Annotated in this window: 51 protein-coding genes, 2 tRNA genes and 1 pseudogene (1 of these 54 running past the window's edge); 35 read left to right on the top strand and 19 right to left on the bottom strand. The window is 67.3% G+C overall.

The genetic code is table 11. The annotated features are described in order from the left end of the window. On the bottom strand, positions 1-1,832 hold the 5' portion of the coding sequence (locus B141_RS39515) for a transglycosylase domain-containing protein (RefSeq protein ID WP_020574642.1). 490 nt of this gene lie to the left of the window's left edge; 1,832 of the gene's 2,322 nt are visible here — the first part of the coding sequence; its start codon is at positions 1,830-1,832; the stop codon falls past the left edge of the window. A 66-nt stretch (positions 1,833-1,898) separates the two neighbouring features. After that, positions 1,899-2,315, bottom strand: coding sequence for a DUF5318 family protein (locus tag B141_RS0108025; protein ID WP_020574641.1), 417 nt, complete (start codon positions 2,313-2,315; stop codon positions 1,899-1,901). A gap of 334 nt (positions 2,316-2,649) precedes the next feature. Between B141_RS0108025 and B141_RS0108020 the strand changes: the two genes are divergently transcribed. From B141_RS0108020 to B141_RS0108010, 3 genes are all read left to right on the top strand, one after another. Continuing rightward, a complete protein-coding gene (locus B141_RS0108020) occupies positions 2,650-3,315 on the top strand; it encodes a PadR family transcriptional regulator (RefSeq protein WP_020574640.1) in 666 nt (221 codons plus the stop codon). A gap of 75 nt (positions 3,316-3,390) precedes the next feature. After that, positions 3,391-4,476 (top strand): inositol-3-phosphate synthase, encoded by a 1,086-nt coding sequence (locus B141_RS0108015; RefSeq protein ID WP_020574639.1) that lies wholly within the window; start codon positions 3,391-3,393, stop codon positions 4,474-4,476. A gap of 131 nt (positions 4,477-4,607) precedes the next feature. Continuing rightward, on the top strand, positions 4,608-5,930 hold the full coding sequence (locus B141_RS0108010; RefSeq protein WP_020574638.1) for an MFS transporter: 1,323 nt from the start codon (positions 4,608-4,610) through the stop codon (positions 5,928-5,930). 160 nt (positions 5,931-6,090) lie between these two features. On the opposite strand, the gene B141_RS0108005 is transcribed toward B141_RS0108010, so the two are convergent. Then, positions 6,091-7,671 carry a CCA tRNA nucleotidyltransferase gene (locus B141_RS0108005; protein WP_084678169.1) on the bottom strand — a complete coding sequence of 527 codons (1,581 nt, stop codon included), beginning with the start codon at positions 7,669-7,671 and terminating at the stop codon, positions 6,091-6,093. A 12-nt stretch (positions 7,672-7,683) separates the two neighbouring features. Between B141_RS0108005 and B141_RS0108000 the strand changes: the two genes are divergently transcribed. The 9 genes from B141_RS0108000 to B141_RS0107960 all read left to right on the top strand — a co-directional run bounded on the left by B141_RS0108000 (position 7,684) and on the right by B141_RS0107960 (position 19,366). Next, positions 7,684-10,125, top strand: a complete 2,442-nt coding sequence (locus B141_RS0108000) for a DUF6049 family protein (protein WP_157180873.1) — start codon at positions 7,684-7,686, stop codon at positions 10,123-10,125. Beyond that, complete coding sequence (gene murJ, locus B141_RS39510) at positions 10,122-11,810, top strand: murein biosynthesis integral membrane protein MurJ (protein WP_020574635.1); 1,689 nt, start codon at positions 10,122-10,124, stop codon at positions 11,808-11,810. The genes B141_RS0108000 and murJ overlap by 4 nt, the downstream gene beginning before the upstream one ends. A gap of 120 nt (positions 11,811-11,930) precedes the next feature. Continuing rightward, positions 11,931-13,652 (top strand): protein kinase family protein, encoded by a 1,722-nt coding sequence (locus tag B141_RS0107990; RefSeq protein ID WP_020574634.1) that lies wholly within the window; start codon positions 11,931-11,933, stop codon positions 13,650-13,652. Continuing rightward, entirely contained in the window at positions 13,649-14,401 is a 753-nt protein-coding gene (gene sigM, locus B141_RS0107985) for an RNA polymerase sigma factor SigM (RefSeq protein WP_020574633.1), read from the top strand. Before B141_RS0107990 ends, sigM begins: the two co-directional genes overlap by 4 nt. Further along, on the top strand, positions 14,398-15,219 hold the full coding sequence (locus B141_RS45380) for an anti-sigma factor family protein (RefSeq protein ID WP_020574632.1): 822 nt from the start codon (positions 14,398-14,400) through the stop codon (positions 15,217-15,219). The genes sigM and B141_RS45380 overlap by 4 nt, the downstream gene beginning before the upstream one ends. A 68-nt stretch (positions 15,220-15,287) precedes the next feature. Then, complete coding sequence (gene trxB / locus B141_RS0107975; protein ID WP_420313582.1) at positions 15,288-16,310, top strand: thioredoxin-disulfide reductase; 1,023 nt, start codon at positions 15,288-15,290, stop codon at positions 16,308-16,310. Between the two features lie 27 nt (positions 16,311-16,337). After that, positions 16,338-16,667, top strand: coding sequence for a thioredoxin (trxA, locus tag B141_RS0107970; RefSeq protein ID WP_020574630.1), 330 nt, complete (start codon positions 16,338-16,340; stop codon positions 16,665-16,667). A 273-nt stretch (positions 16,668-16,940) separates the two neighbouring features. Further along, positions 16,941-18,083 (top strand): N-acetylmuramoyl-L-alanine amidase, encoded by a 1,143-nt coding sequence (locus B141_RS0107965; protein ID WP_020574629.1) that lies wholly within the window; start codon positions 16,941-16,943, stop codon positions 18,081-18,083. 215 nt (positions 18,084-18,298) lie between these two features. Then, entirely contained in the window at positions 18,299-19,366 is a 1,068-nt protein-coding gene (locus B141_RS0107960) for a glycerophosphodiester phosphodiesterase family protein (RefSeq protein WP_020574628.1), read from the top strand. An 82-nt stretch (positions 19,367-19,448) separates the two neighbouring features. Here the strand turns inward: B141_RS0107960 and B141_RS0107955 are convergent, their stop codons facing one another. Then, positions 19,449-20,072 (bottom strand): GNAT family protein, encoded by a 624-nt coding sequence (locus tag B141_RS0107955; RefSeq protein WP_020574627.1) that lies wholly within the window; start codon positions 20,070-20,072, stop codon positions 19,449-19,451. A 378-nt stretch (positions 20,073-20,450) separates the two neighbouring features. On the opposite strand from B141_RS0107955, the gene B141_RS0107950 reads away from it, so the two are divergent. Next, on the top strand, positions 20,451-21,770 hold the full coding sequence (locus tag B141_RS0107950) for an aminotransferase-like domain-containing protein (protein ID WP_020574626.1): 1,320 nt from the start codon (positions 20,451-20,453) through the stop codon (positions 21,768-21,770). A gap of 37 nt (positions 21,771-21,807) precedes the next feature. After that, complete coding sequence (locus B141_RS0107945) at positions 21,808-22,788, top strand: D-alanine--D-alanine ligase family protein (RefSeq protein WP_020574625.1); 981 nt, start codon at positions 21,808-21,810, stop codon at positions 22,786-22,788. A gap of 109 nt (positions 22,789-22,897) precedes the next feature. Here the strand turns inward: B141_RS0107945 and B141_RS0107940 are convergent, their stop codons facing one another. From B141_RS0107940 to rsmG, 3 genes are all read right to left on the bottom strand, one after another. Beyond that, positions 22,898-23,869, bottom strand: a complete 972-nt coding sequence (locus B141_RS0107940) for a ParB/RepB/Spo0J family partition protein (RefSeq protein WP_026257012.1) — start codon at positions 23,867-23,869, stop codon at positions 22,898-22,900. 130 nt (positions 23,870-23,999) lie between these two features. After that, on the bottom strand, positions 24,000-24,968 hold the full coding sequence (locus B141_RS0107935; RefSeq protein ID WP_020574623.1) for a ParA family protein: 969 nt from the start codon (positions 24,966-24,968) through the stop codon (positions 24,000-24,002). A gap of 229 nt (positions 24,969-25,197) precedes the next feature. Beyond that, entirely contained in the window at positions 25,198-25,713 is a 516-nt protein-coding gene (gene rsmG / locus B141_RS0107925; RefSeq protein WP_237742649.1) for a 16S rRNA (guanine(527)-N(7))-methyltransferase RsmG, read from the bottom strand. A 6-nt stretch (positions 25,714-25,719) separates the two neighbouring features. Here rsmG and B141_RS52195 point away from each other — a divergent pair, with 6 nt between their 5' ends. Beyond that, entirely contained in the window at positions 25,720-25,842 is a 123-nt protein-coding gene (locus B141_RS52195; RefSeq protein ID WP_272944068.1) for a hypothetical protein, read from the top strand. A 16-nt stretch (positions 25,843-25,858) separates the two neighbouring features. Here the strand turns inward: B141_RS52195 and B141_RS0107920 are convergent, their stop codons facing one another. From B141_RS0107920 to rpmH, 5 genes are all read right to left on the bottom strand, one after another. Next, on the bottom strand, positions 25,859-26,431 hold the full coding sequence (locus B141_RS0107920; RefSeq protein WP_020574620.1) for a Jag family protein: 573 nt from the start codon (positions 26,429-26,431) through the stop codon (positions 25,859-25,861). A gap of 74 nt (positions 26,432-26,505) precedes the next feature. Continuing rightward, positions 26,506-27,474 (bottom strand): membrane protein insertase YidC, encoded by a 969-nt coding sequence (gene yidC, locus B141_RS0107915; RefSeq protein WP_020574619.1) that lies wholly within the window; start codon positions 27,472-27,474, stop codon positions 26,506-26,508. Between the two features lie 3 nt (positions 27,475-27,477). Continuing rightward, positions 27,478-27,738, bottom strand: coding sequence for a membrane protein insertion efficiency factor YidD (gene yidD / locus B141_RS47175; RefSeq protein WP_084678167.1), 261 nt, complete (start codon positions 27,736-27,738; stop codon positions 27,478-27,480). Further along, positions 27,735-28,100 (bottom strand): ribonuclease P protein component, encoded by a 366-nt coding sequence (rnpA, locus tag B141_RS47170; RefSeq protein WP_337587600.1) that lies wholly within the window; start codon positions 28,098-28,100, stop codon positions 27,735-27,737. The genes yidD and rnpA overlap by 4 nt, the downstream gene beginning before the upstream one ends. A gap of 39 nt (positions 28,101-28,139) precedes the next feature. Further along, a complete protein-coding gene (rpmH, locus tag B141_RS47165) occupies positions 28,140-28,274 on the bottom strand; it encodes a 50S ribosomal protein L34 (protein WP_084678165.1) in 135 nt (44 codons plus the stop codon). Positions 28,275-28,731: 457 nt separating this feature from the next. On the opposite strand from rpmH, the gene dnaA reads away from it, so the two are divergent. From dnaA to B141_RS0107855, 11 genes are all read left to right on the top strand, one after another. Next, entirely contained in the window at positions 28,732-30,300 is a 1,569-nt protein-coding gene (gene dnaA / locus B141_RS0107905; RefSeq protein ID WP_420313581.1) for a chromosomal replication initiator protein DnaA, read from the top strand. A gap of 465 nt (positions 30,301-30,765) precedes the next feature. Further along, on the top strand, positions 30,766-31,914 hold the full coding sequence (dnaN, locus tag B141_RS0107900) for a DNA polymerase III subunit beta (RefSeq protein ID WP_020574616.1): 1,149 nt from the start codon (positions 30,766-30,768) through the stop codon (positions 31,912-31,914). A gap of 86 nt (positions 31,915-32,000) precedes the next feature. Beyond that, positions 32,001-32,909, top strand: coding sequence for a phosphogluconate dehydrogenase (NAD(+)-dependent, decarboxylating) (gene gnd, locus B141_RS39500; protein WP_051114009.1), 909 nt, complete (start codon positions 32,001-32,003; stop codon positions 32,907-32,909). A 21-nt stretch (positions 32,910-32,930) separates the two neighbouring features. Continuing rightward, positions 32,931-34,043, top strand: a complete 1,113-nt coding sequence (recF, locus tag B141_RS0107890; RefSeq protein ID WP_020574614.1) for a DNA replication/repair protein RecF — start codon at positions 32,931-32,933, stop codon at positions 34,041-34,043. A gap of 58 nt (positions 34,044-34,101) precedes the next feature. Continuing rightward, positions 34,102-34,653 (top strand): DciA family protein, encoded by a 552-nt coding sequence (locus tag B141_RS0107885; RefSeq protein ID WP_020574613.1) that lies wholly within the window; start codon positions 34,102-34,104, stop codon positions 34,651-34,653. A gap of 299 nt (positions 34,654-34,952) precedes the next feature. Then, complete coding sequence (gene gyrB, locus B141_RS0107880) at positions 34,953-36,911, top strand: DNA topoisomerase (ATP-hydrolyzing) subunit B (RefSeq protein WP_337587599.1); 1,959 nt, start codon at positions 34,953-34,955, stop codon at positions 36,909-36,911. Positions 36,912-37,026: 115 nt separating this feature from the next. After that, entirely contained in the window at positions 37,027-39,549 is a 2,523-nt protein-coding gene (gene gyrA / locus B141_RS0107875; RefSeq protein ID WP_157180878.1) for a DNA gyrase subunit A, read from the top strand. Then, positions 39,546-40,238 (top strand): DUF3566 domain-containing protein, encoded by a 693-nt coding sequence (locus B141_RS51330; RefSeq protein ID WP_237742645.1) that lies wholly within the window; start codon positions 39,546-39,548, stop codon positions 40,236-40,238. Before gyrA ends, B141_RS51330 begins: the two co-directional genes overlap by 4 nt. A 117-nt stretch (positions 40,239-40,355) precedes the next feature. After that, positions 40,356-40,430: transfer RNA gene (locus B141_RS0107865), tRNA-Ile, on the top strand. A 124-nt stretch (positions 40,431-40,554) separates the two neighbouring features. Then, on the top strand, positions 40,555-40,695 hold the full coding sequence (locus B141_RS50235) for a DLW-39 family protein (RefSeq protein ID WP_020574609.1): 141 nt from the start codon (positions 40,555-40,557) through the stop codon (positions 40,693-40,695). A 29-nt stretch (positions 40,696-40,724) separates the two neighbouring features. Next, positions 40,725-40,797, top strand: a tRNA-Ala gene (locus B141_RS0107855). A gap of 77 nt (positions 40,798-40,874) precedes the next feature. Here the strand turns inward: B141_RS0107855 and B141_RS49050 are convergent. Together B141_RS49050 and B141_RS0107845 are read right to left on the bottom strand one after the other, a co-directional pair. Next, a complete protein-coding gene (locus B141_RS49050) occupies positions 40,875-41,015 on the bottom strand; it encodes a hypothetical protein (RefSeq protein ID WP_157180872.1) in 141 nt (46 codons plus the stop codon). 13 nt (positions 41,016-41,028) lie between these two features. Then, positions 41,029-41,868 (bottom strand): DUF4097 family beta strand repeat-containing protein, encoded by an 840-nt coding sequence (locus B141_RS0107845; protein WP_020574607.1) that lies wholly within the window; start codon positions 41,866-41,868, stop codon positions 41,029-41,031. 218 nt (positions 41,869-42,086) lie between these two features. On the opposite strand from B141_RS0107845, the gene B141_RS0107835 reads away from it, so the two are divergent. Continuing rightward, complete coding sequence (locus B141_RS0107835; RefSeq protein WP_026257009.1) at positions 42,087-43,028, top strand: ATP-binding cassette domain-containing protein; 942 nt, start codon at positions 42,087-42,089, stop codon at positions 43,026-43,028. Further along, on the top strand, positions 43,025-43,768 hold the full coding sequence (locus B141_RS0107830) for an ABC transporter permease (protein ID WP_020574604.1): 744 nt from the start codon (positions 43,025-43,027) through the stop codon (positions 43,766-43,768). The genes B141_RS0107835 and B141_RS0107830 overlap by 4 nt, the downstream gene beginning before the upstream one ends. Here B141_RS0107830 and B141_RS0107825 read toward each other — a convergent pair. Then, positions 43,752-46,943: an ATP-binding protein gene (locus tag B141_RS0107825; protein WP_020574603.1), complete on the bottom strand. Its 3,192-nt coding sequence runs from the start codon at positions 46,941-46,943 to the stop codon at positions 43,752-43,754. The genes B141_RS0107830 and B141_RS0107825 overlap by 17 nt on opposite strands. Before the next feature lie 213 nt (positions 46,944-47,156). On the opposite strand from B141_RS0107825, the gene B141_RS0107820 reads away from it, so the two are divergent. From B141_RS0107820 to B141_RS0107810, 3 genes are all read left to right on the top strand, one after another. After that, positions 47,157-48,383: a cytochrome P450 gene (locus tag B141_RS0107820; RefSeq protein WP_020574602.1), complete on the top strand. Its 1,227-nt coding sequence runs from the start codon at positions 47,157-47,159 to the stop codon at positions 48,381-48,383. Between the two features lie 100 nt (positions 48,384-48,483). After that, entirely contained in the window at positions 48,484-49,041 is a 558-nt protein-coding gene (locus tag B141_RS0107815; RefSeq protein WP_051114004.1) for a DinB family protein, read from the top strand. A gap of 192 nt (positions 49,042-49,233) precedes the next feature. After that, positions 49,234-49,995: an SDR family oxidoreductase gene (locus B141_RS0107810; protein WP_020574600.1), complete on the top strand. Its 762-nt coding sequence runs from the start codon at positions 49,234-49,236 to the stop codon at positions 49,993-49,995. A 66-nt stretch (positions 49,996-50,061) separates the two neighbouring features. On the opposite strand, the gene B141_RS0107805 is transcribed toward B141_RS0107810, so the two are convergent. Together B141_RS0107805 and B141_RS0107800 are read right to left on the bottom strand one after the other, a co-directional pair. Next, positions 50,062-50,886 (bottom strand): alpha/beta fold hydrolase, encoded by an 825-nt coding sequence (locus tag B141_RS0107805; RefSeq protein ID WP_084678163.1) that lies wholly within the window; start codon positions 50,884-50,886, stop codon positions 50,062-50,064. Between the two features lie 212 nt (positions 50,887-51,098). Beyond that, the gene (locus B141_RS0107800) at positions 51,099-51,899 is read right to left on the bottom strand and encodes a COG4705 family protein (protein ID WP_026257008.1); all 801 of its coding nucleotides are present in this window, start codon (positions 51,897-51,899) and stop codon (positions 51,099-51,101) included. Positions 51,900-52,011: 112 nt separating this feature from the next. Between B141_RS0107800 and B141_RS0107795 the strand changes: the two genes are divergently transcribed. The 3 genes from B141_RS0107795 (at position 52,012) to B141_RS39490 (ending at position 54,925) form a co-directional block, all read left to right on the top strand. Then, a complete protein-coding gene (locus B141_RS0107795) occupies positions 52,012-52,680 on the top strand; it encodes a response regulator transcription factor (protein ID WP_040420682.1) in 669 nt (222 codons plus the stop codon). Next, a complete protein-coding gene (locus B141_RS0107790; protein ID WP_020574596.1) occupies positions 52,677-54,038 on the top strand; it encodes a sensor histidine kinase in 1,362 nt (453 codons plus the stop codon). Before B141_RS0107795 ends, B141_RS0107790 begins: the two co-directional genes overlap by 4 nt. A 101-nt stretch (positions 54,039-54,139) precedes the next feature. Next, a complete protein-coding gene (locus B141_RS39490; protein ID WP_157180871.1) occupies positions 54,140-54,925 on the top strand; it encodes a class I SAM-dependent methyltransferase in 786 nt (261 codons plus the stop codon). A 37-nt stretch (positions 54,926-54,962) separates the two neighbouring features. Here the strand turns inward: B141_RS39490 and B141_RS45375 are convergent, their stop codons facing one another. Next, entirely contained in the window at positions 54,963-55,460 is a 498-nt protein-coding gene (locus B141_RS45375) for an NUDIX hydrolase (RefSeq protein ID WP_020574594.1), read from the bottom strand. Between the two features lie 140 nt (positions 55,461-55,600). Here B141_RS45375 and B141_RS0107775 point away from each other — a divergent pair, with 140 nt between their 5' ends. Beyond that, positions 55,601-57,286, top strand: a complete 1,686-nt coding sequence (locus B141_RS0107775) for an asparagine synthase-related protein (RefSeq protein WP_020574593.1) — start codon at positions 55,601-55,603, stop codon at positions 57,284-57,286. 73 nt (positions 57,287-57,359) lie between these two features. Here the strand turns inward: B141_RS0107775 and B141_RS0107770 are convergent. Beyond that, positions 57,360-57,671: pseudogene (locus B141_RS0107770) on the bottom strand (IS982 family transposase); the annotation flags it as partial.

Genomic DNA, 57,671 nt, shown 5'->3' with positions numbered 1-57,671 from the left:
TCCTCGTGCGTACCCGTCTTGCCCGCGGCGGGCCGACCGATCTTCTTGGCCTCCTTCTCCCCGCTGCCGCCCTGGATGACGTCCTGGAGGGCGTAGTTGACGTCCCGCATGACGTCGCTGTCGAACTCCCGCTTCATCGCCGGCTTGGCCTCGTAGGTGACCTCCCCACTTCGGGTCATCACCTTGTCGACGACGTGCCAGGAGGAACGCTGGCCGCCGATCGCGAACGTCGCGTAGGAGTTCGCCATGTCCATCGGGGAGACGGACGCGAAACCGAGGGAGACCTTCGCGTGCTTTTCGAGGCCGGGTGAGTTCGCTGGGACGCCGGCACGCACGGCGGCGTCGACGACGTCATCGGGCTTGATGGCGCTGACGGTGAGGTCGACGTACGCGGTGTTGATCGAGTCGCGCGTGGCGCGCATCAGGTCGACATAGCGCCCGTAGTCGCGGTTGAACTCGTTCTTGACCTTGTCCCCGTTGGGAAGTTCGTACGGGGTGTTACCCCAGAACCGGCTCTTGAGGGAGATGCCGTCCTCCAGCGCCGCGGTGAGCGCGAACGGCTTGAACGTCGAACCCGGCTGGAGCTTGGCCTGCGTCGCGTCGTTGAACTGGCGCTCGAGGTAGTCGGGTCCGCCGTACATCGCCACGACTTCGCCGGTGCCGGGCCGGATCGCGGCGCCACCAGCGTGGACGCCCTTGGCGTTCTTGGTCGGGAAGTTCTCCTTGAACGCCTTCTCCATGGCCCGCTGGGCCTTCGGGTCGTACGTCGTGGTGACCTGCAGGCCACCGGCTTCGATCTGCTGCTCGGTGTATCCGAGGCGCAGGAGCTCCTTGCGCACCTGCACGAGGAGGAAACCACCGGGCCCGCGGTAGACCTGCTTGCTGTTGACAGGCTTGAGCTTGGGCAGCGGCACCTGCTCGGCCGCGGCCCGGTCAAAACTCCCGAGGTCCGCCATGCCGCGCAGCACGTAGCGGTAGCGGCCTTCGAGCCGTTTCTCGTTCTGCGGGTCAGAGGCTGGGTCGTAGTTGGACGGGGCACGGAGGACCGCTGCCAGCACCGCCGCCTGCTCGGGCGTGAGGTCTTGGACATGCGTGCCGAAGTAGGACTGGGCCGCCACCTCGATGCCGTGCGCGCCGCGCCCGAAGTAGCTGGTGTTGAGGTAGTGCTGGAGGATCTCCTGCTTGGAGAGCTGGCGCTGGACCTTCAGCGAGATGAAGAGCTCCTTGAGCTTGCGGCTCCAGGTCTGGTCCTGCGTGAGGTAGTAGTTCTTGACGTACTGCTGGGTGATCGTGGACCCACCCTGCGTCGACTGACCGCGCGCTTGGTTCCAGACCGCGCGGAGGATGCCGGACGGCGAGACACCCTTGTCAGTCCAGAACGTGCGGTTCTCCGCCGCGAGCACCGCGTCCTGCACCGGCTTCGGCACCTGGTCGAGCGGCACCGAGATGCGGTTCTGGGCGTGGAAGGACCCCAGGACGCTCTTGCCGTCGCTGTAATACAACGTCGTGGTGTTGGCGTCCACCAGCGTGTTGGGGTCGGGGATCGGGGTTTTGGCGTAGCCGATGACGAACGCCGCGACCCCGCCGAGCAGCACCACCACCAGGGTGATCAGCAGGCCGAAGAGGAATCGTCGACCACGACGGCGTCGGCGGACCCGCGTCGCTCGCCGACCCGGGGGACCGTGGCGCGACGCGGGGGTGTCATCGAGGACATCGACGGAACCCCTGGCGTACTGCCGGGTCGGTCGGGCGTACGAGCCGTCAGTGGGTCGGCGCTTGCTTTGCGCGGCGGCGTACACAGAACCGTCGTCGCGCAGGTGGGTCCGTGTCACAGTGTCGTCCCAGGGGGTCGGCCGGCAGCGACCGGCGCTGCCGACGGGTACGGCAAAGTGTCCGGTCTATGAGTATTCGTCCTCCACCGTTCGCTGTCGACGTGGGGGTCGTCGCGGCGTGCCATCACCGAGGACGTACGACGTGGTGAGGTGGTTCCACCCGCAGCTTTGACAGACCTCGACGACGTAGACACGGAACTCTCCGTGCTCGCGCGCCATCGCCTCCAGCTCTGGGGTCTGACGAATCCGGCCGGAGTACTGTCCGAGCTCGTCACCGAAGACATAGGTGACGTGCGTCAGCCTCTCCTTGCGACAGACCGGGCAGTCCCGGTCGGTCTGTTCCCCGTGAAACTTCGCCGCCCGCAAGAGATACGGGTCAGCATCACAGACGTCCTCCATCACGGTCGCATGGCCGCCGTACAGCGCGCGCAGCGTCGCCTTGCGCTGCAAGCTGTAGTCGACGACCGACCGTTGGGACCACATGGCAACGAGGGTACGACGTCTAGCCAACAGGCAGAAGGTCACTCCCGTCACTAGGGATCAGAACCCTCAGCCCAAAGCCGTTCTGGGTCGGGGGCGCCCCTGTACGGCTCTATTGGACAAGGGTGCCCCCGACCCAGAACGGAACCCAGCGCGAGGACCTGGCGGCCTGCTCGGGGGTCTTGCGTCCCGCACGCTTCGCGACCTATCGTCCTCACATATCGCTTCGATGTATCGGTTCGATATATCGAAGCGATAGAGACCCGGCCAACCAACCCGCCTCGGGGCCGCCGACAGGGGCCCGAGGTCGGCAGGGCGATTTGTGGGCAGGTGAGGCATGGCACGCAGGAGCGGTGTCCTTGAACTGGCCGTGCTCGGCCTGCTTCACGAGGCACCCATGCACGGCTACGAACTCCGCAAACGGCTCAACTCCGCCTTCGGGTGGGGGCGTGCCCTGTCATACGGCTCGCTGTACCCGTGCCTGAAGACGATGCTGGCCGAGGGCTGGATCTCTGACGACGCGCCGGCCGCGGGCACGCCGCCGCTCCGGCGAGCCAAGATCGTCTACCGGCTCTCACCCGAAGGCAGGCGGCGGTTCGCCGAACTCCTCGACGAGGGCGGCCCCTCCGCCTGGGAGGACGACAACTTCGGCGTCCACTTCGCGTTCTTCGCCCGCACAGACGCGGCCGTCCGCCTGCGGATCCTCGAGGGGAGGCGCCGCCGGCTCGAGGAGCGACTCGACCGCGTACGCACCCAACTCCAGCGCACGCAGGAACGACTGGACGCCTACGCCCTCGAACTCCAACGGCACGGCCTCGAATCGGTCGAGCGGGAAGTCGACTGGCTCAGCGGTCTGATCGCATCAGAACGGCACGGCGATGTGAAACCACCCGCCGGTGGGGGCAAACGGACCACCAAGGGTGCACGGCGAACCCTCGCCGGTCCGGGTGAAGAACCACGCGCGACCAGCAGATCGAAGTTCAGGAAGCCGAATCCCACCTGATCACGTCCGAGCGCGAGTCGGATCCAGAAAAGGCTGGACCGGCATCGCGCCGGCTTCACCAAAGGAGATGTCCGAATGGGTTCCCAAACGGTACGGGTCGCCATCGTCGGAGTCGGAAACTGCGCGACCTCATTGATTCAGGGCGTGCACTATTACCGGGACGCCGACCCCACCCAGAAGGTGCCCGGCCTCATGCACGTTCAGTTCGGCCCGTATCACGTACGCGACGTAGAATTCGTCGCCGCCTTCGACGTCGACGCCAAGAAGGTCGGACAGGATCTCGCCGACGCGACCGTCGCCAGCGAGAACAACACCATCAAGATCTGCGACGTCCCGCCCACGAACGTCATCGTTCAGCGTGGGCACACCTTTGACGGACTCGGGAAGTACTACCGCGAGACCATCACCGAATCCGACGCGGAACCAGTCAATGTCGTCCAGATCCTGAAGGACACAAATGCGGACGTGCTCGTCTCCTACCTGCCGGTGGGGTCGGAGGAAGCCGACAAGTTCTACGCGCAATGCGCCCTTGACGCAGGGGTCGCGTTCGTGAACGCCCTTCCGGTGTTCATCGCGACGGATCCGGAATGGGCGAAGAAGTTCGAGGACGCGGGCCTGCCCATCGTGGGAGACGACATCAAGAGTCAGGTCGGCGCCACGATCACCCACCGGGTGTTGTCGAAGCTGTTCGAGGACCGCGGGGTCGTCGTCGAGCGGACGTACCAACTCAACTTCGGCGGCAACATGGATTTCATGAACATGCTCGAGCGTGACCGCCTGGAATCCAAGAAGATCTCCAAGACCCAGTCGGTCACCTCGCAGATTCCGCATGAACTCGAGAAGCGGAACGTCCATGTCGGCCCGAGCGATCACGTGCCGTGGTTGGACGACAGGAAATGGGCGTACGTCCGGCTCGAGGGCCGCGCCTTTGGTGACGTGCCGCTCAGCCTCGAATACAAGCTGGAGGTCTGGGACTCTCCCAACTCGGCCGGCATCATCATCGACGCGATCCGGGCCGCCAAGATCGCGAAGGACCGCGGGATCGGTGGGCCCATTCTGTCCGCCTCGTCGTACTTCATGAAGAGTCCGCCGATTCAGTACTCCGACGACCAGGCGCGCGACCTTGTAGAGAAGTTCATCAGCGGAGAGGTCGAGCGCTGAGCGTGTGACGCCGGTTTGTTGGCTCGGGGCACCTTTGATCAAAAGATCCGCACAAGGGTGCGCCCGAGTCAACTCCGCCGGATAGCCCGCCACTGCCAGTAGCGGACCAGACCAGCGACTAGCCTGCAGAAGTGCAGTTCCTGATCGATGTCCGTACGCTCCTTGTGGGCTACCGCTATTTCCGGCGGTTGTTCTCCGTCCGCCTGGTGTCGCAGTTCTCAGACGGCATCTTTCAGGTCGCGCTCGCGTCGTACGTCCTGTTTTCTCCTGAACGTCAGCCGACCGCCGGCGGGATCGCGGCGGGATTCGCCATCCTGCTACTCCCCTTCTCGCTTCTGGGGCCGTTCTGCGGCGTCCTCCTCGACCGCTGGTCGCGCCGCCAGGTGCTCCTGGGGTCGAACCTCATCCGGGCGGCACTCGTCCTGGCAGTCGTGTTCTTCGTCGCCCGCGGCAATGACGGTCCGGGCTTCTTCGCCCTCATCCTGGCCTGCCTGTCTGTCAACCGATTCTTGCTGGCCGCGCTGTCGGCGGCCCTTCCGCACGTGGTGCCCACCGAACGGCTCGTGATGGCGAACGCCGTGTCGCCGACCTGCGGGACCCTGGCGTACCTCATTGGGCTCGTTGCCGGGTCAAGCGTCGCGGCGCTCAGCCAAGGCGCCGCCACCAATGCCGAGACGTTCGTCCTCCTGGTCGCCGCCCTGGGATACCTGGGTGGGGCGCTTCTCGCCCTCCGGATCCCGCGGACACTCCTCGGACCCGATCTGGCCAGTGCCAAACAGGCGGTGCGGGAAGCCGTCCACCACGTCTTCCGCGGCCTGGTCGACGGCGGCCGGCACGTGCTCTCGCGCCGGCCGGCGACACTCGGGCTCGCCGCGATCGGAGTCCAGAGGTTCTTCTACAGCGTCCAACTTGTCGCGACCATCCTGTTGTACCGCAACTACTTCGAGCCCACCGATCCCTCCGCCGCACTCGCCGGGATCGCGACGACGGTGCTCGCCTCCGGGCTGGGTTTCGGCGCCGCGGCGCTGCTGACGCCGATCGCCGTACGCCGGATGCGTAAGGAGACCTGGATCGTCCTGTTGTTCATGGCGGCGGCGTTCGCGCTGCTGGTGCCGGGCGCGTTCTACACGGAGCCGAGCATGCTCGTCGCGGCCTTCGTGCTCGGGCTCGCGGCGCAGGGCATCAAGATCTGCGTCGACACCCTCGTCCAGGAGAACGTCGACGACGTCTATCGGGGACGGGTCTTCTCCTTCTATGACGTGATCTTCAACGTCGTCTTCGTGGGGGCGGCCGCCTTCGCCGCCGTGACCCTCCCACCGACCGGCCGGTCGTACGCCATCCTCGCGCTTTCCTCGGCCACCTACATTGGTGCGGCGGCGGTGTACGCCCGGCTCACTGGGATCTGGCCCCGCCCACAACCCCGGGCCTATCCCGAGAGCTCCCGGCTGCCGTAACCGTTTCCAACCCATATGTCGGTGACTGCCGGCCACCGAGAAGCCTCGGCCGGCGAGGTTTGCCGTAGCGAAAAGCTTGGGCATTTGCCACGTGATGTCCGGCAGCAGGCGAGCGATCTTCGAGCTCGACCGAGATCAACACGCAGAAAGCTGAGCCCTGTTACTGGTGGGACTCGGGTAGTTCCTTCCACCAGCGCAGGAGTTCGGCGCGTACGGCGTCCTTGTCCAACGGTCCCTGATCGAGGCGCACTTCGAGCAGGTGCTTCCAGGCGCGCCCGACCACCGGTCCGGGACCGATAGCGAGGATCTCCATGATCTCGTTGCCGTCGAGGTCGGGCCGGATCTTGCCCAGCTCCTCCTCCTCGGCCAGCCGGGCGATGCGTTCCTCGAGGTGGTCGTAGGTGCGCTGGAGGGCCTCGGCCTTGCGGCGGTTGCGGGTCGTGCAGTCGGCCCGGGTCAGCACGTGGAGCCGATCGAGCAGCGGGCCGGCGTCGCGGACGTACCGGCGTACGGCCGAATCGGTCCACTCCCCACCGCCGTAACCGTGGAACCGCAGGTGCAACTCGACCAGCCGGGAGACCGCATCTACCTGGTCGCTGCCGAACCGCAGGGCGCGCATCCGCTTCGCGGTGAGCTTGGCACCGACCGCCTCGTGGTGGTGGAAGGTCACCCGGCCGCCGCCCTCGAACCGCCGCGTCCTGGGCTTGCCGATGTCGTGGATGAGCGCGGCGAACCGGGTGATGAAGTCGGGCCCACCGTCACCGATCCGATTTTCGAGCGCGATCGCCTGCTCCAGGACCGTCAGACTGTGTTCGTAGACGTCCTTGTGCCGGTGGTGCTCGTCAACCTCGAGACGCAACGCCGGCAGCTCAGGGAGGATGTGGTCGGCCAGCCCGGTGGAGACGACCAACTCGAGCCCGGCTCGGGGGTGGTCGCCGAGGATCAGCTTGACCAGCTCGTCGCGTACCCGCTCGGCGGACACGATCGTGATGCGGTCGGCCATCGCCCGGATCGCGTCGACGACCTCGGGTGCGACGGCGAAGCCGAGCTGACTCGCGAACCGCGCCGCCCGCATCATCCGCAGCGGGTCATCGGTGAACGACTCCTCCGGCGTGGCCGGTGTGCGCAGGACACCCGCGGCCAGGTCGGTCAGGCCACCGAACGGGTCGACGAACTCCCGACCGGGCAGTGCGACCGCGAGCGCGTTGACGGTGAAGTCGCGCCGGCCGAGGTCACCTTCGAGGGTGTCGCCGTACGTCACCCGCGGTTTGCGGCTGTCGGGGTCGTACGCCTCGGCCCGGAAGGTCGTGATCTCGATCCGCCAGTCGCCCTTGCGCGCCCCGATCGTCCCGAATTCACGTCCGATGTCCCAGGTGGCGTCCGCCCAGCCGACGAGGAGCCGCTCGACCTGCTCGGGTCGTGCACTGGTGGTGAAGTCGAGGTCGGTGCCGAGCCGGCCGAGGAGGGCGTCCCGCACGGAACCACCCACCAACGCGATCTGCTGATCCGCACGCTGGAAGCGCGCGCCCAACTCATCGACCACGGGGGCGATCCGCAGGAGCTCGCGAACGCCACGACGCTGTGCTTCGCTCAGGCGGTCCTTCGACACGGGACGCAAGCGTACGTCGTGCCTCCCCCAGGCGGCGACCAGGCGCCCCGCGGCCGCCCGTGAAGCACTGACATGATCGACCGCAAGCACCCCGCGCTCCGGCTTCGGCACTGGGCACGCAGGTTGGCCCATTAGCATCGAGGCGTGTCAAAGGTCCGACGTCGAGCGAGACTGGTGTGCGCCGTGGTGACGGTGCTCGTCAGTCTCGGTGGCTTCCTCACCGTCGCAGCCGGACCCGCCGCCGCCCAGGAGCCCCGGGTCCGGGTGATGCTCGACTCGATCACGCCGTTCGCGAGCAAGCCGGCAGACCATGTCCGTATCACCGGGCGGGTCGTCAACACGGGTGACGCACCCCTGTCGACGGTGAACGCGATGTTCTGGTTCGACCGTTCGCCGCTCACCACCCGCGCCGAACTCTCCGCCGCCGCTGCCGAGCAACCCGGCGAGCGCCTCGGCATCCGCATCGACGAGCCGTGGAACCTCGTCGACCAGGTCACCGAGACGCTCAAACCCCGAGCCTCGGCGAAGTTCGCGGTGGACGTCCCGCTCAGCGAACTGGAGATCACGCGGGCGGGCGTCTACGTCGTGGGAGTCGACATCCGGGGCACGCTGCCCAACTCCAGCACCCGGGAGACCTGGCGCGCGCGGTCCTTCCTGCCGTACCTCCCGAAGAGCACCAAGATGACGCCGGTCGAGGTGGCGTTCGTGCTTCCGATCACCGAGCGGCCCAGCCTGATCGGCGGCGACGAGTTCGCCGGTGGTGCGGGTACCGCCGCGCAGGCCGGTGTCCCACCGACTCGGGATCCGGGCGAACCAGCCCCCAACCTCGCGGACTTCGCGCCAGGCGGTCGCCTGAGCCGCCTCATCGAACTCGGCGCGGCCTACGACCTCACCTTCGCGATCGATCCGGAACTCCTCGCCGAGGCGCAGCAACTCAGCAACGGCTACACCACCGCCGCCGGGAACAAGGTGGGTGCCAGCGCCACCACCGACGTGCTCCGCTGGCTCAACCGCGCCCGCGGCGTCCTGGCCGCCGGCGACGCCTACGTTCTGCCGTACGCCGATCCCGACCTTCCGGCCCTCGAGCGGTACCGTCTCACCGACCGCTACCCCGAGGCCGTCAAGGCGGCGGGTCAGTGGGCCAAGGACTACCAGGCCGCGGGCACGCTGGTCTGGCCCGGCACCGGGTTCGCTGACGCCGGCACGCTCGAGACGATCGCCTCGACCGGCGCGCGGACCGTGCTCCTCACCCAGAACGCACTACCGAAGCTGCCACGGGACGGCTCGAGCCCGGTCGCCTCGCTCGCCACCCCCGAAGGCGCGCTCACCGCACTCGTCTCAGACCCGACCCTGACGGCGGGCGGCCCGTCCGGGCAGTCCTCCGCGGCGAACGTCCAGCAGCGCTTCCTCAGCGAGACCGCCCTCCTCGCGATGGCGGGCGGGGGTTCACCCAAGACCCTCCGCCGGGTGGTCGCGGCGTTCCCCCGCACCTGGGACCCGGGCGCCGGGGGCGCCACGTTGTTCAGGACGCTGGAATCGACGTCGTGGCTGCGCCGTATCTCCACCGGCGCGCTGCTCTCCCAGGCGCCGACCGCGTACGGCGGTCCGCTCGCACCGTCGAACGCCGACCGGCGCGCCCAGCTCAGCCCCAGCGTCATCAACCGGCTGCGGCAGCTGTCCTCAACCACCGACAGCATGCTTGACCTCCTCGCCAGGCCCGAGGAGTCGCGTCCCTCGCTCGACCGCGGCTTCCTCCGCGGCACCTCGATGGCCTGGCGCGGTCACCCGGAACAGGCGATCGATCTCATCGACGCGATGGACGCCAACCTCCGCTCCAACATCAGCGAGGTTTCGGTCGTGCCGCCGCGCCTCGTCACGCTGTCCAGCCAGAGCGGCCGCTTCCCCGTCACGATCTGGAACCGCGGTAACCAGGCGGTCAGGGTGCAGTTGCAGGTACGCCCGCGGGACCCGAACGTCCTCACCGTCGCGCCGATCGAGACGGTCCGCGTCGACCCGAAGCGGCGGGCGACGGTCAGCGTGACCGCCGAGACGTCCAGCGGTGGCGCCGTCCAGATGGAGGTCCGCCTGACGACACCGTCAGGGACGCCGTTCGGTCCGGTCCAGTCGTTCCCTGTCCGCGTCACCGGGTACGGCCAGGTCGGCTGGGTGGTCATCTACGTGGGTCTTGGCCTCCTGTTCCTCGCGGCGGGGGCGCGGATCGTGCCCCGCGTCAGGTCGGCGCTGGTCGCCCGGCGGTCCGCGCGGCGCGACCAGGCAGACGAGCCGGATGAGCCGGCGCCCGCCGAGGAATCCACTGGCGGCACGGCACCCGACGGTACGACCGAACCCGAATCTGAGCCTGAACCGCAGCCCGAATCTGAGCCTGAACCCCAGCCCGCCACCGAGCCTTCGGTGCGGTTCGACGAGACAGAGGATCCGCAGGTCGTGCACAACAGCCAGGCAGCGCAGATCGAGCACCAGGATCCGGCCGGCGTTCCCGACGGCCGGCCGGCCGGTGCGACAGAAGCCGCTGGGCCGTCCAACGAGAGCGACCCGGACCTCGACATGACGAAGGCCGACCGGTGAGCGGCGAGACGGCCGCGGCGCCGCAGAGTACGTCGAGTCGCGACTCCAGCCTGCTGCGGGCCAGCGTTGTCATGGCCCTCGGCACGATCGTGTCCCGGGTCACCGGCTTCGCCCGCACCCTGGTCCTCGCCTGGGCGCTCGGGATGGCGTTGTTCGCCGACACGTTCAACCTCGCCAACACGATCCCGAACTCGCTCTACATCCTGATCGCCGGCGGCGCCCTGAACGCAGTCTTCGTCCCGCAGCTTGTCCGGGCGATGAAGAACGACCCGGACGGCGGGGAGGCGTTCGGGCAACGGCTGCTCACGCTGACCGCGCTGGTGCTCGCGATCATGAGTGCGGTCGCCGTCGTGTGTGCGCCGCTTCTGATTGGCGCGTACGCGAGCGACACGCTGCTGACGTCTGCGAACGAGCCGTACTTCGCCCTCGCGGTGGCGTTCGCGTGGTACTGCCTGCCGCAGATCTTCTTCTACGGTCTCTACCTCATCGTCGGCCAGATCCTCAACGCCCGCGGGCGTTTCGGTCCGATGATGTGGGCGCCGATCCTCAACAACCTCATCGCGATCGCCGTCTTCGTGGCGTTCATCGTCGTGTCGGACGCGGACTCCCCCGCGAACATCACGGGTGGCGAGATCGCGCTCCTGGGCCTCGGCTCGACCGCGGGGATCGCCGTCCAGGCGCTCTGCCTCCTGCCTGTGCTTCGCCGGGCAGGGTTCCGGCTCCGCCCACGCTGGGACTTCCGCGGGGGCGGCGTCGGCAAGTCGGGCAAGCTGGCGCTGTGGACGATCGGGTACGTCCTGGTCAACCAGGTGTGGTTTCTCGTCGCGAGTCGACTCACCACCGGTGCGGGAGCCGAGGCGCTCGGGACGTTCGGTGATGATCGCGGTTATGGTCTGACGCCGTACCTCAACGCCTACAACATCTTCATCCTCCCGCATGCGGTCATCACCGTCTCCATCGTGGCCGCCCTGCTCCCACGGATGAGTGGGTTCGCCGCGGAGGGCAGGCACGCCGACGTCCGTGCCAGCCTGTCCGAAGGGCTCCGGTTGACCGCGGTCGCGATGATCCCGGCTGCCGCCGCGTTCCTCGCGCTCGGCCCCGACATGACGGTCGCGCTCTTCATGCACGGTCAGGTGGGCTTCCAGAGCGCGCAGTTCATGGGGTACGTGTTGATGGGGTTCGCGCTCGGCCTGATCGGCTTCTCCAGCCACCACATCGTGTTGCGCGGCTTCTACGCCTACGAGGACACCCGGACGCCCGTCTTCATCCAGCTCGTCGTGGTGGTGGCCAGCATCGTCTGCGCCGTCATCGCCGATCAGATCCTGCCGGTGCAGTGGAAGACGGTCGGAATCGCGGCGGCCTACAGCGTCAGCTACTGGATCGGTTTCGTGGTCAGCCTCCACGTTCTGCGCCGCCGGATCGGTGGCGCCGACGGGCGCCGGATCGCGAGCACGTACATTCGTGCGGGTGCGGCCGCCTTGCTCGCGGGCTTGGCGGCGTTCGGTACGGCCCGACTGGTCACGGGGGGCTTGGGTTCCGGTCTGGTGGTGGCGGTGACGGCGGTGGCCGCCGGCGGGGTTGTCCTCGCCGGGGGGTACCTTCTGCTGGCCCGGTGGTTCCGGGTGCGGGAGGTCACCGAACTCCTCGGGCTTCTACGTGCCCGCCTTGGACGGGCGGCCTCGTAAACCGGACGGATGCCGGGATGCTAGTCGCCGCTCCCAGCAACGTCGGCCGCCGGGCATTAGCATGTAGCAGCAAGCCAACCACCACGGGACGGCCACCGTCCCTCGGCGAGCAGGAGGGCCGTGCATCCCACTGATGTCGACCCAGGCGTGACGCTCGCCGGCCGTTACCGGGTCGCGGAGCTCCTCGCGGAGACCCCCGGCGACGGCGGAGTGGCACAGACCTGGCGCGCGGTCGACGAGGTGCTCTCACGTTCTGTGGTCGTGCATGTCCTCGCCGCCGACGACCCCCGGTCCGAAGGTTTGCTGGAGGCATCGCGGCGTGCGGCCACCGCTGCCGATGTGCGCTTCATCCGTGTGCTCGACGCGATGCGTGATGACGGCGTCGCCTATGTCGTACGCGAGTGGGTGCCAGGTCGCAGCCTCGGCACGGTGCTGGCCGACGGACCTCTCCCACCGCAGCAGGCTGGTCTGGTCGTGCGCGAGGTCGCCGAGGCGCTGGCGAGGGCACACGAGCAGGACCTCGCCCACCAACGGCTCGACCCCGACAGCATCGTCGTCACTGATGCCGGGTCGATCAAGATCGTCGGGCTCGCCACCCAGGCGGCCCTCACGACGAGTGGTGGTTCGGGCGAGGGTGATCCCATCCGTGCCGACGCGGTCGGTCTCGGCCGCCTGTTGTACGCCGCCCTCACGGCTCGCTGGCCGACCGGCCCGAGGTCGGGCCTCGACGCGGCACCCCGTGCGGCCGACGGCACTCTTCTGTCACCCCGGCAGTGCCGCGCGGGTGTACCCCGATCGCTCGACGAGATCACCGAGCGCATCCTTTCTGACCGGCCACGCAACGGCGCGTCTCTCACCACGCCACGCGAGATCGCGACTGCCCTGACCGAGGTCGTGGGCGTCACCCCGATCGAGGGTGTGCTGCCACCCTCCAACCGCCCCGCGGACCTCGGTGCGCCCGCCTCGCGCGCCAACGCCGCATACGCCGGTGAAGCCACCCAGGTCGGCGGCCGGCCGGTTGATCCAGGTCTCTCCCACCACAACGGCTCCGGTCCCACCCGTCCACGGATGGAGGCGGCCCGGGCCAGCGGGCCGGGCGCCCCAGGTCAGGCCGCCGCTGCCAACGCACAGACGGCGGCGTTCCGACCCCGTGCCGCCTACGCACCGGCCCGCCCGTCGAATCCCGCGTATGCCCCATCTCAGCGAAGCGCACCCCGGTGGTGGCGGATCGCCGGCGTGTTCATCGGACTCGTTCTGCTGGCTGGTGCCGGCCTGCTCGCCTGGCAGCTGATGAGCCAGGCGTTCAACTCGGGGGGGCCGTCCGAGACAACCTCTCCGAAGAACACCCCCAGCCCATCCGCGTCCAGCGCGGCAGCCCGGGGCACCCCGGTGGCGATCGCGGGCGCGCGCGACTACGACCCTCCGCCGGAGGGCAACGGCGAAGAGCATCCCAACGAGGTCCAGCTCGCCTACGACGGCAAGCCGGGCACCGCCTGGCGCACAATGTCCTACCGCGGCGACCCTCGCCTGGGCCGGCTCAAGGACGGTGTCGGGATCTGGTTCGATCTCGGTAGCGTCCAGGAGGTCTCGAGCGTCGAGCTCACGCTCGTCGGCACGGGCACTGACCTTGAGTTGCGAGCCGCTCCTGAGGAGGCGTCCAGTGCGCCCGCGGCCGCCGACGACTGGCAGAAGGTCGCCGAGTCGGAGGGCGCCGGCACCCAGGTCACCCTCAACCTCGAGAAGCCTTCCCGCACCCGCTACCTGCTGGTGTGGCTGACCAAGCTTCCGCCTGACGGCGGGGAGTTCCGAGGCGGCGTTGCGGAGATCGTCGTACGCCGATGACAGTCAGCACGCCGAGCAGCCTTGGCGAGGGCAGTTCTGCCCCGACCGACAAAGACCTCATAGCTCGTCACGTCGCGGGTGACCCCGACGCGTTCGCGGAGCTCTTTCGCCGCCATCGCGACCGGCTCTGGGCCGTGGCACTGCGCACGCTCTCCGACCCCGAAGAGGCGGCCGACGCCCTCCAGGACGCGTTGGTCTCGGCGTTCCGCAATGCCGCGCAGTTCCGTGGCGAGTCCGCCGTCACCACCTGGCTGCACCGGGTCGTGGTCAACGCCTGCCTCGATCGGGTACGCCGCCGGACCGTCCGCGCGGCCGAGCCTCTGCCCGAGGACGACCGCGCGGCCGAACTCGCCGCCGTGCGGCCACCAGACCCCGCCGAGGCGCAGGAACTCCGCATCGACATCATGACGGCACTCGACACCCTGAACGCCGACCAGCGGGCGGCGATCGTCCTCGTCGACATGGAGGGCTACTCCGTCGAGGAGGCGGCCCAGATTCTCGACTGCGCGCCGGGAACGATCAAGAGCCGATGCGCGCGCGGGCGGGCAAAACTCGCACCGCTGCTCGTCCATCTGCGGTCAGCTGCCACGAAATCGGCAGGAGACGGCGACTCGGGCGGGAACCACTCTGTGTCACCGAGCGTCCAAGGCGTGCCGAGGGCAGACCCCGGCCATGATCCACCACGTTCCCCGGCTTCGACCAGCAGGGGTCGACAGACCCGAGATCGACAGGGAGGTGAGGCACCATGACGACGAGCCCGCACATCCCCAACGATCTTCTGTCTGATTATGTCGAGGGTCTTCTCCCCGACCACTCACGTGCCGCGGTCGAGGCGCATCTGGCTGGCTGCGCCGAATGCTCGCTGGCCTTGGATGCCTTACGCGACCTCCAGGTCCTCCTCCGGCAGGCTGGCGTTGACGCACCGACGATGCCAACCGCGGTCGGCGAGCGTCTCGACGCTGTCATCGCCGCGGAGTCCCGAGCCCGCGCCGACGAGACCGGTGTCGCGTCGCTCAGCGCGGCCCGGCACCGTCGTCGTACGACAGGGCGGTTCACCCGGGCCCTGGTCGCGGCGGCCAGCGTCGCGGTTCTCGCGGTCGGGGGCGGGGTCGCCATCTCGATGCTCCGAGCCGGCGGCACCACACCTGTGGCGGAGCCGACCCACAGCACATCGACGGTCACGCCGCGCTCCAGCGGTCCGACGTCCTTTGAGCTCAAGGCCAGCTCCCAAGCTCCGCAGCTGAGCGCGGCCGGCTTCTCTGACCAGGTGGGCCAGCTCGTCCAGCAAGGCTCGCCCTCCGCCGGTCCCACCGCTTCGGGCAAGAGCTTCCAACCCCCCGGTGGCCAAGGGGTGTCGATGCCGCCTGCGCGCTGCATCGCGGACGTCCTTCGCGAGGCCGGTGTGAGCGCGAGCCTCGACGCGATGCCGGCGAAGTTCGACGGCCGGCAGGTGATGCTGGTGATCGCCGCCGGCAAGGGCCCGAGTGCCGTACGGGCCTACGCCATCGCTGGCTGCCCGGGCCCAAACCCACAGATTCTGCACAGCGGCACCATCACGGTCCGCTGATCGACGACACAGGCGTCGACACCCACGATCGGCCCGCTCGGGTGAGGGTGGAATGCGGGGCACCTAGGATCGGTTACCCCAGTGGCATCATCACCGGCCCCAAAGAGCGAGGAGCGTCCGTGTCCGACGTCCGCAATGTGATTGTCATCGGATCCGGCCCAGCTGGCTACACGGCCGCGTTGTACGCGGCGCGAGCGCGGTTGTATCCCCTTGTCTTCGAGGGTTCGGTCGAAGCCGGCGGGGCACTCATGAACACCACGGAGGTCGAAAACTACCCCGGCTTTCCCGACGCCATCATGGGCCCAGACCTCATGGACGCGTTCCGCAAGCAGGCGGAACGTTTCGACGCCACCCTGGTGCCCGACGACATCGTGAGCGTGGACCTGACCGGTGACATCAAGGTCGTCCGCGACTCCGCTGGCACCGAGCACCGGGCGCGGGCAATCATCCTGGCGATGGGCTCCAGCTACCGCAAGCTCGGCATCCCCGGCGAAGACAAGCTTTCCGGGCACGGTGTCTCGTGGTGCGCCACCTGCGACGGCTTCTTCTTCCGCGACCAGGACATCGCCGTGGTGGGCGGAGGCGACTCGGCCGTGGAGGAAGCGACGTTCCTCACGAAGTTCGCCCGATCGGTCACCCTGATCCACCGGCGCGACAAGCTGCGGGCCAGCAAGATCATGCAGGACCGCGCGTTCGCCAACGACAAGATCCGGTTCGTCTGGGACTCCACCGTCACCGAGGTCCTGGGCACAGACAAGGTCGAAGGCCTGAAGCTCAGGAACGTCGAGACCGGCGAGGAGTCCGTCCTTCCCGTCACCGGGTTCTTCGAGGCGATCGGTCACGATCCGCGCAGCGTGCTCGTCCGCGGTCAGGTCGACGTCGACGAGGCCGGCTATGTCCTGGTCGACCAGCCGTCGACGCGCACGAACCTGCCCGGCGTGTTCGCGGCCGGCGACCTCGTGGACAGCACGTACCGCCAGGCGATCACGGCGGCCGGCACCGGCTGCGCCGCCGCGCTGGACGCGGAGCGGTACCTCGCGGCCCTGGAGGACGTTCCGGCGGTGACCACCGCCCAGATCGTTCAATCCTGACGTCCCACATTGGAGAGGAGAAAGTCCGTGGGCGCAATCCAGCCTGTGACCGACGCCGAGTTCACGGCGAAGGTCCTGCAGAGCGACAAGCCAGTGGTGGTCGACTTCTGGGCGGAGTGGTGCGGCCCGTGCCGCCAGGTCGCTCCGGTGCTCGAGGAGCTTGCCGTCGAGTACGCCGACCAGATCACCTTCGTCAAGCTGAACGTGGACGAAAACCCGCAGACCCCGCTGCAGTACCGCGTCACCGGCATTCCGACGATCAACGTCTATGTGGGCGGCGAGGTCGTGAAGTCGCTGGTCGGCGCCCGGCCGAAGGCGGCGATCAAGGCCGAGATCGCAGCGTTGGTCCCGGCCTGACTCCGGCGCGGTCGGACCCAGCTGATCTGCGACGTCTGATCGAGGGGCCCCGGCGAGGGAGTCACCCGGTCTCGTCCGTGCGAACCACGGTGGGACCTTTGGGTGATCCTCCTTCGTCCGGGGCCCTCGTCGTCGCTGGTCCAGGATTCGTTCAGCATCTGGTGGGATGTTCGCGCCCGCCAGCGGCTGGCCTCCAGCCGGCATGGATAGCATGGCGGCAGGCGCGATCTGGGTCCGCCAGAGAGCTCACGCACACTGACGTCGGAGGCGCTCATGGCCGAGCACCGATACGGACTGGGCGACCACGGTCCCGCGGTTGCCGAGATCCGCACGAAGCTCGTCCAACTCGGTTTGCTGCCCGCGGTCGCGAGTCAGGTCGATCCTCTGGACGCCGTCTTCGACCAGGCGGTCGACCAGGCGGTTCGTCACTTCCAGCAGGAGCGCGGGCTGACCGCGCACGGCGTCGTCGACGCCGAGACCTACCGCGTGCTCGACGAGGCACGCTGGCGCCTTGGCGACCGGCTGCTCTCCTACGTCGCCGGCCACCTCACCATCGGTGATGACGTATCCACGCTGCAGCGGCGCCTCCTCGAACTCGGGTTCGAGGTCGACCGGGTCGATGGTGTCTATGGCCCGGCGACCGAACACGCTGTGAGAGAGTTCCAACGCAGCGTTGGCGCCCCGGCCGACGGCACCTGCGGGCCGGCGACGTTCAAGGCACTGGCCCGCCTCTCGCCGATCGTGACGGGTGGTCGGGCCGATGCGCTGAGGGATTCCGAGCGCATCCGTCGCGCCGGCCCCGGCCTCCCCGGCAAGATCGTCGTGATCGACCCTGGGCACGGCGGGGTGGACCACGGTTGCTCGTCCCACGGCCTCGTCGAGTCTGAGATCGCCTTCGATCTCGCGTCGCGGATCGAGGGCCGGCTGGCGGCGACGGGCGTGCGGGTCTTCCTCACTCGGGGCCGCGAAAACAGCCCCGACGAGGCCAGCCGCGCGGAGTTCGCCAACGAGACCAACGCCGACCTCGTCGTTTCGGTGCACGTCGACGAGCACTTGAACCCACAGGCCAGCGGTGTCGCGACGTACTACTACGGCACGCAGGGTAGCGACGACATGCGCTCAACCCTGGGTGAGCGTTTCGCGGGGCTGGTCCAGCGCGAGATCGTCGCCCGGACCGACCTGCGCGACTGCCATTCGCATGCCAAGACCTGGGACCTGCTGCGCTACACGAAGATGCCGGCGGTCCGGGTCGAGCTCGGCTACGTCACGAACTCCGGAGACGCCGTCCGGCTCGCCGATCCAGGGTTCCGGGACGTCGTCGCCGAAGCCATCGTGGTCGCCGTCCAGCGCGTCTACCTCCCACCCGACCTGGACGCGCCGACCGGCGTTCTCCAGTTGGGAGAGCTCATTCGCTGACCGGCTCCGGTCTGTGAGCCTGTTCGCCGCAGGTCCTGCGGTATCAATTCCTTCTGTTCTCGCGAAGATTTCGCTTCCACCTCACCTTCTGCACCCCACGCTGGCCGTGCCGATGCTCGAAGGTGCTGCGGATAAGAGGTCGCGCGGGTAGGGGTCGCTCGCGACATCCCTATCCGCGCGATCTCTAGGTTCCGCGAACCGAAGGGATTCCATTCATGCGCAGATGGCGCGCTGTGGCCGCGGCCACAGTCCTTGCCGGCACGGTTGTGGGCGCCGTTCCCGCCCATGCGTCGGCGCAGGCAGCCGACCGGCCGAGCCGGTCCTTCGACCTCCAGGCCCATCGAGGCGGTCTCGGGCTGGTGGTCGAGAGCACCATCCCCGGGTTCGAGAACGCGCTGCGACTGGGTGTCAGCACCCTCGAACTCGACGTCCAGATCACTGAGGACGGGCAGGCAGTCGTCACTCATGACCGCCGGATCAGCGACCGCAAGTGCCGCGACACCGCTCCGGCGACCCCTGGCGACCCGGAGTTCCCCTACGTCGGCAAGTACATCAACACCCTGAGCCTGGCCCAGGTCAGGACGTTGGACTGCGGCTCGCTGACGCTGTCCGAGTTCCCGGGACAGAAGGCCCACCCGGGAGAGAAGATGCCGCTGCTCCGGGAGGTGTTCGACCTCGTCCATCGCTACCGCGCGTACGGCGTGAAGCTCAATGTCGAGACGAAGGTCGAGGCCGGCGCGCCCCATGAGACCGCGCCGCGCGAGCAGTTCGTCCAGGTGGTGGTGCGGGAGATCAGGAACGCCCGGATGCTGCGGCAGGTGACGATCCAGAGCTTCGACTGGGGCGCGCTTATGCGGATGCGCCAGGTTGAGCCGCGGCTGCCGATCGTCGCGCTGACGAACCGCGACTTCCTGCAGACCGGGCAGCCGGGGGCTTCGCCGTGGCTCGGAGGCATCGATATCGACGACTTCGGCGGCGATCCACTGCTGGCCATCAAGTCGTTTGGTGCGGATGCGTTCTCGCCGGTGCACGGATTTCCGCAGAACGGCAAGATCACCGATCCCGGTTACCAGCCGTACGTCACCAAGGAGATGGTGCGGGAGGCACACTCCCTCGGCATCAAGGTGATCCCGTGGACCGTCGATGACGAGGCGACCATGAACAAGCTGATCGACGACGGTATCGACGGCCTGATCACCGATTATCCCGATCGACTGCGTTCCGTCCTGGCCGACCGGGGATTCAAGCTTCCGAAGAGGTACGACCGACCGCTCGGGTCCTGACCGCAGGACCCGACAAGGCCTGGGTGGGGCGTCCTTCAAGGGAAGCCTCGCCCAGGCTGCGGTCCTTCGTGGTCCTACGCGGTCAGACCGGCCGGAAGGCGCCTTCTGGCGTCATCGAGCCGAGCAGTTTCTCCAACGCCGCCTCGACATCTTCCTTCCAGGTAAGGGCGTTACGGAGTTCGAGGCGAAGCCGCGGGTATCGGTGGTGCGGGCGTACCGTCTTGAACCCCACCGACAGCAGGAAATCAGCGGGAACGACGCACGCCGGCTGCTGCCATTTCGCGTCCCCGAATGCCTCGAGCGCCCTGATCCCCCGTTTGACGAGGTCTTTGGCCACACCCTGAACGAGCATCCGGCCAAGACCCGCGGCGGCGAAATCGGGCAGGACCTGCGCCGTCATGAGTAATGCCGCGTCAGCGCTCACCGGAGAGGTCGGAAAGGCGACCGAGCGCGGCACGTAAGCCGGCGGGGCGTACAAGATATAGCCAGCCGGCACACGATCGACATAACAGATCTTTCCGCACGAACCCCATTCGAGAAGCGCCGCGGAGATCCAGGCCTCCTTCTCCAAGGCTGGGTCGCCGGCCTCCTCTGCCCGCTGGCGGGCCACCGGGTCAAGCTCCCAGAAGACACAGCGCCGACAGGTATTCGGCAGATCGTCAAGATTGTCCAGCGTGACGTTCGCGAGCCGTCGGGGCGTTGTCATGTCGGGTTGCTTTCCCGTTTTGTCTTGCATCTATCGCCGTGGCGGACGTTTTGTCCGCCCGAAGCGGGTCCGCGTTGAGACGACCTCCGGCTGCGCGGCGGTGTGATCATCCGACGGAGTCGGCGGGGAATAGCCGCCGGCATAAGCCGCCGCCACCCGCTTGGGCCGGCTGGACTGCGGCCGAAGAAGGCCACCGGCGAATCCGGCGAGGACGCCCGCACCGATCCCTAGCAGAATCCAGGAGACGAATCGCATGACAACCCTTCCGGAGAGCGCCCCCGCTCCCCAAGGAAGCGCCTTATAGGGCATCGTAGTAGCGGGTGTGTGGCGTCGTCACAGAGGCCGCACGCTTCGATGAGGAGAGGAGCACGGAGCGCTATGGAGGACGTCCCGGAGTATCGGCCCGTACACCGCGAGACTCGGTTTGACGCCGATCTCGCACGGTACGCAGCACGTGCAAAAGGGATGGTTGCCTCCGAAATCCGAGCATTGTTCTCCGTCGCCAACCGCCCCGAGGTCGTGTCGCTCGCCGGCGGAGCCCCCAACATCTCTGGGCTTCCGCTCGACGTCGTCGGTTCGCTTCTCAACGAACTCGTCGGCGAGCGCGGGACGGTCGCGATGCAGTACGGCTCGGCGCAGGGAGATCCGGCTCTTCGCGAGCAGATCACCGACGTCATGAGCCTGGTCGGCATCGACGCGAGCCCTGACGACGTGGTGGTGACCGTCGGGAGCCAGCAGGCACTGGATCTGGTGACCCGGATCTTCTGCGATCCGGGCGACGTGGTGATCTGCGAGGCGCCGAGCTACGTCGGCGCGCTCGGTGTGTTCGCGTCGTACCAATGCGACGTCGTGCACGTGGCGATGGACGACCATGGGCTCATCCCAGAGCACCTCGACAGTGCGTTGGCCAGCGTCGCCGCGAGCGGGCGCCGGGCGAAGTTCCTCTACACGATCCCGAGCCATCACAACCCGATGGGCGTGTCCCTCAGCCTCGAACGCCGGGCGCAGGTCCTCGAGATCTGCCGGCGCCACGACGTGCTCGTCATCGAGGACGACCCCTACGGTCTGCTTGGGTTCGACGGGGAGCCCTACCGCGCCCTGCGCGCGGATGATCCGGCCCGCGTGGTCTATCTCGGGTCGTTCTCCAAGACCTTCGCGCCCGGTTTCCGGGTGGGGTGGGCGCTGGCACCGCACGCGATCCGCGACAAGCTCGTGCTCGCCCAGGAGTCCGCGACGCTCTGCCCGCCGACGTTCAGCCAGCACGCGGTGGGCACCTACCTCGCCAACCACGACTGGCGCGGCCAGATCAAAGCCTTCCGGGAGATGTATCGCGAGCGCCGCGACGCGATGCTCGCCTCCCTTGCCGACCTCATGCCGGCCACCACCACGTGGACCAAACCCAATGGCGGCTTCTACGTCTGGGTCACCCTGCCGGAGGGTATCGACGCCAAGGCGATGTCACCGCGAGCCATCACCGCACGAGTTGCCTACGTTCCCGGTACGGCGTTCTACGCCGACGGGTTCGGAAGCCAGAGCATGCGGCTCTCCTACTGCTTCCCCTCACCGGAACGCATCCGGGAGGGGATCCGCCGGCTCGCCGCCGTCGTCGAACAAGAGATGGATCTGCGGGACACCTTCGGGCCGCTACACCTGGGTCGAGGACGGGGCGTGGAGTCCCCAGGTCCTGACCTCAGGTAGCCCGGTGACTGTGCCGGTGGTAGTGAAGGGACAACATATGAGCGATCTGGGACGCGTGTTGGTGCTTGCGGGCGGACTGTCCCACGAGCGAGACGTGTCACTGCGTTCGGGTCGCCGGGTCAGCGAGGCACTCCGCGCGGTCGGGGTGGACGTCGAGGAGCGCGACGCTGATGCCGGGCTCATCCCGGCACTGCAGGACGATCCGCCGTCAGCAGTGTTCCCGCTCCTCCATGGCTCGGCCGGCGAGGACGGCGCACTGCGTGAGGTGCTTGACCTACTGGACGTTCCGTACGTCGGTGCGTCGCCGGTCGCGTGCCGGCTCGCGTTCGACAAGCCGGTGGCCAAGACGATCGTGGCGGCCGCCGGACTACGGACGCCGAAGTCCGTGGTCCTCCCGCACGAGACCTTCCGGGAGCTCGGCGCCCAGACGGTCCTGGGCCGCATCGTCGAACGCCTCGGGCTGCCCCTGGTGGTGAAGCCAACCCGGGGTGGGTCGGCGTTGGGGTGCAACGTCGTCCGCACGGTGCCCGAGCTCCCCGCCGCGATGGTCAACTGCTTCGCCTACGGCGAGGTGTCGCTGCTCGAGCAGCACGTTTCCGGCACCGAGGTCAGCGTCGCCGTGGTGGATGTCGGCGACGGGCCGCGCGCGCTGCCGGCGGTGGAGATCGTGCCGGACAGTGGGTTCTACGACTATGCGGCGCGCTACAACGCGGGGGCGACGGAGTTCGTGGCTCCTGCCCGCCTCAGTGATGCGGCCGCGGCCGTGTGTGCCGACGTCGCATTGGCGGCCCACCAGGCGCTGGGTCTGCGTGATCTGTCGCGGACGGACCTGATCGTCGATCGTGACGGAGTCCCGTGGTTCCTTGAGGTCAACGTCGCGCCAGGCATGACCGAGACGTCGCTCGTCCCGCTCGCCGTCGAGTCGGCCGGCCTGGACCTGGGCATCGTGTGCCGCGATCTCCTGCACGGCGCGGCCCACCGGGCCGAGGCCGAGCGCGCCGAACGCGGCGGCCGCTGAGCGCGGGTTCTCGCGTACGTAAATGAAGGGAGCCCCTGCTCCGACCGGAAGTTCGGGTCGGAGCAGGGGCTCCCTTCATCTGCTGGCGTCGGGTGGTTGGACGCGACCTCTAAGACGTGGCTTCGGGACGGGGCGGATCCATCAGGGTGATGATCCGCTCGAGGTCCTCCAGCGAGGCGAACTCCACGACGATCTTTCCCTTGGACTTGCCGAGGTCCACCTTGACCCTGGTGTCGTACCGGTCGGCGAGCCGGTGTTCGAGGTCGGCCAACCGAGGGGCGACGGGCTTGGTTCTACGTGAAACCTTCGTCCGGCGTTCCTTGCCGGAGCTCAGCGTCACGATCTCCTCGAGCGCCCTGACCGACAACCCTTCGGCGACCACGCGGTGGGCGAGGTGTTCCTGGGTCTCCTCACCCTCAGCCGCCAGGATCGCCCGAGCGTGGCCCGCCGACAGGACACCGGCCGCGACCCGCCGCTGAACGCTCGGCGGGAGCTTCAGGAGTCGAAGCGTGTTGGTGATCTGGGGACGGGACCGCCCGATCCGCTGGGCGAGTTCGTCGTGGGTGCACCCGAAGTCCTCGAGGAGCTGTCCATAGGCGGCGGCCTCTTCGAGGGGATTGAGCTGGGCGCGGTGGAGGTTCTCGAGCAACGCGTCACGCAGCATGACGTCGTCGCCGGTGTCACGAACGATCGCGGGGATCGCGGACAGCCCGGCCTCCTGGGATGCTCGCCAGCGGCGTTCTCCCATGACGAGTTCGTACTTCTCCGGGCCGGTACGCCGGACGACCACCGGCTGGAGAAGGCCGATCTCCTTGATGGAGTGGACGAGCTCCGCCAGTGCTTCCTCGTCAAAGACCTGACGCGGCTGGCGCGGGTTCGGCGTGATCGCGGTGACTGGTATCTCCGCGAAGTGCGCTCCCTGGACAGGTGCCGGCGACTCGACGCTCGGGCTGAGGGCGACAGTGGCGCTGTCGGTTAACTCGGGCTCGCGGCTGACCGGCGGCGCGGGCGTCTCCACAGAAGACGGAGCTGAAGGAATCAGCGCACCAAGCCCCCGGCCCAGTCCACGTCGAACGGTCATCGGCACTTCCTATCGATTGGTAGAACTCGACGCTTGTACAGCAACGCCGGAGCCGGCCCGTGACATCTCGGTCTCCCGCTAATGCCTCGCTCGCTGGTCAACTCGTCCACGCCAGACAGACCTTAGTACGTCAACGGCCGCGGGCGAGGTGCGCCGATGCGTCGGCCTCGGCGGCCGGCCGGCTCTGGTTCACGGTCGCATCGCGCAGCGCGATCTCCCGGGCGGCCTCGAGATACGAGAGCGCTCCGGGCGATCCGGGGTCCCAGGTCATGACCGTCTGCCCGAAGCTCGGCGCCTCCGAGATGCGGACCGAGCGAGGGACTGCCGTACGAAGGACCGTGCGGCCGAGGCTCTCCCGAGCGTTCTCCGCCACCTGCGCGGAGAGGCGGGTCCTGGCGTCGTACATCGTGAGGAGCACAGTGGTGACTTCGAGACTGCGGTTGAGTTCGCGTACCAGGTCGACGATGCGGAAGAGTGTCTCGACGCCCTCGAGCGCGTAGTACTCGCACTGGATCGGGACGAGCACCTCCCGCCCGGCCACAAGCGCGTTCATCGTGAGCAAACCGAGCGACGGCGGGCAGTCGATGAGGACGTAGTCGAATCGCTCCCCCGCCGTCTCCTGCTCGTTGAGGAACACGTCGAGCGCGCGCTTGAGCCGCGCCTCCCGCGCGACCACGCTCGCCAACTCGAGCTCGGCACCGGAGAGATCAATGGTGGCTGGAACGGCAAAGAGCGTGGGGAATCGGGGGACCGGATAGACGAAGTCGGCGAGCGGCTCGCCGTCGACAAGAACGTCGTAGACGTTCGGGAGTCCTTCGGAATGCTCGATGCCCAGAGCGGTGGAGGCGTTGCCCTGGGGGTCGAGGTCGACCACGAGGACCCGAGCTCCCGAGCCGGCGAGAGCGGCGGCGAGGTTGACCGCCGTGGTCGTCTTGCCGACGCCGCCCTTCTGATTGGCGACGACGAAGACTCTGGTCTGTGCCGGCTTGGGGAGGGTGGGGGTGAACGCCACCGGGGCATCAGCGTCCGGCGCCGACGTGCGGGTCGCCGGCGGGTCGGCCGTTTCACGTGAAACGGGCTCCGCGATCTCTTCGCTCACCGGGGCCGCCTCTTCGGGCCCAGCATCAGGCTCATTGGAAGGCCAGCCGAGACCCGTAGGTCGATGGTGCACCTGCCGTCGCTCACCTGAATCCACAGCTGCATCACCAGGTGTGGAAAGCGACTCGGTGGGCCATCCAAGACCAACCGCCACGTGCGCCTCCGTCACAGTCATACTCCCCTCACCGGACGAGGGCACCTGGCCCTACGCCCGCCCTTTCAAAGCTCCGTCAACTTCGCGCGACCAATCGCACCACGGTTGTGGGGGTCTCCAGAAGACCTTCTCCGAGCCGCTCGATAGTCCAGCTCGCGACCCCGTGTGCCGCGAGCTCAGGCTCGACCTCCGCGAGTTCCAAGGCCGCGCGTTCCCCCTTCATCGCCAAGACTGAACCACCGGGGCGGCAGAGGCCAAGCGTGACACGAACCAATCGCGGCAGCGGCGCCACCGCGCGGGCCGTGACCGTGTCATAGAGATCGCTGTGGTCCTCGGCCCTCGCACGTACGACGCGGGTGTTAGTCAACCCCAGGGCGTCGACCGCTTCGGAAAGAAAGGTGGCTCGACGAAGAAGTGGCTCGATGAGCGTGACGGTCAGGTCCGGCCGAGCCAGTGCCAGGACGAGACCCGGGAGCCCTGCGCCGGAGCCGACGTCGCACACGTCGGCTCCGTGCGGGATCAGAGAGCCCAGAGCTCCGCAGTTCAGAAGATGTCGGTCCCATAGCCGCCCGACCTCGCGCGGGCCGAGCAGTCCGCGTTGGACGCCCGGGCCGGCAAGGAGATCGGCGTACCGTTCGACGGCCTCAAGCCGCTCACCGAAGAGCGTCTGCGCGACCGCCGGCGCCGCTGGGGCACTGATGAGCGGGTTCGTTCCACGTGAAACGTGGTTCGTCGACTCACGCCGGCTGGACGACAACCCTGCGTTCGGGCTCTTCGCCCTCCGACTCACTTGTCAGTCCCTTCGCCGCCACCGTGTCGTGGATGATCTTGCGCTCGAACGGCGTCATGGGCTCCATTCGAACCGGTTCACCCGTCGCCGCTACGTCCTGTGCGACCTTCTCCGCCAGAGCAACGAGCTCACTCCGGCGCTCAGCGCGGTAGCCGGCAACGTCCAGCATCAGCCGGCTACGCTCTCCCGTCTCGCGATAGACGGCGAGCCTGGTCAACTCTTGGAGAGCCTCCAGTACCTCGCCGTTCCGTCCGACCAGATTCTTGAGGTCACCACCGACAATGGCCACCATCGCCCGGTCACCCTCGACGTCGAGGTCGATGTCACCGTCGATGTCCGCGATGTCGAGAAGCTCCTCGAGATAGTCCGCGGCAACGTCACCTTCGCCCTCGAGGCGGGTGATCTGGTCCTCCTGGGACTCGGTGCGGCTCGGCCGGCCGGAGCCCGCCTCCGCGCCGGAGTCGTTTCGACCGTCGTCGACGTTGTCGTCGTCAACGAACGAGGTTGCGCCCTCAGTCACGACCTACTCCTTCATGTCTGCGCCATGGGCCGGCGCCTCACAAACCATCGGAACGCACCACGCCGTGGTCACGTTCAACGACTCTTACGCTTACTCCGGGGCAACCGCTGCGGCTGGACCCGCCTGACGGCTGGCGCCGCGGCTTCCGCCTCGCTGCCATCGACGGCGGCCGCCGCCGCGCCATTCTGGGCTCCCTTCGAGCCTGGCAGGAGAACCCCCACGCCTTTGCGCTCGGCCTTGCGAGACTTCCGATGCTGGAACGCCTCGTAGGCGGGGGTACCCGGCGCGGGGTTCCGGCGAATCACCCAGAACTGCTGACCCATCGTCCACAGGTTGGTGGTGAACCAGTAGATGAGCACACCAACCGGGAAGTTCACGCCACCTACGGCGAAGACGAGCGGCAGGACATACAGGAGGATCTTCTGCTGCTGGGCGTACTGACCGGTGAGCGCCTCTGGCGGCATGTTCTTGCGCATCAGCTGCCGCTGCGTCGTGAACGTCGTCGCCGTCATCAGAAGGATGAGGACAACGGTCACGATCTGCACGTTCAGGCTGTTGGCGCCGATGAACTTGTCTGAGATCTGCGCGCCGAAGATCGTCGCGTGGCGCAGCGAGTCGACGAGGTCCTTGTTGAGACCACTCCCTCGAACCACACCGTTGGCCGCACCATCCAGGACGCGGAAGAGCGCGATGAAGATCGGCGACTGCAGCAGGATCGGCATGCAGGAGGAGAACGGGTTGGTACCGCTCTCCTTGTAGAGCTTCATGAGCTCCTGGCCCATCCGCTCCCGGTCATGGCCGTACTTCTTCTGGAGCTCACGAACCTTCGGTTGGAGCAACGCCATGTTGCGGCTCGCCCGGATCTGGCGGACGAAGAGCGGGATCAGGAGGATCCGGATCACCACGACCAGACCGACGATCGACAGCGCCCACGTCCAGCCGGAGTCGGGCCCGAGGAGTGGCGAGAAGATCGTGTGGAATGACCGCATGATCCACGACACGACGAAGTAGAGCGGGGAAAGGATCGTGTCGTACCAAGTCACGATTCACGCACCTCGGATGTGGGTTGGCGCGCCCACGCCGGCGCGCGGTCGGGCCGGCGGTACAGGGTCGTATCCGCCGGGCGTCCAGGGATGGCAACGTGCCAGCCGGCGAATCGCCAGCCAGCTGCCGCGAAGAGCCCCATGAGTTTCGATCGCCTGCAGGGCGTACGCCGAACAGGACGGGTGATAGCGGCACACCTGGCCGTACAAGGGACTCACGAACATCCGGTAGCCCTTGAGTAGTACTACAAGAACGGTCTTCACCGCGCACTCTCCGACGCGAGAAACCGCGGCCGCGCAACCACTACGCCTAGCGCCGCGTCGAGGTCACGTGCCAACTCTTCGTTAGACGCCCTCGCTGCCGACGGTAACGCGCGTACGACGAGTAAGGTTCCGGCGGGCAGGAGACCAAGTCGATCCTGCGCCAGATGCCGGAGCCTTCGGCGTACCAAATTGCGGACCACGGCCTGACCAACCGCTCGGCTCACCACGAATCCGACCCTCGGTAGCTCCCCGTCGGGGAGAACCACCAGGTGGGCGACCAACGTCGACCGCGCCGCTCGGCGGCCACGGCGAACAGCCGTAGCGAAGTCAGCCGAGCGGCGCATCCGATGACGAGTCGGCACCACGACATCGAGTTCGACCTGGGCGGGACCTCAGCCGTCTCAGACGGCGAGGCGCTGGCGCCCCTTGCGCCGTCGAGCAGCGAGGATGGCGCGGCCAGCACGGGTCCGCATCCGCAGCCGGAACCCGTGCGTCTTGTGGCGTCGCCGGTTGTTGGGCTGGAATGTGCGCTTCACAGGGAGTCTCCCGGGTCATTGAGGAAGATCGCGGGTGCCGGCTGCTCGACGACACCGTCCACCCGCGGCGCAGCGCACGCCTCCAGCGTGACATTGCGACTGTCCGTGAGCATACGGCGATCGCCGAGAGAACGGCATCGTGACCGATCCACGGTACGGGCCGGCCGGTCGCTCGGTCAAACCGGGTCTCTCTCGCCGGCGCGAGGGCAACCGCCAAGTCTTGAAGTCGGCCGTCTTGATGTCGACTCGACACGCCGGAGCCGCCCTGAGAATCAGCCCAAAGCTGGCGCCTTGAGCGTGAACAACCCTTGATGTGCCCGTTGTGAGGTTGCTACGTTCCTCGACCCCCTAAGGTCTTCCACAGCGATTGTGCACAGGCTGTGGAAGGATCTGTGGATGTCATCCGGCCACCGGAGTCGCTCACCAAGAGCCACGGCAGTGCTTCACCCGCGTCGCCGTGACGCTCGCAAGCGCACGGGGCATCGAACCGCCTGACGGAGACGGGAGTGGCGCAGTGGCCGCAGAGCCTGACGCGTTGAGTGCCACCTGGCGACACGTCCGTGATGACCTCGACCAGGAGCTAGGACCTACCCACCGGGTGTGGCTGGCACAGAGCCGGCCGGTCACGTTACACGGCAACACCGCCATCGTCGCTGTCCGCGACGACTTCACACGGACCCAACTCGAGACGAAACTGCGCCCCCGCCTGGAGGAGGCGCTGACGTCAGCGCTCGGCCAGCCGGTCAGGCTCGCGATCACCGTTGAGCCTTCCCTGTCTCTGGACGACGTCGACGATGTCGATGAGCCCCGGTCCGCGGACGCCGACGAAAGCACCGCCGCCGGCCCTGGGTCGATGCCACCGGGCGCGACCCCGCTGCCCGACCACGACGAGCCGCAGCGTTCCGGGCTCGCCGTCAGCCCGAGCAATCCCGACGCGTTCGCACTGTCGTCAGCACCACCTGGTCAACCGGTACGCGCCGACAGCGAGCCCCCGCGGCTCAATCCGAAGTACATGTTCGACACGTTCGTCATCGGCTCGTCGAACCGCTTCGCGCACGCCGCGGCCGTGGCGGTGTCGGAGGCCCCGGGCAAGGCGTACAACCCGTTGCTGATCTACGGCGACTCCGGACTCGGCAAAACCCACCTGCTCCACGCCATCGGGCACTACGTACGCAATCTCTACGCGAACGCCCGGATCCGGTACGTCTCCAGCGAAGAGTTCACCAACGACTTCATCAACTCGATCCGGGACGACAAGGCACCCACGTTCCAGCGCCGCTACCGCGACGTCGACGTCCTGCTCGTCGACGACATCCAGTTCCTGGAGAACAAAGAGCGGACGCAGGAGGAGTTCTTCCACACGTTCAACGCGCTCCACAACGCCAACAAGCAGATCGTGATCTCCTCCGACCGGCCGCCGAAGCGACTGGAAACCCTGGAGGACCGGCTGCGCAACAGGTTCGAGTGGGGCCTGATCACCGACATCCAGCCGCCGGATCTCGAGACCAGGATCGCGATCCTGCGCAAGAAGGCCGCCCAGGAACGCCTCACCGCGCCGCCGGAGGTGCTGGAGTTCATCGCCAGCAAGATCCAGACGAACATCCGGGAGCTCGAGGGCGCGCTGATCCGGGTCACGGCGTTCGCCAGTCTCAACCGTCAGGCGGTCGACCTCGCGCTCGCCGAGATCGTGCTCAAGGACCTCATCCCCACCGGCGGGGAACCCGAGATCACCGCCGGCCAGATCATGGCGCAGACGTCGTCCTACTTCGGGCTGTCCATGGACGACCTGTGCGGGTCGAGCCGTAGCCGGGTGCTCGTCACCGCACGGCAGATCGCGATGTATCTCTGCCGGGAGCTGACGGACCTCTCGCTCCCCAAGATCGGGCAGCAGTTCGGCGGCCGCGATCACACGACGGTCATGCACGCCGACCGCAAGATCCGCCAACTCATGGCCGAACGCCGCAGTGTCTACAACCAGGTCACTGAGCTGACGAACCGCATCAAGCAACAGGCCCGCTCGTCCTGACCCAGTCGCCGGCTTCTCCCGATGTGTAGCGAGCCATCGCGGTCGAATGTTCCTTTTCATCACGTTTGATCGCAGCTGCGGCTTACTCCTCACACCCTGGGGACAACTCTGTGGATCGACGGGGAAGCAGACGGGGAAGGAGTGTGGATCGCGTGGGATGGCCGGCAACGCTCCACAGGGGACCCCGGTTATCCCAAGCTCGACCCACAACCGTCGTGGATGACAGAAAGAGTTCTGACCTGCAGAAATCCTTCTTATCCACAGTGTCCACCGAACCTACGACGATGCTGAGTCTCCTCACGTGAATTACAAAAACTCCACAATCCACAACGGCGCGATCTGGGGACCGCACCGTCCCTGCCCCCGAACCCGACGGTCCGCCCCGGCGCGACACGTCCCGATCGCCCCGGTGTACGGTCGTGCTCTCTCACCGTGGGCTGCCCTATGTCGAGGAGGCGATGAGCGGTGAAGTTCCGTGTCGACCGTGATGTCCTCGCCGATGCTGTGGCGTGGGTGGCACGCAGCCTCCCGTCCCGCCCCTCGTTGCCCGTCCTCGCCGGCATGCTGATCGATGCCAGAGACGGTGAGCTCCTGCTGTCCGGCTTCGACTACGAGACTTCGGCACGCGTCCAGGTCCCGGCCGAGGTCACCAGCGAAGGCTCGGCCCTCGTGTCCGGACGCCTCCTCGCCGACATCAGCCGGAGCCTTCCGGCCCAACCCGTCGACCTGACCGCCGACGGCGGCAAGGTCGTGGTGACCTGCCGCAGCGCGAGGTTCACGGTCCAGACGTTGCCCGTCGAGGACTACCCCGAGCTTCCGGAGATGCCGACCGCGTCGGGCATCGTCAAGGGCGATGTGTTCGCCAACGCCGTCTCGCAGGTGGCCGTGGCGGCAGGACGCGACGACATGCTGCCGGTCCTCACCGGCGTACGAATCGAGATCGAGGGCTCGGCCGTCACGCTCGCGGCCACCGACCGCTACCGACTCGCCGTCCGGGAGTTCTCCTGGACGCCCGAGAAGCCCGATCTGTCCGCCACCGCGCTCGTGCCTGCTCGCGTTCTCGCCGACACCGCCAAGGCGTTCGCGTCCGGTTCCGATGTCACGATCGCGCTTGCCGTGCCCGGCTCTGGCACCGGCGAGGGTCTTGTCGGTTTCGCGGGCATCAGCGGTGGCACGATGCGCCGCACCACCACCCGGCTCCTTGACGGTGAGTTCCCGAAATACCGCACGCTCTTCCCGCCTGAGCAGCAGACGGTCGCGCGGGTCGAGACGGCCCCGCTGGTGGAGTCGCTCAAGCGGGTCGCCCTCGTCGCCGAACGCAACACGCCCATCCGGCTGACGCTCGGCGACGGTCAGGCCACGCTCGAGGCCGGCAGCAGCGACGAGGCCCAGGCATCGGAGTCGATCGAGGCCGCCATCGAGGGCGAGTCGTTGACGATCGGCTTCAACCCGCAGTACCTCCTCGACGGGCTCGGGGCGCTGGAAGCGCCGGTGGCGCAGTTCTCGTTCACCCAACCCACCCGCCCAGCGGTCCTCACCGGACTGGCCGCGGCCGACGCCGAGCCCAACACCGACTACCGCTACCTGCTCATGCCGGTGCGCCTGCAGAACTAACCCCCGCGGGACTCACGCCCATGCCCCAGGGTGGTTGCCTGGAAGGTGAGCACCGGACCTGTCGTGGAGTGGAGGGACTGGTCGTCATGGAGATCGGGCTCGTTGGCCTGGGCAAGATGGGCGCCAACATGCGCGAACGCCTTCGCGCGAAGGGGCACACGGTCGTCGGCTACGACACCAACCCCGAGGTTTCCGACGCGGCCAGCCTCTCCGAACTCACCCAACGGCTGGCGAGCCCCCGCGTGGTGTGGGTGATGGTGCCGGCCGGACCGCCGACCAAGTCCGTGATCAGGCAGCTGTCCGACCTGCTCGGCGAGGGGGACGTCGTCGTCGACGGCGGCAACTCCCGCTGGACCGACGACCTCCACAACGCAGAGCTGCTCGCCACAAAGGGCATCGGCTTCGTCGACTGCGGCGTGTCCGGTGGCGTGTGGGGTCGTACCAACGGCTACGCCCTCATGTGCGGTGGCCGTGCCGAACACGTCGCGAAGGTCCAACCGGCGTTCGACGCGCTGAAGCCCGAGGGCGAGTTCGGGTTCGTCCACGCCGGCAAGGTGGGTGCCGGCCACTTCGCCAAGATGGTCCACAACGGCATCGAGTACGGCCTCATGCAGGCGTACGCCGAGGGCTACGAGCTGCTCGAGGCCACCGACATCGTCGACAACGTCACCGACGTGTTCCGGTCCTGGCGGGAGGGCACCGTCATCCGGTCGTGGCTGCTCGACCTTCTGGTCGCCGCACTCGAAGAGGACGACGGTCTCGCCACGATCAAGGGGTACGCCGAAGACTCCGGCGAAGGACGCTGGACGGTCGAAGCGGCGATCGAGAACGCCGTACCCATGCCCGCCATCTCCGCTGCCCTCTTCGCGCGGTTCGCGTCCCGCCAGGACGACTCCCCCGCGATGAAGGCGATCGCGGCGATGCGCAACCAGTTCGGCGGCCACGCGGTCCACCCGGACGCGACTGCGGTCCGTCCGGACACCGAAGCTCCCTGAGCGCCTCGGCGGTCAGCTCCCGTGTACATCGCTCACCTGTCGCTCACCGACTTCCGTAACTACGCCGGCGTCGAGCTTCCCCTCGAGCCAGGCGTCACGGTCTTCGTGGGGCAGAACGGCCAGGGCAAGACCAATCTGGTCGAGGCGGTCGGCTATCTCGCGACGCTCGGATCCCATCGCGTCCCGAACGACGGGCCACTCGTGCGGTCCGGCGCGACCAGGTCGATCGTCAGGGGCGACGTGGTGCGGGACGGGCGGCACGCCCTGATCGAGATCGAGATCACCCCGGGGCGTTCCAACCGGGCGCGGCTCAACCGCGCGCCGGTGTCGCGAACCCGTGACGTGCTCGGCGTCCTCCGTACCGTCCTCTTCGCTCCCGAGGACCTGGCCCTGGTCAAGGGAGATCCCGACACCCGCCGCCGGTTCCTCGACGAACTCCTCGTCGCCCGTACCCCCCGGCTGGCCGGCGTACGCCAGGACTACGAGCGGGTCCTCCGCCAGCGCAACACCCTCCTCAAGACGGCCGCTCAGGCGTCCGCGGGCGCGCTCCGGACGCTGGACGCCTGGGACGCGCACCTCGCTCGGCTGGGTGGCGAGCTTCTGGCCGCTCGCCTGGCGACGGTCGAGGTGCTCCAACCCCTGGTCGCGAAGGCGTATGCGCACGTCTCCCCCGCCCAGGAGGAGGCCCGGATCGACTATCGCAGTGGCGTCGAGCTCGGCGACGCGACCACCGCGGCGGCGCTTGCCGACAAGCTCACCGACGCGCTCGCCGAGCGGCGAAGCGATGAACTCCGCCGGGGCGTCTCCCTGGTCGGCCCGCATCGCGACGACCTCCTGCTGAGCCTCGGAGAGTTCCCCGCCAAGGGGTACGCCAGCCACGGTGAGTCCTGGTCGATGGCGCTTGCCGTGCGGCTCGCGGCGTACGACCTGTTGTGCGGCGACGGCGGCGAACCCGTCCTGATCCTCGACGACGTCTTCGCCGAGCTGGACAGTGCTCGACGGAGTCGCCTCGCGACGCTCGTGGCCGGTGCGGAACAGGTGCTGGTGACGGCCGCCGTTCCCGAGGACGTGCCACCCCAGCTGACCGGCGTTCGTCACGTCGTCGCCGAAGGTGAGGTACGCCGTGTCGGATGACGGGCGTCAGCGACCGGCCCCGCCGACTGAGTCGCCTGAGCCTGGCGCGAATGGCGACATGTCGGAGTCGTCCTGGAACCCCACCGGGCTCGACCTGGCCCGCGCGGTGGCTGCCTCCCTCGGTGCGGCGGCCGCCACCGGAGCCCGCGGGGCGACCGGCAAACACGCCGGCCGGACGTCGAGTGGCCGGAAAACTCGGCGGACGAGGACTGGACGCGACCGCTCGACCCGGTCGGGAGCGCGGCCTGACGATCGGGACCCACAGGCGCTTGACTCCACCATCGACCGGCTCGTCAACGAGCGCGGCTGGACCAGCAGCGTTGCCGTCGCCGGCGCGATCGCCCGATGGGACCACATCGTCGGACCGGACGTGGCGGCGCACTGCCGCGCCGTGCGCTACGTCGACCAGGAGCTGACGGTGCAGGCGGACTCCACCGCGTGGGCCACACAGGTCCGGCTCCTCGCCCCCAGCCTGGTGAAGCGGCTGAACGAAGAACTCGGCGACGGCACCGTCAGCCGGGTGGTCGTGCTCGGCCCGGCTGCTCCGAGTTGGCGGAAGGGACCACGTACCACCCGGGACGGCGTCGGTCCGCGCGACACGTACGGCTGACGGGGTGACCCGACGCCGCTGAGACGGCGTCCAGACGGTGTCTGAGGGCCATCGCTCATCGCCGACAGAAGCGCCGCAGATCGCTTTACGGCCGCGCGGACATGAAGGGGGGTACCTGTCCTACCGCTGCGCGGGTCAGAGTGGCTTCAGGGGCCTGCCACGCGGGCCTCTGGGTGTCCGGGCAGGTACACTAGGAGGACTTAGGGCCGCTCCGCCGTCTGGGGCGCCACGTTCCGTCGGGCACCGGACGTCCACACGGAGCGGCCCTTTCGTGTCTTTTGGCGGGAGGTCAATCGCACGTGACGACTGCTGAGGTGCCGCAGTACGACGCTAGCGCGATCACTGTTCTCGAGGGTCTGGACGCCGTTCGCAAGCGGCCGGGCATGTATATCGGCTCGACCGGTGAACGCGGACTCCACCAGCTCGTGACGGAGATCGTCGACAACGCTGTGGACGAAGCCATGGCCGGCCACGCCGACCGGGTGGAGGTCACGCTCCTCGCCGACGGCGGGGTGCGAGTCGTCGACAACGGCCGCGGCTTCCCGACCGGTATTCACCCCACCGAGGGACGCTCCGCCGTCGAGGTCGTTCTTACCGTCCTCCACGCGGGCGGGAAGTTCGGCGGCGGCGGTTACAAGGTGTCCGGTGGTCTGCACGGCGTCGGCGTCTCCGTGGTCAACGCACTGTCCAGCCTGCTCGAGGTCGAGATCAAGAACGCCGGCTACCGCTGGACACAGAGCTATCACCTGGGGGTGCCTGACCACCCGCTGCAAAGGCACGAGCCCACGGACGAGACTGGTTCGACGGTGACGTTCTGGGCCAGCCCCGACATCTTCGAGACGACGGTCTATTCGTTCGAGCAGATCTCGACTCGCCTGCGCGAGATGGCGTTCCTCAACAAGGGCCTGACGATGGCGCTGCGGGACGAACGCATCGAACTCAGCGACACCGGCGAAGTCCGCGAGGTCCTCTACTGCTACCACGGTGGCCTGATCGACTACGTCAACCACCTCAACGGCGCCAAGGATCCCGTCCACCGCAGCGTGGTCTCCTTCGACGCCGAGGACGAGGGCGCGGGCATGAGCCTGGACGTGGCAATGCAGTGGAACACCTCGTTCACCGAGTCGGTCCACACGTTCGCCAACACGATCAACACCCACGAGGGCGGCACCCACGAAGAAGGCTTCCGTTCGGCCCTCACCAGCCTCGTCAACAAGTTCGGCGGGGACTGGGGAATGATCAAGAAGCCCGAAGACCGCCTTTCTGGCGAGGACGTTCGCGAGGGTCTGACCGCGATCATCTCGGTCAAGCTCACCGAGCCGCAGTTCGAGGGACAGACCAAGACCAAGCTCGGCAACACCGAAGCCAAGACCTTTGTCCAGAAGACGGTGTACGACCGGCTCGCCGAGTGGTTCGAGAAGAATCCCAGCGAGGGCAAGGACATTGTCCGTAAGGGCATCGCGGCGGCCACGGCTCGGGTCGCGGCCCGCAAGGCGCGCGACCTCGCCCGCAACCGCAAAGGTCTGCTCGGCGGTGGCGGCCTCCCCGGCAAGCTCGCCGACTGCCAGTCCACCAACCCAGACGAGTGCGAGGTCTTCATCGTCGAGGGTGACTCCGCGGGTGGCTCGGCCAAGGGTGGCCGCGATCCGCGGATCCAGGCGATCCTGCCGATTCGCGGCAAGATCCTGAACGTCGAGAAGGCACGGATCGACCGGGTCCTTCAAAACAACGAGGTTCAGGCGATCATCGCCGCGCTCGGCACCGGCATCCACGAAGATTTCGACATCGCCAAGCTGCGTTACCACAAGATCGTGCTGATGGCCGACGCCGACGTCGACGGCCAGCACATCACGACCCTCCTTCTGACCCTGCTGTTCCGGTTCATGAAGCCGCTGATCGAGGCCGGCTACGTCTACCTCGCGCAGCCGCCGTTGTTCAAGCTCCGGTGGTCCAACTCCCCGCACGAGCTGGCGTACAACGACCGCGAACGCGACGGGCTCCTCGCCGCCGGACAGGAAGCCGGCAAGCGGCTGCCGAAGGAAAACCCCATCCAGCGTTACAAGGGTCTCGGTGAGATGAATGCCGACGAGCTCTGGGAAACCACGATGGACCCCGATGGGCGGATCCTCGGGCAAGTCACCCTTGACGATGCCGCGCAGGCCGACGAGATCTTCTCCATCCTCATGGGCGAAGACGTCGAACAGCGCCGATCGTTCATCCAGCGCAACGCCAAGGACGTCGGCTTCCTCGACATCTGATCGTGCCCGGCTACTTCTGTATTTCTGTTAAGGAACAGGGCTTGTGACCGAAGACACCACCGCCACGCCGCCTCCGCCGTCGCAGCGCATCAACCCGGTCGAACTCCAGGCCGAGATGCAGCGCAGCTACCTCGACTACGCGATGAGTGTCATCGTCGGTCGTGCGCTGCCCGATGTCCGTGACGGTCTGAAGCCTGTGCACGTGCGCATTCTGTACGCGATGTACGACGGCGGTTACCGACCCGATCGTGGCTTCTCCAAGTGTTCCCGCGTCGTCGGTGACGTCATGGGTCAATACCACCCGCATGGCGACAGTGCGATCTACGACACCCTGGTCGGGTTGGCCCAGCCGTGGACGAAGCGTTACCCGCTCGTCCAGGGACAGGGCAACTTCGGTTCGCCCGGTAACGACCCGGCTGCCGCGATGCGGTACACCGAGTGCCGGATGGCACCGCTTGCCATGGAGATGGTGCGCGACATCGACGAGGAGACCGTCGACTTTCGGCCCAACTACGACGGCAAAACCCTTGAGCCCAAGGTGTTGCCGAGCCGGTTCCCCAACCTGCTGGTCAATGGCTCGGCCGGTATCGCGGTCGGCATGGCGACCAACATCCCGCCGCACAACATGCGCGAGGTCGCGGATGCCGCGCTCTGGGCCCTCGAGCACCCCGACGCCACTCGCGAGGAGCTGCTCGACGCCGCGATGGAGCGGGTCAAGGGGCCCGACTTCCCGACCGCGGCGCTGATTGTCGGACACCGTGGCATCGAGGACACCCACCGCACCGGCCGTGGTTCGATCACCATGCGCGCGGTCGTCGACATCGAAGAGGACGCCAAGGGCCGCACCTGCCTGGTCATCACCGAGCTGCCCTACCAGGTCAACCCCGACAACCTCGCCCTGCGGATCGCTGAGCTCGCCGACTCGGGCAAGGTGGCTGGCATCGCCGACGTACGCGACGACTCCTCCTCGCGCACCGGCCAGCGGCTGGTTGTCGTGCTCAAGCGGGACGCGGTCGCGAAGGTCGTCCTCAACAACCTCTACAAGCACACCCAGCTGCAGGACAATTTTGGGGCCAACATGCTGGCCCTGGTCGACGGCGTGCCCCGCACGCTCTCCCTCGACCTGTTCATCACCCACTGGATCGACCACCAGATCGACGTCATCCAGCGGCGCACCAGGTTCCGGCTCCGCAAGGCCGAAGAAGAAGCCCACATCTATCGCGGCCTGGTCAAGGCGCTCGACGCCCTCGACGAGGTCATTGCCCTGATCCGGCGGAGCCAGTCGGTTGACGAGGCTCTCACCGGGCTGATCGAGCTGCTCGAGATCGACGAGATCCAGGCGCGGGCGATTCTCGACATGCAGCTGCGTCGACTCGCCGCCCTCGAACGCCAGAAGATCATCGAACACCTGCAAGAGCTCGAATCGCGGATCGCCGACCTGCAGGACATCCTGGCCTCCCCTGAGCGGCAGCGGGCGATCGTCGCCGAGGAGCTGACCGCGATCGTCGACAAGTACGGCGACGACCGGCGTACCCAGATCATCCCGGCCGACGGTGACCTCACCGCCGCCGACCTGATCCCCGACGAGGACGTCGTCGTCACCATCACGATGGGCGGCTACGCCAAGCGGACCAAGACCGACCTCTACCGCAGCCAGCGCCGGGGCGGCAAGGGCGTTCGCGGTGCGTCGCTTCGTGGCGACGACGTGGTCAACCACCTGTTCGTCACGCGTACCCACCACTGGATCCTGTTCTTCACCAACCGTGGTCGGGTCTACCGCGCCAAGGCCTACGAGCTACCCGAGGCGGCGCGGGACGCCAAGGGTGGCCACGTCGCGGGGCTGCTGTCGTTCCAGCCGGACGAAAAGATCGCGCAGGTGCTGGCGATCGCCGACTACGAGCAGGCGCCCTACCTCGTGCTCGCGACCCAGAAGGGCCTGGTCAAGAAGACCGCGCTGCGGGAGTACGACTCCAACCGCGCGGCCGGGATCATCGCCCTCAACTTCCGCGACCCCGAGGACGAGCTCATCGGCGCGGAACTGGTCAGCGATGACGATGACCTCCTGCTTGTGTCGCGCAAAGCGCAGGCCGTCCGGTTCCCTGCCGACCAGTCGCAGCTGCGGCCGATGGGGCGGGTCACCTCGGGTGTGACCGGCATGCGCTTCCGGGAGGACGACGAGCTCCTGTCCCTCGCGGTGATCCGGGCTGGCCAGGAGGAGGGTCAGTTCGTTTTCACGGTCACCGACGGCGGGTATGCGAAGCGTACGACGGTCTCGGAGTACCGACGCCAGGGCCGCGGTGGACTCGGAATCAAGGCGATGCGGATCTCGGACGCGCGCGGCTCTCTGGTCGGCGCGGTCGTCGTAAGCAACGGAGACGAGGTCTTGAGCGTCAAGGCTAGTGGACAGGTCACCCGCAGTCCCGTAGCCGACGTCCCGGTCAAGGGCCGTGACACCATGGGCGTCAAGTTCGCTGGCGTCCGCGAAGGCGATGCAGTCGTTGCGATCGCGCTGAGCACCGAGGACGATGCTGGAGACGAGGCGAAACCAGAGACGGACGGGGACCTGCCCACGGATGATGGGCGTACCGATGGTCCGGATGAGCAGGCCCGGGCCGACAGCCAGGAGGACAGCACGTGACACGGAACGGCGGGCCTGAAGAATCCGCTACCCAGGTCATCTCCACGTCGGGGGGCACCGGCAATCCGGCCGGGCCCGCACGACCGAGTGGAGGGCAGTCCGAGGCGACCCAGGCAGCGCCGGCGACGGCGACGCCCGCGAAGGCAGCGCCACGGTTGGAGGCGTCACAGCCACCCCCGCGGCCGGTGCCACCTCGAGCGGATGTCCGCCGTCCCGATCCGCAGCGACCGGATCCCAACCGCGCACGGGAGGGCAACGGCTTCCGCCCGCGCGAGGTCGCTCCCACTCCGCCCACCCGTCCGGAGACCCCGGGCGGGCGGGTACGCCGAGCGCGGCTCCGCGCTGTCCGGGTCGACCCGTGGTCAGTTATGAAGACCGCCTTCCTGCTGTCGATCGCCTTCGCGATCGTCACGGTGGTGGCCGTCACGATTGTCTGGTACGTGCTCCAGGCCGCCGGGGTCTATGACTCGATCAGCCGCACGGTGACCGACGTCCTCGGTAGCGCCTCCGACACCCGGTTCAACCTCGAGGACTACGTCGGGCTTCAGCGGGTCCTCGGATTCACCGCCCTGATCTGCGTCGTCGACGTGGTGCTGATCACCGCGATCGCGACACTCTGCGCGTTCCTCTACAACCTCTCCGCAAGCCTGCTCGGAGGCCTCGAGGTCACTCTTGCCGAGGATGACTGACCGAAGTCACCGCCCTGCGATCAGCGACGATTCCAGGGTCGCGGCGGCGTGTGGACCCTCCGCTGCCAGCCCGGTTTGGGCGGGACGCTAGGGTTGGGGTAACGTTCATCGGCGCCCGGGCCTATAGCTCAGCACGGTTAGAGCGCTTCCCTGATAAGGAAGAGGTCACTGGTTCAAGTCCAGTTAGGCCCACCCACCGGAGCGGCACAGCGAAGGTGAGCGTGGTGGTCGGCGCGAGGCCGTCCGCACCCACGCTCACCAGGCGCTGGCCGCGTTTTCAGTTCAGGTTTCCGGTGCCGCTCCTAGGAGGCTCCTCATGGCCAAGAAGGCTCTCCTCGCAGCCCTCGTCATCCTTGGCGGCTGGCTTGCCTACCGGCGGCTCCAGTCAGAGAAGGCGGGGCAGGACCTCTGGGCGGAAGCAACCGACCCGGTGCCACCTTCCGGAGTGTTGCACTAAGCGGCGCCGGGACGCATCGGCGTCATCCTGGGGGCGTAGCTCAACTGGCAGAGCACTGCCTTTGCAAGGCAGGGGTTAGGGGTTCGAGTCCCCTCGTCTCCACCGAGAATTCAATTTTGTGGTCTGACCTGCGCTTTTGTACGCAGAGTAGTAGATATCGTCGGTACAGCCCGGTAGACCTAGGCCGCTGGCGGATCCTGCCCGGCAGCGGCCTTCGGCACGGCCGTGCTGTCCGCGGTGGCCACCCCGGGTGTGGCCGCACCGGCCAGCAGCGCGACCGCCAGCGCCGCGACCTCCACTCGCCGGAAGGCCCGCGGCATCCGGCGAGCGGGGTCAGGCGCGGCGGACGATGATGTCACCACCGTGGCTGCGGGCGCGCACCTTGACGGTCCGGTCGGACTGTTCGGAGGCGTCGAGAGCCTCCAGGTGGTTGCGCACCCGGCCGGCCGAGGTGTGCGCGTCCAGCCGGGCGGCGGTGCCCTGGGGGATGCCGACCTCCAGCTCGCCGTTGGGGGTGTACAGGTCGACCGGGCCGCTGCCAAGCTCGCCGACGCGAATGTCGCCGCTGGCGGTCTTGACGTCGACCGCGGCAAGCGCCACGTCGACGGTGATGCCGCCGTTGGCCGACTTCACCCGCAGGTCGCCGCCGACCTCGCCGACCCAGGTTTCGCCGCCGATGTTCTTGACCACCGCGCCGCCGTCGACCTGGCGGATCCGGATGTCCCCGTTCCCGCTCACGTTCGCCTGGTCGGTCACGCGGTCCACGTTCACCTTGCCGCTGGTGGTCTTCAGCTGCACGCCGGTGGCCTGCTCGACCCGGATGTTCCCGGTGGGGGTCTTCAGCTGGCACGAGCCGACCACGCCCTCGACGAGGTAGTCGCCCTTCGCGGTGTCACCCTGCACGTCCGACCCGAAAGGCAGCTCCACCAGCACCTCGACCCTGCCGTACTTGTTGTTGAACGCGGTACGCAGCTTCGGGTGCTTGACCATCAGCTTTCCGTTGGCGAACTCGACCTTGGCCTGTTCGGCGGCCTTGACGTCCAGCTCCCAGGACGGGTCGACCGGGCGGACCTCGACCACGGTGTCGGCGCGGTCGCTGGCTTTGAACTGGATGCTTCCGAAGACGATGTCGACCGTCGCCGAGATCGGCTCAGGGGTGTCGAAGGTTGTCATGACGGTGCTCTCCTGAAGGTCTTTCTGGCGTCTCCGCTGGTGAGGACGCGTGGTCGATGTCGATGTCGTGACCAACCACCCGTTCGATGAGCTGATCACGACAACCACGATCGCCCGCCGGCCTGACACCGGTCAGTCATCGTGCTGACATGGCCGTGTCAGTGGTCGTGTCAGGCGCGTGTCAGGTGGGTGACAGGCCGGCCGATGACAGTGGTCGCATGACAAGTTCAGCGATTGCGGTCTCAGGACTGCGAAAGGCCTACAAGGACAAGATCGTGCTCGACTGCATCGATCTGGATGTTCGCGCGGGCACGGTTTTCTCCCTGCTCGGCCCGAACGGGGCCGGCAAGACCACGACGGTGAACGTGCTGACCACGTTGTTGAAGGCCGATGGTGGGACGGTGCGCGTTGCCGGGCATGACGTCGCGACCGAGGCCAAGGCGGTGCGCGCGGCGATCGGTGTCACCGGTCAGTTCGCGGCGGTGGACGAGCTGCTGACGGGGCAGGAGAACCTGCAGCTGATGGTGGATCTGAACCGAGGCGCCTCCAACAACGGCAGGCGGATCGTCACCGATCTGCTGGAGCGCTTCGATCTGGTGGAGTCGGCGCGGAAGTCCGCGTCGACCTACTCCGGAGGCATGCGCCGGAAGCTCGACCTGGCGATGACGCTGGTCGGCAACCCGCGGATCATCTTCCTGGACGAGCCGACGACGGGTCTGGACCCGCGCAGCCGTCGCACGATGTGGTCGATCATCCGCGATTTGGTGGCCGACGGTGTGACCATCTTCCTCACCACCCAGTACCTCGACGAAGCCGACCAGCTCGCCGACCAGCTCGCGGTACTCGATCAGGGCCGCCTGGTCGCCCAGGGCACTCCCGACGAGCTCAAACGCCAGATGCCCGGGACGCACGTCAGGCTCCGGTTCACCACCGTCGCCGAACTCGACGCGGCCGCGCGGATCTTCCCCGACTCGACGCGGGACGACGAGGCACTGGCCCTGCGGGTTCCCAGCGATGGCGGCACGAAGTCGTTGCGGGCTCTGCTGGACAGGCTCGACGAGTACTCGCTCCACGCCGAAGGCTTCACCGTGCACACGCCGGACCTCGATGACGTTTTCCTCGCCCTCACGGGCCACACCACGGAGGTGGTCGCGAAATGAAGTCCCATTCGATCGTGATGTTGCGCCGCAACTTCAAACACATCGCCCGGAATCCGATCACGGTGTTCAACGCGGTCCTGATGCCGGTCGTGGTCATGTTGATGTTCGTGTACATGCTCGGAGACGCTTTCAACGTCGGTGTCGACTACGTCGACTACGCGACGCCGGGACTCATGCTGTTGGCGGTCTGTTACGGGCTGGGGTCCGTAGCGACGACGGTGAACTCCGACATGACCAAGGGCATCATCAACCGGTTCAAGGTCATGGACGTCTCTCGCAGCGCCGTCTTGAACGGTCACGTCATTGCCAGTCTGCTGACCAATCTGATCGCCATCGCGGCGATCATCGGAGTGGCCTTCCTACTGGGATTCAGTCCGTCGGCGAGTTTCCTCGACTGGCTCGGCGTGGTCGGCCTCGTCGTGCTGCTCGGTCTCGCGGCCGGCTGGCTCACGATCGCCTTGGGATTGGCGGCGAAATCCCCGGAATCGGCGGGCATGGCCTCCGTGCCGCTGGTCATGCTTCCGTTCTTCAGCAGCGCGATCGTGCCGGCGGAGAAGATGGGTCCGGGCCTCCGGCAGTTCGCGGAGTACCAGCCCTTCACGCCGATCATCGAAACCCTGCGCGGGCTGCTCAACGGCGCGCCGGACACCAGCGACCTGATCACCGCGCTCGCCTGGTGCGTCGGGATCGCTCTCGTCGGGTACCTGTGGGCGTCCTCTACATTCAAGAAGCGAGCGTGACCGCGACCAGCTCGCGCCAGCTCGCCTGCGCCCCCTCCTGCGTCGCCTCGGTGAACCGCGTGTCACCGAGGCGATGCCGCGTGGCCCGCTCGATCCGGGCCGCATCCAGTTGGGAACGATCCGGCAGGTCGCGCACGCTGGTGCTCGCCGCGAGCAGCCGCGCGGCCTGCTCGTACTGGTCGCGGCGCAGCGCCAGGTCCGCGACCCCGATGAGCACCTGCGCGATCGTGATCGCGTGCCCCGCCTCGGCCGCCGCCTCGCAGGCCGCCGCGCGGTGCTCGCGGGCCTCGTCGAGATCGCTGGCGAGGTAGCCCAGAAGGTCGTGTGTCGTTGCGCGGATGTTCGGCCGCTCCGCTTCGTCGCCCAGCACGGTCCTGAGGACGTCGAGTTGCTGGTACGCCTCCTCGGCGTCGCCGCCCCAGCGGGCGAGTTCCGCCTTCGAGAGAGCCAGCACGGCCAGCGTGCCCGGCCAGGCGACCCCTTCCGCACGCCGTTGGGCCTCGCCGATGGCGGCCGCACTGGACTCCTTGTCGCCCAGCAGCCAGTACAGCTGAGCCTGTCGCGCCCGCATCCGGATGACATCGTCGACGGCATTGATCTCGGTGACGGCCGCGATCGCCTCTTCGTAGTGCTCGCACGCGCGAGCGAGCTCACCGTGCATGGCGATGAGCTCGGCCAGCTCGGTGAGCGCGAAGGAGATCCCGAAGCGTTCACCGATCGCCTCGAACTCGGTGAGCGCCGTCTCGAGATACTCGTCGGCGTCCCGCCCGCCTTGACCGAAGATGACCCGCATCTTGCCGAGTTGCAGCCGGGCCAGGGCGCGTACCCAGGGATCCTCGTCGTCCAACGCCGGTTCGAACGCGGTCAAGGCCCCGTCTGGTCCGTGCAATAGGTGTTCCATCGCGACGACGAGTCCCAGCCCCGGATGGCCGCCCTCGAGGTGACGGCTGACCTGGTACGCCTTGTGGATCCACTCCGCCGCCTGCTGTTCGTCGCCGGGCCCGGAGGTCACGAACAGCACGATGAGGGCGTACACCGTGGCCCGGACCTCATCGGTCACCTCGCCGGGCATTTCCGTGGCCGCGGTGATCAGCTCCAAGCCTTCGGTCTTGTGCCCGGCGAGCCACCAGTACCACCCGGCGCCCGCCGCGAGCCGCATCGCCGCCGGCGCATCGCCGGCCGCGAGCGCGCCGCGCATCGCCGCGCCGAGGTTGTCGTGCTCGGCCCCGAGCGTGGCAAGCCATTCCACTTGGTCGGCACGGCGAAGCTGCGGCTCCGCGGTTTCGGCGAGTTCGGTGAAGTACGCGAGATGCGCACGGCGCGCGAGATCCGATTCCCCCGCCTCCGCGAGACGCTGCTGGGCGTACTCCTTGATCGTGCCGAGCATCCGGTAGCGCGGCGCCCGGTCGCCCTCGGTGACCACCAGCGACTTCTCGGTCAGCGCGGTCAGTAACTCGAGCACCTCACCCGCCTCGACCGGCGTGTTCTTCCCGCTCCCCTGCCCTTCGGGCCCATCCCCTGTGGGCCCGCCCCCCGTGTCTGCGCAGACCCACTCGGCCGCTTCCATGCTCGCACCACCGGAGAACACCGAGAGCCTGCACAGCACCATCCGCTCGCCGTCGGTGAGGAGTTCCCAGCTCCAGTCGATCACCGCACGCAGCGTCCGGTGCCGCGGCAGCGCGGTGCGGCTGCCACCGGTCAGCAGGCGGAACCGATCGTCGAGCCGGTCGGCAAGCTGATCGAGGGTCATCGTGCGCAGCCTGGCCGCGGCGAGTTCGATTGCCAGTGGCATCCCGTCCACCGCCCGGCACAGGCGCGCCATCGCCGACAACGTGGTGGCGTCGGCCGCGAGGTCCTTGCGCACCGCGCCGGCTCGGTCCTGCAGCAGCCGGATGGCCGGAGCGGACTCGATCTCGGCGGGGCCGGCCTCCTCTGCTGGTAGGACCAACGGCGCGACCGGCCACAGTGCCTCACCGGTGATGCCGAGGGGTTCCCTGCTCGTCGCGAGGATCCGCAGCCGCCGGCACTCTCCGAGCACGCGATGGGCGAAGGTCGCCGCGGACTCGATCACGTGCTCGCAGTTGTCCAGAATCAGCAACATCGCCCGCTCGCGGACCGCGGCGATGACCCGATCCGTCGGCTCCGCGTCCGGTGCCTCGCCGAGCAGCGGATCCCGCAGCCTGAGCGCGTCGAGCGTTGCTTGTGCCACGTCACCATCAGCGCCGATGGCCGCGAGTTCGACCACCCAGACCCCGTCCGGCAGGTCGCCGAGCAGGGTGCGCGCGGTTTCCGTGGCCAGCCGGGTCTTCCCCGAGCCGCCCGGTCCGATCAGGGTGGTGAGCCGGTGTTCGGCGATGAGGTCGCGGACCGCGGCGACATCAGCGTCCTTGCCGACGTAGCTGGTCAGCTCGGCACGCAAGTTGGTCTTGCGGTTTTCCTCCCGCCGTCCCAACTCGCCCCGCAGCAGCGCGACGTGCAGTGCGGACAGCTCCGATGAGGGGTCGACGCCCAGCTCGTCGGCCAGGGTTTCCCTGGTGCGCTCGTACGCGAGCAGCGCCTCGGTGTCGCGACCGGTCGCGACGAGGGCGCGCATCAACGCGGCGACAAGGCGTTCTCGCACCGGGTGCGCGGCCACCAAGTCGGTCAGTTCCGTGACCAGCTCCGCACCGTGGCCGAGGCTGATCTCCGCATCGAACCGGTCCTCCATGGCTGTCAGGCGTAGCCCTTCGAGCCGGGTGACCGCCGCGTCAAACGCTGCGCTATCGGGCAAACCGACGTCCTGCATGGCCGCGCCGCGCCACAACGCGAGGCCCTCGCGCAGCCGCCGTACTCCCTGTGGATCCTCGTCATTTCGGGCGTGGGCGACGAGGCGTTCGAACCGCACGGCGTCGACAGCGTCGGGTTCCACCCTCAACCGGTAGCCGTCCGTCTGCCCTTCGACCAACCCTTCCGGCAGTGCCTTCCGCAGCCGGGAAACCAAGCGTTGCAAGGCATTCGCTGCGTCGGAGGGCGGGTGTTCACCCCAAATCCAGTCGACGAGCGTCGCCTTCGGGACTGCGCGACCTGGTTCGAGCGCGAGGGCGATCAACAGTGCGCGCAGCCGGGCGCCCGGCACGTCGGCTAGGACGCCGTCGTCCGTACGAACCTCGAATGGTCCAAGCATCCCGATCTGCACCCGGCTGATTTTGCCATGGGCGATGGGCAGGACTCCGACTGCTGACGCGGCGCAGAAGGTTGCTGAAGCAATGGCCCCGTGGGCGTGTCTTGTGGATCATGGCGGCCAGGCCTGCCGCGGCCACCGCAGGTCAGTCGGTGTCAGAGCCGTGTCAGTCGTATGTCAGGTCCGTCGGCGACTGTGGATGCAACAACCCGCCACGAAGGAGATCCGATGAGTCAAACGGTTCCCATCCCGCAGGGCCTTTCCATGGAGCGCGACGCGGGTCCCTTCGACCCGCCCCGCGAGATCACCCGGCTGCGCGAGGCCCGTCCGGTCAGTCGCATGGTCTTCCCCGACGGTCACGAGGGCTGGCTCGTCACCGGCTACGAAGCGGTCCGCCAGCTCGTGGCCGACACCCGGTTCAGCTCCCGCCAGGACCTCGGCATCATCCACGTGCCGTACGAGACGCCCGGTATGCCCGTGCAGACCGAGCCGTCCCCGCAGACGCCGGGCTTGTTCGTCGCTATGGACCCGCCGGACCAGACCCGGCTGCGGCGCAAGCTCATCGGCGCCTTCACCGTCAGGCGCATGAAAATGCTCGAAGAACAGATCATCGCCATCGCCGAGCGGCAACTGGACGAGCTGGCGCGCCTGACCCCGCCGGTCGACCTGGTCAAGGAGTTCGCGCTGCCGGTGCCCTCGCTGGTGATCTGCGAGCTGCTCGGCGTCCCCTACGCGGACCGGGAGACCTTCCAGGTCAACTCCGCCAAGTTCCTGGTCAGGGACCAGTCGCTCGAGGAGAAGATCGCCGCGTACGGCGCAATGACCACCTACCTCGCCGAACTGGTCACACGCAAGCGCGCCGAACCCGGCGAAGACATCCTGTCCGACCTGGCCCGCGATGACGACCTCACCATCGAGGAGCTCGTCGGCATCGCCTTCCTGCTGCTGCTCGCGGGCCACGAGACCACCGCCAACATGCTGGCGCTGGGCACGTTCGCGCTCCTGGAGCACCCCGAGCAGCTGGCCGAGTTGCGCGCCAACCCGGATCTGCTGCCCGGTGCCGTCGAGGAACTCATGCGCTACCTGTCCGTTGCGGACATCTTCTTTCGCTACGCCACGGAGGACATCGAACTCGGCGGCGAGACGATCGGAAAGGGATCGACCGTCGTCATCTCGTTGCTGGCCGCCAACCGCGACCCCCGGCGCTTCGAGAACCCCGACGCCCTGGACGTCCACCGCCAGGCCCGTGGTCACTTGTCCTTTGGCCACGGCGTCCACCAGTGTCTCGGCCAGCAGCTGGCCCGCATCGAGATGCGCGCCGGTTTCGACGGACTGCTGCGTCGCCTCCCGACTCTCGAACTCGCCATCCCCGCCGGTGAGGTGAAACTCAGGACCGACATGAACATCTACGGCGTCCACGAACTGCCGGTCACCTGGACCGAAACGGCCCGGTAAACCGTCGGCCGAGCGCGTCACCTGTGTGGGAACGCGAGATCAACTGACACTCGCCTGGCCATCTTCCTTGATCGTTCAAGTAGCTGGCTATGCTCCGGCCATGAGTGAAACTGCTCCACAGCCTTCCCCGTCGGCGGTGCGCACCGAGGCTGAGTCCCTGCTGTCAGTCCTCGAGCGCAACCGGCGGACCTTCGCCTGGAAGACGTCGGGGCTCGACGAGAAGGGTCTGCGCGCGACCACGGCCGCCAGTTCGATGACACTCGGTGGTCTGGTCAAGCATGTGGCCCTGGTCGAGGCAGACTGGCTGGCCGTCAAGCTCGCCGGTCAGGAGTACGGCGCTCCGTGGGGCGCAGTCGATTTCGACGCCGACCCCGACTGGGAATGGCGTACGGGAAAGCTGGACTCGCCGGAAAATGTCTACGCGCTGTGGCGAGAAGCTGTCGAGCGGTCGCGCAAGGTAGTGGCCGAGGTTATCGAGGAGCGCGGGCTCGACGGACCGGCGTCCTTTTCCTGGCCGGGCGGCCGCACGCCCACTGTCCGCGCCATGCTCCTGGACATGATTGAGGAGTACGCACGACACACGGGTCACGCGGACATCCTGCGTGAGGCAGTGGATGGTCGCGTGGGTGAGGGCGCGCCAGAGGACTTCACCTTCTAGAACGATGCGTGCATGCTCCCCCACTGGACTTGTGAGGTCGGGTCGTACGGCCCGGGTTCAACCCGGTCAGCTGGGCGATATTCCTCGTCGAGGCGGAGCCTGTCGGGGTGAGAAAGGCGGTGTGGGACTTCTGCTCACAAGCGCCGCCGGCGATCGGTTGACTGGTCGCTGGCACCGCCGATCGGAGGAGCCATGACCAGCGCAACCACTCCTACCTCCGCCCAGCGCGAACCAGAACTACTCGGACAGACCGTCGTCGTGATCGGCGGCAGTGCGGGCATCGGGCTTGAAACAGCTCGACGTGCGCGGGCTGAGGGTGCCGATGTCATTCTCACTGGCCGCAATCCCGACCGGCTCGAGCAAGCGGCGCTGGAAGTCGACGCGCAACGCACCGCGGCCTTCGACGCCAGCGACGCGGCTTCCGTAGCGAGGTTCTTCCACGACCTTCCAACCCCGATCGACCATGTCATGGTCACGGCGGGTGGCCCGCGATACGGGCCGCTGCTCGAGATGGACTCAGAACAGGTGCGCCAGGCAATCAGCGAACACGTGGTGTTGGCGCTCGAGGTCGCGCGCAACGCCGCCGCCAAGATGAGGCCTGGGGGCACATTGCTGCTCATGGGCGGGACCGGCGCCCGGCGCGTCACTCGCGGCCTCGGGATCGCCTCGGCCGCCACCGCCGCACTTCCTGCGTTCGCGGCAGCCCTCGCGCTTGAGCTCGCGCCGGTTCGCGTCAATCTCATCGCCGCCGGCTTCGTCGACACCCCGTTGTCGGTCTCGCTACTCGGCGATCGACTGGAGGAACGCCGGAACGAACTGCGGGCGACGCTCCCGATCGGCCGCGTCGTCGGCCCTACCGACGTCGCCGCACTCGCCGTGCACATCATGAGCAACACTGCGCTCACCGGCGCGACGTACGACATCGACGGTGGGCAGCAGTTCGTCTTCTCATGAATACCCGGCAGGGACAACCAACAGGCTCCGGCCGTTGTCTGTGCTGATGCTACGACCGCAGGAGACTCACTTGCGGCTCAGGAACTCCCGGATGTGCTGTGACCAGATGTCGGGCTTCTCGAAGTGGCACATGTGGGCGGCGTTCTCGATGATCGCCAGGTCGCTGTTGGGCACCGACGCGTGGAGGCGGTGGGCCAGCTGTAGGGGGAAGCCCATGTCCTTATCGCCGTGCAGGATGAGGATCGGTTTGCCCGATGCTCGCAGGATCTCCTCGGGGTCACCTGAGAACCATGGATGCATTCGCCCGGCGAGATAGGCCTCGTAGCTCCAGTCGCCCTCGTCCAGGCCGTCCAGCAGGTTGAGATACGCGGGCGCCAGCTCCAGATCCCAGACGAAGATCGTCGAGTTTCGTAGCGCCCAATTCTGGGCTTCCTCAGCGGCGCGGCGCCGTTGGTACTCCTCCCAGTTCTCAAGGTACGGCTCGTTGTCAGCGCTGCTGTACGCCGAGGTGGAGGCGAGTATGACTCGGCGTACCTGGTCGGGATGCTTGTCCACGAACTGTACGGCGGCGCGCCCTCCGGTCGAAAAGCCGAGCAGGTCCACTTGCCCCAGCTCAAGGATGTCGATCAGCCGGTGGGCGTCTTCGATGACGGACTCCGGTTGCAGAGCATCTTCTGGCAGGTTTCGGCTGCTCCGTCCGCAACCGCGGAAGTCGAACAGAACCACGTGATGGTCACGGGCCAAGGGTTCGAACCCGGGCAGCAGGTAGCTGTGGCCGATGTCTGGGCCGCCGTGCAGCACTACCAACGAGGGCTTGTCTTCCCGCCGCTGACCAAGCCGGCGGACGAACAGCGTCACTTCTCCTACATCGATCAGCTCACCGTTATCCATGCGCGCAGGCTGCCAGAAGGTACCGACAGAGGGACATGGTCGGTCGCACCCGGCTCGAATGGAGGGCTATTCAAAACCCTCGTATAGACAGACCGTGGAATGTTGCGGGGAGCCGGAACCGACTTGGCGGAGGTGCCTCGGCTTCTTTGCCGAAACTCCTCCGCCAAGTCAGTCGCAAGCCGCCAGGTACGTGGGGGCCAGATGAGGAGTTCTCAGGCGAGTTCCTCTGCCTGGCGCTCGTCCCTTCTGGTGAAGGTCAGATAGATGACGAGCCCGAGGATCGTGACGAGGAAGAGCGAGCTGGTCCCGACCGTACCCAGACCAAGACCGCCGTCCTGGCGCGATTGGGAGAGGTAGTCGCCGAGCGAGGCGCCGAGCGGCCGGGTCAGGATGTACGCCATCCAGAAGGCCGGAACGGGCTTGAGACTAAGGCGGAAGTGCGCGAGGGCGACTAGCGCGATTGCCGCGCCGAACATCAGTGCCGAGATCCAGTAGCCCAAGTTGAGCCGCTCGGCCACCAGGTCACCCGCCGCCGTACCCAGGGCGAAGGTGAACAGGATCGCCAACCAGTAGAAGGCTTCTCGCCGGGACGTGTAGATGGTGTGGATGGACAGCGTCCGCTCACTTGCGTACCACACCGCGAACGTCGCCGCGAGCGCGACGGTGAAAACGATGGTGGTCGTTTCCAGCGCGACCTCGAAGTTGTCCGTCAGATTGTCAGTGATCAGCGTGCCCACGATGCTGATCAAAACAACCACGAGCCAGTAGAGGCCGGGTGCGTACTTCCTCGACCTGAACTGGAAGACCAGCGCCACGATCAGGAGCACGCTCATCACGTAGCTCGTGTTGGTTAGACCGAGATGGAGGTTTTCGTTCAGGTAGTCCGCCGCGGTCTCACCCACGGTCGTACACAGGACCTTGATGATCCAGAAGTAGATCGTGATCTCTGGAACCTTGTTCAGCATCTGCCGGGCTCCTGGCCGTGGGACACCCAGATGCGTGTTGCTCGTCATGGGTGCGAGCGTCGTTCAGGGAACCTGAAAACAACCTGAGCAGCGCGGCGGGACCACTCCAGGCACGGCAGTTGGTGGGGTGATCCAAGACCTGCTGGGGATAATGACGCAGATGACGACTGCCGCCACGGTCCTTGTCGTCGAGGACAATCATGAGCTCAGGGACATTCTGGTCCGTGGGCTCCGCGAGGCGGACTTCAGTGTCATCTCGGCCAGTAATGGTGCGGGCGCCCTGCGTACTCACGTTCCCGACGTCGACGCGATCATCATCGACATCGGTCTGCCTGACTCCGACGGCCGCGACCTGTGCCAGGCGTTCCGAGCCCGCGGTGTCACTGTGCCGGTGGTCTTCCTCACCGCGCGTGACGGGATCACTGACCGGCTCTCCGGGTTCTCCGCGGGCGGCGACGACTACCTCGTCAAGCCATTCCACTTCGCCGAACTGGTCGCCCGCCTCCACGCCGCGCTACGCCGCACCGAGCGCGAACCATCCGCGATCGCCGACGACCTGCGGCTGGATCCGGTGAGCCATGAGATGGGTGTACGGGAACGGATCGTCGCCTTGACCCCGACGGAGTTCAGGCTGCTGGCCCGGCTCGTCTCGGCGCGCGGTTCGGTCGTACGCCGGCACCAACTACTGGCGGTCGGGTGGCCGGACGGCGCGATCGTCGCCGACAACACACTCGACCAGTACATCGCCAGGCTGCGCCGAAAGCTGCGCGACGTCGGAGCGACGGTTTGCCTGGAGACCTCCCGCGGACTCGGATACCGCCTCACATGACCCGCCCCTCGACCCTGCGTGGCCGGCTGGCTCTGGTTGGTCTGCTCACCGTCACCATGTGGGTGGCCATCCTGACGGTTGCGTTCAACTACGGACTCGGGCACCAGCTCCGGAGCCAGGCAGACGACCTGCTCCGAACAAGAGCCGAAGCCGCGCAGGCCACGATCGACATCCGCTCAGACGGGACGCTCGGGGTTCGTGAAGCTCCCAACGACACGGCCCTCGACACCGGGATCTGGATCTTCGAGGGTCCCCGCCTGCTCGAACCAGATGCCAGCAGGACAACGACACCGCAACGCTTGGTGGAGAGCCTCGCGAATCGCGGTGAGCGTTTCCAGGACAGCCAAGGGCCGGGCGCGACGCGGATGTATGCGCTGCCCTTGCGCCTCGGGCACCGTCAGGTCGGCACAGTCGTCGCGGCCGTCGACCTCGATCCTTACCAGCGGACGGCCCGCATTGCTCTTATCGGCTCCGCCGCCCTTGCCGGGCTCCTGCTGGCGGGCGTGTACGTCGTAGCGCGCCTGACGGTCAAACGCACGCTTGCCCCGGTATACCGGATGGCCCATCAAGCCGCCGAGTGGAGCGCCCAGGACGTCACCCAGCGCTTCGGCACCGCCGGCCGGCCGGCCGAGCTCGAGGACCTCGCACGCAGTCTCGACGGCCTCCTCGATCGGCTCTCAGCCGTACTCCGACACGAGCAGCAACTCTCCGCCGAGCTGTCCCACGAACTCCGTACACCGCTCGCGCGCATCACCGCCGAGACCGAGCTCCTCCTGTGCAGACCGCGCTCTCGGGACGAACTCCAGTCGGCCCACGTATCCATCCGCGACAGCGCCGAACGCATGGGCCAGATCATCGAGACCCTGCTGGTCTCCGCGCGCGCGGAGGCGGTCACCCCGCCGGGCAGCTGCATCGTGGCCGAGGTCCTTGCCGCCATGGTCGAGCAACGACAGGTCGGCGGCGTGCCCTCGATCGAGCTTTCCGGGGTCGACAGCGGGCCGCTGGAGTGCGGCGTCAGTGCTGACATCCTCGAGCGCGTACTCAGTCCAGTCCTCGACAACGCGGTACGCCATGCTCACCGCGAGGTTCACCTGTCCGTGCGACGAGCGGAATCCGCCGTGGAGATTCTGATCGAAGATGACGGGCCTGGCCTCGCCGACCAGGTGGCGGAGGCCGCGTTCACCCCCGGCTGGCGCCACGATCCCGACGACGGGCACGACGGTGCCGGACTCGGGCTTCCGCTCGCCAGAAGGCTCGCCCGCAGTGCGGGTGGAGACGTTCATCATGTGTCGACGGCCAGCGGCGCGACCTTCGCCATCCTCTTACCAGCCGCAAGTTCCGAAATGCGTCTTGCGTGACGGCAGGTCTGCCGCCCGGCCGATGACCAGCCGGTTGAGGAGCGGGCAAGAGCTGATCAAAGCTGTCGCCAACTACCAGGCATTGTGGCAGCCTCACCTTCGTGGATTCGCATACGGCGGTTAATCAGAGGGTGTGGGACGAACTGACACCACTGCATGCCAGTTCCAGCCATTACGACGTCAAGGCATTCCTCCAGGGCGAGAGCAAGCTCGGGGACCTGGAGATTGAAGAGGTGGGCGAGGTCGCCGGCAAGCGGCTGCTTCACCTCATGTGTCACTTCGGGATGGATACGTTGTCGTGGGCGCAGAGAGGTGCCCAGGTCACCGGGGTCGACTTCTCCTCCGAAGCTATCGGTATCGCACGCCAGCTAGCCGAGCAGGTGCAGACTAAGGCTCAGTTCGTCTGCTGTGACGTACTCCAAGCCGCCGACTACCTTGATGAAACCTTCGACATCGTGTTCAAGTCCAAGGGCGTCATGATGTGGATCCAGGACCTGTCGGCGTGGGCGGACACCTGCGCTCGGCTCCTCAAGCCAGGCGGTGTCTTCTACCTCCTCGACTACCACCCGCTTGCGAACTCAGTTACCCAAACCGAGGACGGACTGAAGCTTCACCGCAGTTACTTCTACAGCCCAGAACCAACTGTTGTCGTAGCGGATGGATCGTACGCCGTTCCCGATGCTGTGCTGGAGAACAAGGAGTCGCGGGAGTGGACACACACTCTCGGAGATATCGTCACCGCCTTGATTCAGGCCGGCATTGAGATCGATTTTCTCCACGAGTTTCCGGCCGCGGAGGCGTACCTCATGCCTATTCCGCAACTCGACACCGGGTCGGCGCGATACGACCTACCTGCGATGTTCTCCGTCCGTGGAGTCCGCAGGTAGTTGGCGACCACAACTCCCCAACGGCCTTCGGCCGTTGTCAAATCCACCCTTTCAGGAGTGGCAGCCAGTCCGGGTTCGTGCATTGTTCTTCCACCTCGGCGACGGTCAGCCAGCCAGCGGCCGTGCACTCTGACCCAGGCTCGGGTTTGGTCGGCGGATCGTCGTTATCGCTGCGAGCGACGAAGAACACCAGGTAGCTGAGCGGATACGGGTAGCGGTAGCCAGGCGGCCGCTCAGCGAGACTGAATCGCGTCCAGCCAATGACGGACAAGTCTTCCTCGGTCAAAGCGAACCCGGTCTCTTCCCTGAGTTCGCGGAGCGCGGCCGCTTGTGGTGTTTCGCCGGGATCGAGATGGCCACCGGGAACATCCCATCCCCGACCAGGCCGGTCGACGTAGGCGAGAAGGACGCGCCCAGAACGACCGATCGTGAGCACGAACGCGCAGGTGATCTGATCAGTCGGCGGAAGTACGGCCGATCGCACCAGGTCGATCCGGTGCGGCACCTTCAACGCTGGCTGGGTCGTCGACCACAAGACTTCCTCAACCTTGATGAGCCCTTCACCACATCTGACGTGATCTGACGACGAAGCCTACTGTTATGGCGCCGGCCGGGCCGAGGTGTACGAGTCGGGATCGACGGGGAGAAAAGGCATGAATCAGCGGGGGAAGTTTCATGTCGGCGAACCAACCATCGAAACCAGACCGGATTCCACGAGTCGTCGGAATCCTCGGGCAGCCCAGCGAAGACCAACGCCGCCGGGTAGAGCGCAGCTGTGCCTCGGGACTGGCGCGGCTGCTCGAAGCACCCGGACTCACGGTCTGGAGCTCCGCGCCGCTCGCGTCCTGGCAGGGCTCGCAGCGGAACGGACTCGCCTGGTGGCCGTTACGCCCAGGTCAGCATCCGACGACCTGGCAGGAGGCATCAGATACGTGCGAGGCCCTTGGCGTAGAAGTCTCCGCCGCCGGGGCAACAGTCCATGCGGCGTCGCTGGGAATGCAGCCCCTCTATGCCCGGCGGTTCGGGGACGCGATCGTTTTCGCTCCGACGATTCATAACCTGTGTGGGTTGTCTGACGGGCATCTTCACGCCGACTGGATGGCGTGGGCGTCGATAGTCACGCTCAAGAGCCCGATCGGATGGCGTACGCCGTTCGAGGAGATCGAACGCATGCCGGCGGGCGCAGCCTGGCATTGGGACCGCGCGCGCAATCACCTGACCAGGTCTCGACGTCTCCCTTCGGTGCTCGACGCGCGGCGGCCACCCGCTTCACCCGACGAGCTCGTCCACTTGGTACGACGGGCCATCCAGACCTCCATCGCCGCGGCCCGGCCGACTCGCTGGCGAAAGCGATTCCGTGCCTGGACGATCACCTTGAGCGGGGGTTGGGATTCCCGCCTGGTCGCTGGCTGCGCGGCGCCCGTCATCGGCCCTCGGAGACTTACCGCGTTCACCGCCAGCCCGGACGACGGACTTGATCTCGACGTCATGCTCAGCATCCCGGTGGCGCGGCACCTCGGGATCAGGCAGGAGATCGAGGACCCGAAGCCGGACGACTGGCCGGCGTACACCGGCGACGGGTTCCGGCGGGTCGAGTACCAAACGCCCTACCACGGTTGGCTCGAACCCATGGCCGGCCGGCTCAGGGCGGCCAGAGGATCCATCCTCGACGGGCTCGGTGGTGACCTGCTCCTGAAGAGCCGCATCGTGGACGAGTCAGTCCTTGCCAGCCGGACCTTCGACCAGTTGGGTGGGGTTCTCTGGTCGAAGCTGGCCAAACCACCGGCGAGTGGGCGGCCGTGGGTGGGTGAAGAAGTGGTCGCCGAGCTCAGCGCGATGACCCGGCCTGACTTCGATACAGAGCGGGAACGTTTCGCCGGCCACCCCGCCGAGGCCACCCTCACCGTGCTGTTCACGAGGACCTCCCGTTGCGTTTCGCTGTCGCCGTTCGGGCTGTTCGCGCCGGAGGCCGATGTCTGCGTTCCCTTTCTGGACAACGAGGTCATGGCGGCCGCGCTGTCGGTGCCCCTCGAGGCGAAGACGAGCGGCGACTTCTACCGGCAGTGCCTCCACGCCGCGGACCCGCGGTTGGCCGAACTCCCGTCCACGAACGACCCGCACCCCGCCCGCCCGGCGTACTCACGATCGCGATCGGCCGGCGCCGCCGCCATATCCTGGGCCAGGCATTCGCTGCTCGGCCTCGCGGAACGCCAAGGACTCGACCCGGCGAGCGTCCCCGACCCCCGTGCCCTGAGCGGGACGTGGGGCGGGCGGATGTGGTTGCACACCTTGCTGGTGTTCAATGCTTGGCTGGAACGTTACGAAGGCCAGCTTGAAAGCGTGCGCGCTCCCTGGTGGTGAGCGCTGTCCGCCGAGGATGGATGCGCTCGAGGAGCCCACTGACCTTCGCCCCCCTAGACGACTGATTCCTAACTCAGTGGTCGTAGGCGATGAGGGATCGGGTGATGGGGGTGCCGGTGTTGTGGTTGTGCCAGATTGCGGTTGCGAGGGCGAGGAGGCGTTGGGCGATGCGGGCGTAGAGGCTTTCGGGGGTGCGGGCGCCGTGTAGTTCGAGGGAGAGCTGGCCTTTGCCGGTGTCGAAGACCGATTCGATGAGCTGGCGGATGCCGGCGAGGTTGCCGAAACGGCGTTTTTCGTTTCTGCGGTCTGGGCGGACGAAGGCCACATCGTCGAGCGCGGCTTGGGCGCTGAACTCCTTGCCGGCAAAGCCTTTGTCACCGATCAG

Source organism: Actinopolymorpha alba DSM 45243 (assembly GCF_000373925.1).
Taxonomy (GTDB): Bacteria; Actinomycetota; Actinomycetes; order Propionibacteriales; family Actinopolymorphaceae; genus Actinopolymorpha; species Actinopolymorpha alba.
This window is presented reverse-complemented; position numbering and strand designations above follow the sequence as displayed.

Excerpts from the sequence above, each read along its gene's own strand:
- B141_RS0108025 (WP_020574641.1), bottom strand. The coding sequence starts at position 2,315 with ATGTGGTCCCAACGGTCGGTCGTCGACTACAGCTTGCAGCGCAAGGCG.
- B141_RS0108020 (WP_020574640.1), top strand. The coding sequence starts at position 2,650 with ATGGCACGCAGGAGCGGTGTCCTTGAACTGGCCGTGCTCGGCCTGCTT.
- B141_RS0108015 (WP_020574639.1), top strand. The coding sequence starts at position 3,391 with ATGGGTTCCCAAACGGTACGGGTCGCCATCGTCGGAGTCGGAAACTGC.
- B141_RS0108005 (WP_084678169.1), bottom strand. The coding sequence starts at position 7,671 with ATGGGCCAACCTGCGTGCCCAGTGCCGAAGCCGGAGCGCGGGGTGCTT.
- sigM (WP_020574633.1), top strand. The coding sequence starts at position 13,649 with ATGACAGTCAGCACGCCGAGCAGCCTTGGCGAGGGCAGTTCTGCCCCG.
- B141_RS45380 (WP_020574632.1), top strand. The coding sequence starts at position 14,398 with ATGACGACGAGCCCGCACATCCCCAACGATCTTCTGTCTGATTATGTC.
- B141_RS0107965 (WP_020574629.1), top strand. The coding sequence starts at position 16,941 with ATGGCCGAGCACCGATACGGACTGGGCGACCACGGTCCCGCGGTTGCC.
- B141_RS0107960 (WP_020574628.1), top strand. The coding sequence starts at position 18,299 with ATGCGCAGATGGCGCGCTGTGGCCGCGGCCACAGTCCTTGCCGGCACG.
- B141_RS0107955 (WP_020574627.1), bottom strand. The coding sequence starts at position 20,072 with ATGACAACGCCCCGACGGCTCGCGAACGTCACGCTGGACAATCTTGAC.
- B141_RS0107950 (WP_020574626.1), top strand. The coding sequence starts at position 20,451 with ATGGAGGACGTCCCGGAGTATCGGCCCGTACACCGCGAGACTCGGTTT.
- B141_RS0107945 (WP_020574625.1), top strand. The coding sequence starts at position 21,808 with ATGAGCGATCTGGGACGCGTGTTGGTGCTTGCGGGCGGACTGTCCCAC.
- B141_RS0107940 (WP_026257012.1), bottom strand. The coding sequence starts at position 23,869 with ATGACCGTTCGACGTGGACTGGGCCGGGGGCTTGGTGCGCTGATTCCT.
- gnd (WP_051114009.1), top strand. The coding sequence starts at position 32,001 with ATGGAGATCGGGCTCGTTGGCCTGGGCAAGATGGGCGCCAACATGCGC.
- B141_RS0107885 (WP_020574613.1), top strand. The coding sequence starts at position 34,102 with ATGTCGGAGTCGTCCTGGAACCCCACCGGGCTCGACCTGGCCCGCGCG.
- gyrA (WP_157180878.1), top strand. The coding sequence starts at position 37,027 with ATGCAGCGCAGCTACCTCGACTACGCGATGAGTGTCATCGTCGGTCGT.
- B141_RS50235 (WP_020574609.1), top strand. The coding sequence starts at position 40,555 with ATGGCCAAGAAGGCTCTCCTCGCAGCCCTCGTCATCCTTGGCGGCTGG.
- B141_RS49050 (WP_157180872.1), bottom strand. The coding sequence starts at position 41,015 with ATGCCGCGGGCCTTCCGGCGAGTGGAGGTCGCGGCGCTGGCGGTCGCG.
- B141_RS0107845 (WP_020574607.1), bottom strand. The coding sequence starts at position 41,868 with ATGACAACCTTCGACACCCCTGAGCCGATCTCGGCGACGGTCGACATC.
- B141_RS0107835 (WP_026257009.1), top strand. The coding sequence starts at position 42,087 with ATGACAAGTTCAGCGATTGCGGTCTCAGGACTGCGAAAGGCCTACAAG.
- B141_RS0107830 (WP_020574604.1), top strand. The coding sequence starts at position 43,025 with ATGAAGTCCCATTCGATCGTGATGTTGCGCCGCAACTTCAAACACATC.
- B141_RS0107820 (WP_020574602.1), top strand. The coding sequence starts at position 47,157 with ATGAGTCAAACGGTTCCCATCCCGCAGGGCCTTTCCATGGAGCGCGAC.
- B141_RS0107815 (WP_051114004.1), top strand. The coding sequence starts at position 48,484 with ATGAGTGAAACTGCTCCACAGCCTTCCCCGTCGGCGGTGCGCACCGAG.
- B141_RS0107810 (WP_020574600.1), top strand. The coding sequence starts at position 49,234 with ATGACCAGCGCAACCACTCCTACCTCCGCCCAGCGCGAACCAGAACTA.
- B141_RS0107805 (WP_084678163.1), bottom strand. The coding sequence starts at position 50,886 with ATGGATAACGGTGAGCTGATCGATGTAGGAGAAGTGACGCTGTTCGTC.
- B141_RS0107800 (WP_026257008.1), bottom strand. The coding sequence starts at position 51,899 with ATGACGAGCAACACGCATCTGGGTGTCCCACGGCCAGGAGCCCGGCAG.
- B141_RS0107795 (WP_040420682.1), top strand. The coding sequence starts at position 52,012 with ATGACGACTGCCGCCACGGTCCTTGTCGTCGAGGACAATCATGAGCTC.
- B141_RS0107790 (WP_020574596.1), top strand. The coding sequence starts at position 52,677 with ATGACCCGCCCCTCGACCCTGCGTGGCCGGCTGGCTCTGGTTGGTCTG.
- B141_RS0107775 (WP_020574593.1), top strand. The coding sequence starts at position 55,601 with ATGTCGGCGAACCAACCATCGAAACCAGACCGGATTCCACGAGTCGTC.